Genomic DNA, 56,188 nt, shown 5'->3' with positions numbered 1-56,188 from the left:
CATAGATGACGTAGCGGTGCGGGCCCTGGTCGGGCTGCACGCGCGCGCTCATGCGGTAGATCAGCAGGTCGAGCATGTGGGCTTCGGTCGCCGCGTCGACGATGGCCAGGTTCTTTTCGTTGCGCATCACGTCCAGCACCGTCACTTCCAGTGTGGCCGTATTGGTGATGGCCGCTTCGCCCGGCTCCAGGTATACCTGGACGCCGTACTGCTCCGAGAAGCGGCGCAAGCGGTCGCAGAAAGCGTCCAGCGCGTATCCGGGCTCGGTGAAGTGGATCCCGCCGCCCAGGCTGATCCAGTTGATTTGCCCAAGCAGGTGGCCGTAGCGATGCTCGAGTTCGGTCAGCAGGGCGTCGAAGCGGGTGAAATCGCGGTTCTCGCAATTGTTGTGGACCATGAAGCCGTCGATCATCGGCATGGCTTGCGCGATCCTGTCCAGGTCCGTTTCGCCCAGGCGGCTGAAGGGCCTGGCGGGGTTGGCCAGGTCATAGCCGGACACGCTGATGCCGGGATTCAGGCGCAGCCCCCGCGGTATGGCCGAGGCGCGCGGCGCGTAGCGCTCGAGCTGCGACAGCGAGTTGAAGATGATCTTGTCGGCGCAGGCGACCACGTCGTCGATGTCGTCCTCGGCATAGGCCACGCTGTAGGCATGGGTCTCGCCGCCGAATTTCTCGCGGCCCAGGCGGACTTCGAACAGCGACGACGATGTCGTGCCGTCCATGTACTCGCGCATCAGGTCGAATACGCTCCAGGTGGCGAAGCACTTGAGCGCGAGCAGGACCTTCGCCCCGGATCGCTCGCGGATGCGGCGTATGACCTCCAGGTTCTGGAGCAGGGCACGTTTGTCGATCAGGTAGTAAGGCGTTTTCAACATGGCGGGGCAATGCCACGCACGGGGCTCGCAAGGCCATGCGTGGAGTGTTGCAATAGGAAAGTGGCCGGGCGATCGGCCGCGAAGCCGGGAGCCCGTGAAGGCGATGGCGGGTGGAGGCGCGCCGCAGCGCGGCGCTGGCCTCAGGTACGCATTCGGTCCGAGTGGGGAAGCAGCGTGCCAGCCTTGTGGTGCAGCGCGCCATGCAACGGATGCAGCGCACGCGCGGCCGACGCGAATGCGATTCGCGTTGCGGTCACGATAGTTCTGTCTTCCGTTTGGGTCGTGTTCAGCGATGCCGGAACGATCCCCAATTGGAAGAGGGCGTCACTATTCATAGCGTCCTCTCCAACCAGTAGATGGGCCCCTGCCGAGAAGGGGCCGAGACTTCATATTGCATTACGCCAACGGCGGCCGGTGAAGCCGGGCTCGCGGCGGGACAACGGGCGCGGCGTCACGCGCCATATGGAGGCACGAGGTGGAGGCTCGAGGCGACACGAACCCCGGGGCTCCGACTTGTTATCATATGATCGTATCATAATTGAATTTGGACGCCTAGATGGTCAGACCCCGCACGATAGATCGAGAGCGTTTGCTGGATATCGCCGAATCCATCATTTCGGAGGCGGGCGCCGTGACGATCTCCTTTGGCGGGCTGGCCGAGGCGGCCGGCCTGTCCAAGGCGAGCGTCCAGTCCGTGTTCGGCACGCGCGAGGCCATGATGGAGGCCTTGCTGGAAAGGTGGCTGCGCAAGGAACAGCGCGCCTACCAGAAGAAGATCGGCCCGCAATCGTCGCTGCGCGAGCGTGTGCGCAGGCATGTCAAGATCACCGGCAAGGAATCGTCCGAGGCCAACTCAAGGCTGGCGGCGGTCCTGACGGCGCTGGTCGGCTCGGATGCGACCGAGGGCGTGATGGCGAAGTGGTACGCGTCGCGAGTCGGCAAGTTCTCGGCGGAAACTCAGGAAGAGCGGCTGTTGCGCATTGCTTTTCTTGCTGCCGAAGGTGCGTTTTTCATGCGGCATGTGGCTGGATTTCCGATGTCCGATCGGCTCTGGCGCGAGCTGTTCCACGATCTGCTGGACTTCGTGGCCGAACCCGTGGGCGGCGCGGCGCGCTCGGCCGCGTAAGGCGCGGCCATGGGCATGCCCGCGCGAGCCCATGGCCCGGATACGGGCTGCCGGCGCGGGCGCCGTCTCAGCTCAGGCGATTGATGGCCGTGGCGGCTTCCACCGCCAGCGGCGCGAATCGCGCGGTGAAGGCTTCGGGCGTCCACTCGCTCAGCGAGCCCGCGATATGTATCGCGCCGACCGGACGGCCGTCGGCGCCCAGCACCGCCACGCCTATGCCTATCTCTCCCACCAGCACCTCCTCGATGGTGACGGCGTAGCCGGACACGCGCGCCTGTTCGACTTTCTTGCGGATCTCCCTGGGCGCGGTGATGGTCTTGTCCGTGAACGGGGTGCGGTCGGAGCGGGCGATGATGTCGTCGACCTCGGCGCCGGGCAGGTGGGACAGGATGGCTCGCCCGCCGGCGGTGCAGAACGTGGGCACGCTGTGCCCCACCAGGGTGGCGAAGAAGGTCTCCCGCTTGCTCTGCAGGCGCGAGGCGTAGACCAATCGCAGGTCGTCGAACACGCTGAGGTCGACACGCTCCAGCGCATTGCGCCGCAGGTCGAGCAGGACGGGGGAGGCGCGCGAAATCAGGGTATTGAGCCGCAGGTAGTCCAGCGCATGGTCGAGGATGCGTATGCCGGGGACGTAGCCGCGTCCTCCGTCGCTGCGCTCGACATAGCCGAGCACGCGCAGGGTGTTGAGAATGCGCTGGGTGCTGCTGCGGCCCACTCCCGACGCCTCGGCGATTTCGTCCAGGCTCATGGGCCGCACCGCGCGATGGAAGGCGGACAGCACCTGCAGGGTTCTCGCCGCGGCCTGCACGAACAACGGGTCTTCGAGCTCTTCTTCGGTGGGAGACCTGACGCCCAGTTTGCTGTTGACAATACTACGCCGCATGAATTCCTCCTATTGACGGGCTGACGATATCTCATTTAGGATTGTCGCAAACAATATATAAGTATCTCACAGCGATACTTAAGTTCCGAAGTTTGTTTTCGATGTTAGTTGTTCCCGGTCACCGAAGTCATCTCTGATGTAGTCGACACAACAAGGGGAAGAAACGATGTTCATCGCACGCAATGCGGCTGATCCCGCTGTGAAGATACGCGCCGGCGCACGCCTGGCGGCCGTGGCGGCCGCGCTCTGCGGACTGGCCGCGACGGTCCCCGCGGCGGCGCAGGCGCCCAAGACGGTGACGGCCGTCATGCACTCGGGGCTGCGCGTCCTGGACCCCATCATCACGACGGCCCACATCACGCGCAATCATGGGTACATGATCTATGACGTGCTGGTCTCGATGGACAAGGATTTCAATGTCCGGCCGCAGATGGCGGATTTCAGTGTGTCGCCCGACGGGCTGACCTACACCTTCACGCTGCGCGACAACCTGTGGTTCCATGACGGGGCGCCGGTCACGGCGGCCGATGTGGTGGCCTCGCTCAAGCGCTGGGGCGAGCGCGACACCGGCGGCCAGCACATTTTCGACCAGACCGAAAGCCTGGCCGCCACCGACGCCCGGACGATCACCTGGAAACTGAGCAAGCCGTTCGGCCCGATGCTGGAAACCCTGGGCAAGCAGTCGACGGTGCCGCCGTTCATCATGCCCGAGCGGGTGGCCAGGACGCCGTCGAGCGAAGCCATTACCGACTACACCGGCTCCGGCCCGTTCCGCTTCGTCCTGGACGAGTTCTCGCCCGGCGTGAAGGTGGCGTATGCGAAGTTCGACAAATACGTGCCGCGCAACGAACCGGCCAACTGGATGGCGGGCGGCAAGGTGGTCAAGGTCGACCGGGTCAACTGGGTGACCATGCCGGACGCGCAGACGGCGGTCAGCGCGCTGTCGTCGGGCGAGATCGACTATCTGGAGCAGACGCCGACCGATCTGCTGCCCATCCTCGAGTCGAACGCCGACGTGGTGCTGGAAGTGCGCGACCAACTGGGCTACCAGGCCCTGGGGCGCATGAATTTCAAGCAGCCGCCGTTCAACGACAAGCGGATACGCCAGGCCGCGCTCAAGGCCATGAGCCAGGAGCCCATCCTGGCGGCCATGGTCGGCAATCCCAAGTATTACCAGGTATGCGGCGCGGTGCTGGGCTGCGGCACGCCGCTGGCCTCCGAAGCCGGCGCCGGGGCCCTGACCGGCAAGGGCGACGTGGAGGGCGCGCGCGCCCTGCTCAAGGAGGCGGGCTATGACGGATCGCCCGTCGTGATCCTGCAGCCGACCGATGTGCCCATTCTCGCCGCGCCGCCGCTGGTGGCGGCCCAGCAATTGCGCGCCGCCGGCTTCAAGGTGGACCTGCAGCCGATGGACTGGCAGACGCTGGTGACCCGCCGCACCAACAAGGGCGCGCCGTCGCAGGGCGGCTGGAGCATGTTCTTCAGTTACTGGATGGTGCCCGAGGTCACGACGCCGTTGATCAACGCCACGCTCAACGCGCGCGGCGACGAGGGCTTCTTCGGCTGGGCGCAGGATCCCGAGCTGGAGGCGATGCGCGGCGAGTACATCAAGGCCGGATCGCCGCAGGCGCAGCTGGACGTGGCCAAGCGGATCCAGGCGCGCGTCATGGACGAGGTCACCTACCTGCCGCTGGGCCAGTTCCAGACGGTCCAGGGGCGCCGCGCCAACCTGGTCGACATCATTGCGTCGCCGGTTCCCGTGTTCTGGCAGATGGACAAGAAGTAGCCATCGCACCATGGCGGACCGGCGGCCTGGAGAGGCCGCGGTCCGCCCCATCCTGACTCAATCCACAAGGGGCGGCCGATGTTCGGTTACATCCTGCGGCGCGTGCTCGCCACGATTCCGGTCGTGGTGATCGTGGCGGTGTTCGTATTCCTGCTGCTGCGCCTGACGCCGGGCGACGCGGCGGCCATCATCGCCGGCGATTCGGCCACGCCCGCCCAAATCGAGAACATCCGCAAGTCGCTGGGCCTGACCGAGCCGCTGACGGTGCAGTTCCGCACCTGGATGACGCAGCTTGCGTCCGGCGACCTGGGAACGTCGATCATTTCCAGGCAGCCGGTCACCAAACTGATCGGCCAGCGGGTCGGGCCGACGCTGCAGATCGCCACCCTGACCAATCATCCTGTCGGTGCTGATCGCGGTGCCGCTGGGGGTGCTGGCCGCATGGCGGCATCGCAGCTGGCTCGACTACGCGGTGATGGCGTTCTCGGTCATCGGCTTTTCGATCCCGGCTTTCGTGGTGGGCTACATCCTGATGAAGATCTTCGCCGTGGACCTGCGCTGGCTGCCGGTGCAGGGCTTTACCTCGGTGTTCCAGGATCCGCAGCAGTTCCTGCGCACGGCGGTCCTGCCCTGCATGACGCTGGCCACGGTATTCGTGGCGCTGATCGCGCGTATGATCAGGGCCAGCATGCTCGACGTGCTGGGCGAGGACTACATCCGTACGGCGCGGGCCAAGGGCGTCAAGGAGCGCATCGTGCTGTTTCGCCACGCGCTGGGCAACGCGGCGGTGCCCATCGTCACCATCATCGGCACGGGGTTCGCGCTGCTGATCGCCGGCGTGGTGGTGACCGAGAGCGTCTACAACATTCCCGGCATCGGCCGCCTGACCGTGGACGCGGTGCTGGCGCGCGACTATCCGGTCATCCAGGCGATGATCCTGCTGACCAGCGCGCTGTACGTGTTCATCAATCTGTTGATCGATCTGTCCTATACCATTTTCGATCCGAGGATCCGCTACTGATGACCACGCTACCGCAGCCGGCCAGCGCCCTGCAGGCCGTATTCCGGGTCACTCAGCTGCCCGCATGGTGCCGCTTCGGCTGGCCGCCGATTGCCGCCGCGCTGGTGCTGGCGGTCCTGGTCCTGGCCACGGCGGCCGCCTATCTGTACATCCCGCACGATCCGATCGCGATCAACCCGCTGATGCGCCTGAAGCCGGCCAGCGCGGATCATTGGCTGGGCACGGATGCGCTGGGGCGCGACGTGTTCTCGCGCGTGATGGCGGGCGGCCAGGTCTCGCTGCTGGTGGGTGTGGCGGCGGCCGTCATCTCCATCGCCGCGGGGCTGTGCATCGGCCTGGTCTCGGGGTTCTTCCGCGTGCTCGACGGCGTGGTCATGCGCATCATGGACGCCGTGATGTCGGTGCCGTCCATCCTGCTGGCGATCGCCCTGGTCGCGCTCAACGGGCCGAGCATCTGGTCGGTCATCATCGCCATTACGGTGCCGGAGGTGCCGCGCGTGGTGCGCCTGGTGCGCTCGGTGGTGCTGTCGGCGCGCGAAGAGCCCTATGTCGAGGCGGCCCTGGCGCTGGGCACGTCGATGCCCGGCATTCTCTGGCGGCACATCATGCCCAATACCCTGGCGCCGCTCATGGTGCAGGCCACCTACGTCTGCGCCTCGGCCATCCTGACCGAGGCGGTGCTGTCGTTCCTGGGGGCGGGCGTCTCCACCGAGATACCGACCTGGGGCAACATCATGGCGGAAGCGCGCATGTACTTCCAGATCCGCCCGGGGCTGATGCTGTGGCCGGGCCTGCTGCTGTCGCTGTGCATCCTGTCCATCAACCTGCTGGGCGACACCGCGCGCGACATGCTCGATCCGCGCCTGAAGCGGCGGGGGGAGTAAACGATGATATTTCGCAAGCGCGATCTCCAACATCGCCCGGTGGTGCTGCGCATCGCGGGCCTGTCCCTGGTGGACGGGCAGCCGGGCGCCGGCAGCGCCATCCTGCGGGATATCGACGTCGATATCCGGCAGGGCGAGACGGTCTGCCTGGTGGGCGAAAGCGGCTCGGGCAAGTCCATGACCTCGCTGGCGGTCATGGGCCTGCTGCCCAAGGGGCATCTGCGGGTGACAGGCGGACGCATCGAACTCGATGGCCAGAACCTGCTCGACCTCGGGCCGGCCGCCTTGCGGGACTTGCGCGCCAAGCGCATTTCCATGATTTTCCAGGAGCCCATGACGGCCCTGAACCCGGTCATGAAGGTGGGGCCGCAGATCGAAGAGGTGCTGGACAGCCACACGGCGCTGCCCAGGCGCGAGAAGAAGCAGCGCGTGCTCGACATCATGGAGCAGGTCCACCTGTCCGACGTGGCGCGTATCTACGAGTCCTATCCGCACCAGCTCTCCGGCGGGCAGCGCCAGCGCATCATGATCGCCATGGCGCTGGTGCTGGAGCCACGGCTGCTGATCGCCGACGAGCCGACCACCGCGCTGGACGTCACCACGCAGAACCAGGTGCTCAAGCTGATCAGCGAGCTGCAGCACAAGCACGATACGGCGGTGCTGTTCATCACCCATGACATGGGGGTGGTGGCCGAGATCGCCGACCGGGTCTATGTCATGCGCCTGGGCGAAATCGTCGAGAGCGCGCCGGTCGAGCAATTGTTGCGCGAACCGCGGCAGGACTACACCCGCAAGTTGCTCAAGTCGGTGCCCAGCCTGATTCCGCGGCCCGGCCGGGCCGCGCCGCAGGCGTGCGCCACGCTGCAGGTGCAGGGGCTTGCGAAACGCTATGCGATGGGCGGGTTCCCGGGCCGCCGGCGGGAAGTCCAGGCCGCGCACGATGTCGCGTTCAGCATCCAGCCCGGCCGTACGCTGGGCATCGTGGGCGAGAGCGGCTCGGGCAAGTCCACGGTGGCGCGCTGCGTGATGCGGCTGATCGAGCCGAGCGAAGGCGCCATCCGTGTCGGCGATGCCGATATCGCGCGGCTGGGCCCCAGGCAGCTCAAGCCGTTTCGCAAGCATCTGCAGATCGTCTTCCAGGATCCGTACCGTTCGCTCAACCCCCGCCGCACCATCGGCGCCAGCCTGATCGAAGGGCCGGTGAACTTCGGGCAGGACAGGCAGGCCGCGCTGGCGCAGGCGGCCGAATTGCTGGAGCTGGTGGGCCTGCCGGCCGACGCCCTGGCGCGCTATCCCCATCAGTTCTCGGGCGGGCAGCGGCAGCGCATCGCCATCGCGCGCGCCATCGCCATGCGGCCCGACGTCCTGGTGGCCGACGAGGCGGTGTCCGCGCTCGATGTCTCGGTACAGGCGCAGGTGCTCGAATTGCTCGACACGCTGCAGCGCAAGCTGGACATCGCGATTCTGTTCATCACGCACGATCTGCGGGTGGCCGCGCAGATCTGCGACGAGGTCATGGTGATGCGGCATGGCCGCGTGGTGGAGCACGACACGGCCGAGAATGTCCTGGCGCGGCCCGCGCACGCCTACACGCGCGCGTTGATCGAGGCCGCGCCGGGACGCGATTGGGACTTTGCCAACTTTCGCGAACGGTAGCCATCTGTCCGGCTTGCGAAGCATCGAGGGGGAAGGGGCGTGACATCAGAATTGTGGCGGCTGTCGGCCTGCGAGATTGTCGCGGGCGTGAAGTCGGGGGCGTTCTCGGCAAGCGAGGCGGTGCGCGCCGCGCTGGACCGCATGGAGGCCGTCAATGGGCGCATCAATGCCGTGGTCGACAGCGACCCCCAGGCGGCGCTGGCGGCGGCGGCCCGCGTCGACGCGCGCATCGCCGCCGGCGAGGACCCCGGCCCGCTGGCCGGCGTGCCGGTGACGGTCAAGGTCACGCACGACCAGGCGGGTTTCGCGACCACCATGGGCATCCGCAAGCTGAAGGACCACCGCGCCGCGGCCAACAGCCCCATCGTGGACAACTTCGAGCGGGCCGGGGCGATTCCCATCGGGCGCACCAACATGCCGGCGTTCGGCCTGCGCTGGTTCACCAATGGCCGCCTGCACGGCGACACCTACAACCCGTTCGACCGCAGCCTGACGCCAGGCGGCTCTTCCGGGGGCGCCAGCGCGGCGGTTGCCTCGGGCATCGGCGCCATCGCGCATGGCACGGACATCGCCGGCTCGATCCGGTATCCGGCCTACGCGTGCGGCGTGCACGGCCTGCGCCCGACCCTGGGGCGCATTCCCAACTACAACGCTTCGTTTCCCGAACGCGGCCTGGGCGGGCAGCTCATGTCGGTCTCCGGTCCGCTGGCCCGCACCGTGGCCGACATCGAATTGTCGTTCGCCGCGCTGGCCCACGCGGACCCGCGCGACCCGTGGTGGGTGCCCGCGCCGCTGGCCGGCCCGGCCCGGCCGCGCCGGGTGGCGCTGTGCCTGCGGCCCGACGGCCTGGAGATCGACGCCGGGGTGGCCGATGCGCTACTGGATGCGGCGGCGCGCTTGCGCGACGCCGGCTGGGAAGTGGCCGAGCTGGACGACATTCCGCCCATGCGCGATGCCGCCGTGGCCCAGGTGACCCTGTGGCTGGGCGACGAATATCCGGCCTTGCTGGCCGAGGCGCAGGCCGAGGGCGACCCGGGCGCCCTGGCCATGCTGCGGGGCCAGCCGCAGTCGGCCGGCGTCACCCTGCAAAGCTACTGTTCGGCGCTTAAGGCGCGGGCGTCCTATCTGCGCCAGTGGATGCTGTTCTTCGAGGACTATCCCTTGATGATGCTGCCGGTGTCGGCCCGCCTGCCCTTCGCCAACGACCTGGATACCCGGTCCGCGGCCGATTACGACAGCGTCTGGGAGGCGCAGATGCCGCAGCTTGGCCTGGCCTTCATGGGCCTGCCGTGCATGAGCGTGGCGACCGGCATGTGCGGCTCGGCGCCCGTGGGTATCCAGCTGGCGGCCGGCCGTTACCGCGAGGACTTGCTGTTCCTGGCGGCCGAGGACATCGCCGCGCGCGGCATGCCGCCCGTCCCGGTGGACCCCGTGTAACCCGTTTATTTCCCAGCCCCTACTTTCAGCGGAAGGTTTCCATGAACGACTTGGCAACGATCAATGATCTTCACAGCGTCGTCGAAGACGACCGCAATGCCATCTGGCATCACATGCTGCAGCACGACGCCCTGCAGGCCACGGCCCCCTGGGTGGTGGTTGAAGGAAAGGGCACGCGTATCCGCGATGCCAGCGGCAAGGAGTACCTGGACGCCACGGCCGGCGGACTCTGGACCGTCAATGTCGGCTACGGGCGGGAGCGGATCGCCAACGCCATGCGCGACCAGATGCTCAAGCTGAACTATTTCGCGCAAAGCGCGGGCAATGTGCCCGGCGCGCTGTTCGCCAGGCAGCTGGTCTCGAAGATGCCGGGCATGAGCCGGGTGTATTTTTCGAACTCGGGCTCCGAGGCCAACGAGAAGGTATTCAAGATGGTGCGCCAGATCTCCGCGCGCCACCATGCCGGCAGGAAATACAAGATCCTGTTTCGCGAGCGGGACTATCACGGATCGTCGATCGCCACGCTGGCGGCGGCGGGCCAGCCCGAGCGGGCGGCGCAGTACGGTCCGTTTCCCGACGGTTTCGTCCAGGTGCCGCACTGCCTGGAGTACCGCAAGCAATGGGATGTGGCGAACTACGGCGAGCGCGCCGCCGACGCCATCGAGGAGGTCATCCTGCGCGAAGGCCCGGAAACGGTCGGGCTGCTCTGCCTCGAACCCATCACCGCCGGCGGCGGCATCATCGTGCCCCCCGAGGGCTACTGGCGCCGCGTGCAGGAGATCTGCCGGCGCCACGATGTGCTGCTGCATATCGACGAGGTCGTGTGCGGCCTGGGGCGCACCGGCAAATGGTTCGGCTACCAGCATTTCGACATCGAGCCGGATTTCGTCACGCTGGCCAAGGGCACGGCCTCGGGCTATGCGGCCATTGCCTGCACGGTGACGCACGAGCGCATCTTCGAGCAGTTCAAGGACGAACCGGACGATCCCCTCAGTTTCTTCCGCGACGTCTCCACCTTCGGCGGCTGCGCGGGCAGCGCGGCGGCGGCGCTGGAGAACCTGCGCATCCTCGAGGAGGAGGGGCTGGTCGAGCATGCCGCGCAGGTGGGCGACTACTTGCAGGCGTGCCTGCGCCAACTGGCCGACAAGCATGCCGTCATCGGCGACGTGCGCGGCAAGGGTTTGCTGCAGGGCGTGGAACTGGTGAGCGACCGGGCGGCGAAAACGCCGGTTTCCGAGGCCGACGCCAAGCGCGTGGTGGCGCAGTGCAAGGCGCAGGGCGTGCTGATCGGCGTGATCACGCGCGCGCTGCCCGGTCTCAATACGACCTTGTGTCTGGCCCCGCCGCTGATCCTGACGCGCGACGAGGTGGACGAACTGTGCGGCGCGATCGACCGGGCGCTGGCCACGGTCTTCGGTTGACGGCGCCTGCGGCCGGGCCGCGTGCGGCCCGGCCCGTGGTCAGGCGCGGCTGCCGGCCTGCGCCGCGAGCGGCGGCGTGCCCTCATGGAACATGGTCTTGAGTTGCGCGCGCAACTCCGGGGTGTCGGCGTGCTTGTGCACGGTGGTGGCGTGCTGGACCGCGGCTTCCAGGAGTTCGGCGTCGCTGTCGGCCGACAGCGCGACCGAGCAGTTCATTTCGCTGGGAAACTCACGGCAGTCGATATATTTGCGTGACATGGTGTGCCCCTTGCGCGTCGCGGCGATGCTGCCGGCGGCGCATGAGGAATCGACGCGCGATCTTGCTGGCGCCGTTCCCGATGGCGCGTCGCACCGGGTGGGCGATCCAGGAAAAATTATAAGCTCGCGCGGCCTGCGCCGCCGTGGCGCCCGCACGCGCGGCTGGTAAGGGTTTGCATCTGCCATTCCTGTCCTGGACGCGGCGCCAAGAATCATTCGGGGCCGCCTGGTATATGCTGCTGGGGCCAGCCCGACCTGCGCGTGAAGCCGCGCGGCGTGGGGAGCGCATCATCAACGGCGGCCCGGCGCAGGCCGGCTTCCTGCAAGGAGAGCATGGGCAATGAGCAATTCGACCAAACGGGTGCTGCGCGAACGGGTCGCGCAGCGCAATGGCATGCTGGTGGCGGGCGCGTTCAACGCGATGAGCGCCAGGATCGTGGCGGACCAGGGGTTCGAGGCGGTCTACCTGACCGGCGCGGGCCTGACCAACATGCATTACGGCGCGCCGGACCTGGGCATCATCGGCTTGCGCGACGTGGCCGACGCGACCTCGCGCATCCGCGATGCGGTCGAGTTGCCCCTGATCGTCGACGCCGACACCGGCTTCGGCAACGCGGTCAATGTATGGCATACCGTGCGGGTGCTGGAGCGCGCCGGGGCCGATGCCATCCAGCTGGAAGACCAGGTGTTTCCCAAGCGCTGCGGCCACTTCGCCGGCAAGAGCGTGGCGCCGCTGTCCGAGATGGTGTCGAAGATCAAGGCGGCGGCCGACGCGCGGCGCGACGAGGATTTCCTCATCATCGCCCGCACCGACGCGCGCGCTGTCGAGGGTTTCGACGCCGCCATCGAGCGCGCCCGGCGTTTCGCCGAGGCGGGCGCGGACATCCTGTTCGTCGAGGCGATCGTCGACCAGGACGAGGTGGGCAAGCTGCCGCAACTGCTGAGCCAGCCGCTGCTGGTCAATATCGTGGTGGGCGGCAAGACGCCGCCCATGCCGGCCGCGCAACTCGGGCGCCTGGGCTACAGCGTGGTGCTGTACGCCAATGCGACATTGCAGGGGGCGGTGCTGGGCATGCAGCGCGCGCTGGGCGCGCTCAGGCGCGACGGCAAGCTGGACGAGGACCCGGCGTTGCTCGCGCCTTTCCTGGAGCGGCAACGGCTGGTGGGCAAGCCGTTGTATGACGAGCTGGAGGAACGCTACAAGGATGCGTGATTCCGGGTGGGCCGGCAGGAATATACAAAATGTTTCGAGTGCGCCGTCTGCCGCTTGCTAGCATGGTCGAGCCGGTGCCTGCCGGTCCTGTCCCTACCGTCGAGGAGGTCGTCATGCAAGCAAGAACAACCATCATGCGCGTCGCCGTCGTCAGTGCCGCTGCCCTGCTCATTTCGGGCTGCGCGACACCGCAGCAGACCAATACCGCGATCGGCACGGGCGCGGGCGCGGCGGTGGGCGCGGGTATCGGCGCCCTGATCGGCCACGGCAAGGGCGCCGCGATCGGCGCCGGCATCGGCGCGGTGGCCGGCGGCCTGATCGGCTACAACTGGTCGGGCGTCAAGCAGGACGTGCAGCAGTCCGGCGCGTCGTCGCTGGGCATCGATGTGGTCGAGATGCCGGATGGCAGCCTGAAGGTCAACATTCCCAGCAACGTATCGTTCGACACCGACAAGTCGCAGCTCAAGCCGGCCTTGCTGCCGGTGCTCGACAGCGTGGCGCGCGCCCTGAACCAGCATCCGGAACTGCGCACCAAGGTGGTGGGCCATACCGACAGTACCGGCTCGGCGGCGCACAACCAGCAACTGTCGGTCAATCGCGCGCGCGCCGTGACGTCCTACCTGGGCAAGCAGGGCGTGGCGCAGGGGCGCATGACGGTCGAGGGCCGCGGCGCCAACGACCCGGTCGGCGACAATGCGACGGCCGAGGGCCGGGCCGCCAACCGCCGCGTCGAAGTCTATCTGTACGCGGTCAAGCAATAGACAGGGCGGCGCGTCCGCCGCCCATGCCGGCTGGCGGACGCGGCCGCGGGGAGTTTGCGATGAGTACGGAATTTCCGATGCGTATCGGCGCCGAGGTGGCGCTGCCGGCCTTGCAGGGCTGGAACGCGGCGGCCGGGCGCGACGCCATCGAGAAGCGCTATCGGTTCGACAATTTCAATGCCGCGTTCGGCTTCATGGCGCGCGTGGCGATGTTCGCCGAGAAAATGGACCACCACCCGGAATGGCGCAATGTCTACAACCGGGTCGACGTGACGCTGACCACCCATGACGCCGGCGGGGTGACCGAGCTGGATGTGCGCATGGCGCAGTTCATGGACGAGGCGGCCGGGCGCCTGGGCGCCACCGGCTTGCCGGCGCGCGCGGATCAGCCGCGCACGTAGTAGATGCGCATGGCGTGCTGCTTCTGCTGGCCGTCCAGCACGCGGATGGTGACCGAGCGCGGCGTGAAGCCGTCGGGCAGCGGCAGGACGCCCTGGGTATTGTTGTAGCGCTGCAGGTCCAGCGCCAGCGGATCGGGCGTGAGCGTGCCGCGGCGGCCGTTGGCGTAGTTGCCTTCGATGGCCAGCGTTACATTGCCCTTGAAGGCCGGACCCGCATGGTTCTCGCGCATGATCAGCACCTGGTAGCTCAGCTGGCCCGGCTGGCGCTTGAACACGGCGGAGCGCACGCCGATGTCGCCGCCGCGCGGGTCGGGCGGCATGGCGTCCTGGAACAGCAGCAGCTCCTGGTTCAGCGTATCGATGCGCGTACGCGCTTGCGCCAGGTCGGTCGTGAGCTGTTCGTGGGTGGATTTGTTGGCGTCGCGCTGGCCGATGGCTTCGTCCAGCTGGGTCTGCAGGCGCTGGCGCTCGAGGTTGGCGGCGCTCAGTTCGGTGTGCAGTTGTTCGGATTGCTCGACGGTCAGCCGTTGCGGGCCGTAGTTGGTCTGCAGGAACAGCACGCCGCCCGCGCCGAGCGCAATGCCCACCAGCAGCAACACCAGCCAGCGCGGCATGCGCCGGGTGCGTTTACCGGGCTGATACACCGAGGGCTTGAATACTTGCCGTTGTGATCGTCCGAACGCCATGCGAGAGAATTTCCTGTAGCAGAATCAGCGAAGACAGCATGCGTGTCTTCGGGCCAAAGTGGTAGAGGATACCGCGTTGCAGCCTCCTTGGCGACCGGCGGATACCTCTGGTTTCGTCCGTAGATGACGTGAAATACGTGACGTTACGTGCCTTCCGGGCGCAACTGGCCGTCCAGCGCGGCCAGCCGCTGGGGGGTACCCACGTCGGTCCAGCGGCCGGCGTGCCGCGCGCCGATGACCGCCCGCCGCGCCATGGCCTGGCGCAGCAGCGGGGCCAGCGGGGCGGCGCTGCTGCGCGCCACAGGATCGAACAGGGCGGGCCGGTAAAGGCCGATTCCCGCGAAAGTCAGCTTCGGCGCGCCGTCGTCGGCGACCCGCCCGTCGTCTTCCAGCCGGAAGTCGCCCTGCGGATGCTGGGGCGGGTTGTCCACCAGCAGCAGCCAGGCTTGCGCGCCGGCGGCGTCCAGGGCCGCGGCCTGGCGCCGGGCCTGGGCGGGATCCCAGTCGCACCAGATATCGCCATTGATGACCAGGAAGGGGGCGTCGCCCAGCAGGGGCAGGGCCTGGGCGATGCCGCCCGCGGTTTCCAGCGCCGCCGCTTCGGCCGAGTAGCGCAGGCGCGCGCCGTAGGCGCCGCCGTCGCCCAGGTGGTCGACGATGCGCTGGCCCAGCCAGGCGTGGTTGATGACGATGTCGCGCAGGCCGGCGGCCACCAGGCGTTCGATATGCCAGACGATCAGCGGCTTGCCGCCCACGGCCAGCAGGGGCTTGGGCGTGGTGTCGGTCAGCGGGCGCATGCGTTCGCCGCGGCCGGCGGCCAGGATCATGGCGCGCATCAGAAGGTGTACCCGACCTGGACCTGGCGGTCGTCCAGCTTGTCCAGCAGGCGCAGCAGCGGCGCGAACGCGCCATAGCGCTGCGCCACCTGGCGCACGTAGCCGCTGACGCGCGGCATGTGCGACAGGTAGATGGATTTGCCGTCGCGGTGGTTCAGGCGGGCGAACACGCCCAGGATGCGCAGGTTGCGCTGCAGGCCCGTCCATTCGTAGGCGCGGTGGAACTGCGCGAAATCGGCGTCCACCGGCAGGCCGGCGGCGCGTGCCAGCTCCCAGTAGCGGATCGCCCAATCCAGCTGCTGCGGCTCTTCCCAGGTGGTGCGGGCGTCGGTGACCAGCGAAGCCAGGTCGTACGTGAGCGGGCCGGCCAGCGCGTCCTGGAAGTCGATGACGCCGGGATTCGGGCCGTAGCGCGGCTCGTCGCAGACCATCAGGTTGGGCGAGTGGAAGTCGCGGTGCACCAGCACCCGGTGGCCCGTGTCGCCCTCGGCCGCCAGCAGGCCGAATATCTGCCGCAGCGCGGCGGCCGTCTTGTCGTCCAGCGTCACGCCGTGGTGGCGGCCGACATACCATTCGGGGAAGAGTTCGAGCTCGGCCGCCAGCCGGGCGCCGTCGTAGGCCGGCAGCCCGGCCGTGCTGGCCTGCTGCAGGCGCACCAGCGTGGCCAGGGTGTCCCGGTACATCGACTGGAGCTGGGCGTCGCTGATGCCGGCGCGGATACGCTGGTAGAAGGTGTCCTGCCCCAGGTCGGACAGCAGCAGCAGGCCTTGCCCGGCGTCCTGGGCCACGATTTCGGGCACGTTGACGCCGGCCTCGCGCAGCAGGCCGTCGATGTGCACGAAGGGGCGCACGTCCTCGTGGGGCGGCGGGGCATCCATGACGATCAGGGTGCCGGCCGCCGCCTGCAGGCGGAAATAGCGGCGGAAGCTGGCGTCGCTGGAGGCGGGCTCCATGGTCTCGGGGCGCAGGCCGAGCGAGCCCGGCAGGGTTTGCAGCCACGCGTGGATCAGGGCCAGGCGGGAGTCTTGGTCGTTGTTCAAGCAGCGCGTCTCGATGGTTTCGGGATCCCGGCGGCCCCGGATGGGTAGGCCGGTGCCGGGCAAAACAGGAATTCCCCTATCGCCCGGCTTCTCTATAATACCGGGTCATTCCAGCCGTCGGTCGGGGCCAGTCCCGCCCGGGCGGCCTCATTCATAAGGCGTTGTTTCCCTCGTGCGCATGCTCCGGTGGTTGATCCTTTCAGCTTTCAGCGTAGCCGGGGCCGTTCAGGCTCAGGGCAATCAGGATTCGGCCGCGGCCAGCGCCTCCTCGGCCTCGATCGGCGCGCCGGTCCTGCGCACCTCGCCCGGGCTGCGCGTGCATCGGCTGCCGGACGAAAAGATCCCGGCCTTCATGGAGGCCGACCAGATCAGCGGCGACCCGGATAGCGAGGTCACCCTGACGGGCAATGCCCAGGTGCGCCGGGTGGACGGCATCATCAAGGGCGACCGCATCAATTACCGGCGCGATACCGGCGATGTGGACGTGCAGGGCAGCGCGCGCATGCTGCGCGACGGCACGCTGATCACCGGCCCGTCGGCGCGCCTGAACGTCGATACCTACAGCGGCGAGATCCAGGAGCCCAATTTCTGGATCGGCGCCAGCGGCGGCACGGCGCAGGCCCGGCACGCGGACATCTTCAGCAAGTCGCAGATGCGGCTGAGCCAGGTCACCTACAGCGGCTGCCCGTGCCCCAAGCCGTCGTGGTACATCAAGGCCGATACGGTAGACCTGGATTTCGACGAGAACGAAGGGGTGGCGCGCAACGGGGTGCTGTATTTCAAGGATGTGCCCATCCTGGCCTCGCCCTACCTGACCTTCCCGGTCAAGAAAGAGCGCAAGTCGGGCTTCCTGATGCCCACCTACGGCACCACCAGCAACAGCGGGTTCGACATCTCGCTGCCGTACTATTTCAACCTGGCGCCCAACTATGACCTGACGCTGGTGCCGCGCTACCTGAGCAAGCGCGGCGCGCAGCTGGGCGGCGAGTTCCGCTACCTGGGCTCGGGCTACCGGGGCGTGGCGATCGGCACCTACCTGCCCGACGACAACGAGACCGGCCGCGATCGCTGGATGTACCGCACGTATCACCGGCAGCTCCTGGGCAATGGCTTCTATACCGATTGGGATATCGCCGGGGCGTCGGACGACAACTACTTCCGCGACATCTCCGAGCTGGGGCTCAATACGGCGTCGACCACTTATCTGCCGCGACGTGGCCGGGTGGGCTGGTCCAGCACCTACTGGCAGACCTACGCGCAAGTCTACAAGTACCAGACCCTGCAAGACCCGGACGCGCCGCTGGCGCCGCCCTACGACAAGGTGCCGGAGCTGTGGCTCAAGGGGGCGCGCTACGATTGGGGCGGTTTCGACGCGGAATGGGTGAGCACGGCGGTGCGGTTCCAGCGCCCCTTGCTCAACGGCCGCCGCCTGGGCCCCGATGGCGACCGCTTGCAGACCTATCCCACGGTTTCGTATCCCATCGTGCGACCGGGCTGGTTCCTGGTGCCCAAGGTGGGCGTGCACTATACCCAGTACCGCACCGACTGGTACAACCGCGACTGGAACCGGATCGGCCTGTCGAACTACAAGCGCACCGAATCGCGCACCGTGCCCATCATGTCGCTGGACGCGGGCATGATCTTCGAGCGCGACGCCTCGCTGTTCGGCAAGGCCGCCACGCAGACGCTGGAGCCGCGCCTGTACTATCTGCGCGTGCCGTATCGCGACCAGTCCGCGCTGCCGGTCTACGACACGACGCTGGCCGATTTCAGTTTCGACCAGGCGTTCCAGGAGAACATCTACACCGGCGGCTGGGACCGCATCGCCAACGCCAACCAGCTCACGGCGGCGCTGACCACGCGCTGGCTGGACGCCAACACCGGTTTCGAGCGCCTGTCGCTGTCGGCGGCGCAGCGCATCTATTTCCAGGACCAGGAAGTCACCCTGCCGGCGGAGCAGCCGCGCAAGAATGTGCGTTCGGACTTCCTGGTGGGCGCCACCGCGGCGCTTACCGATACGCTGACCACCGACGTGGCGGCGCAGTACAACCCGTACGACAACAAATGGTCGCGCGGCATGGTCAGCGCGCGCTGGTCGCCGCAGCGCCTGACCACGGTGGCGGTGGCCTACCGCTACCAGCGCGATCCGCTGCCCGGCATTTCGTATCAGCCGCAGGGCCAGAACCAGGTCAGCCTGGCGGTGCAATGGCCGATACATCGCCGCTGGTATGGCGTGGGCCGGGTCGATTACTCGCTGCGCTCCGAGCCCGCCACGGCGGCGGCGGCCGAGCAGTCGCCGCGCGTGACGCAGGCCATTGCCGGGCTGGAGTACAAGGGCGACTGTTGCTGGGTGGGCCGTGTGGTCTACCAGCGCTACGCGGTGTCGGCTGCCGACACCAACACGGCGCTGTTCTTCCAGCTTGAGCTGACTGGGCTGGGTGCCTTGGGTACCGATCCGATCAGCCTGCTCAATAGGAGCATCCCGGGCTACCAATCGGTGGTTCCACCGACGCCTACGGGCACGACTTTTGAAAGGTATGAATGATGCGTAGCTTGCATTCCCTGCGCCGCATGTCCGGCACGGTACTGGCGTTGATGCTGGCGGCGGGCCTGCCCCTGTCGGCCGCGCAGGCCCAGCCGGCCAAGCCGGCGCCGAAAGGCGACCAGAAGCCGGCCACGCCGGCGCCGAGCGAGCAGTTCGTCGACGGTATCGCCGCGATCGTCAACAAGGATGTCATTACCCTGCGCGAAGTGCGCGAGGCGTCCAAGCTGGCCTCTGCGGACCTGCAAAAACGCGGCATCCAGGTGCCCGACGAGCGCACCCTGCAGAAGCAGGTGCTGCAGCGCCTGATCATGGAGCGCCTGGAGCGCCAGGAAGTCGACCGCATGGGCATCCGCGTCGACGAGGCGCAGGTCGACCAGGCGATCAACATGATTGCCTCGCGCAACAAGATCACGCCGGCGGCCATGCGCGCCGAAATCGAGAAAAGCGGCGTGACCTGGGAGCAGTACCGCAAGTCCCTGCGCGACGATATCCGCATGGACCGCCTGCGCCAGCGCGCCGTGGACGCCAATATCATTATTTCCGATGCTGAAGTGGATGCCTTCCTGAAAGACCAGGAACGCAATCCCGCCGCCGCCCAGGCCACGCGTGCGCCGGCGCCGCAGCAGCCCCAGCCCCAGCCGCGGCAACCGGCGCAGTCCGGGCCGGCGATGCTGGTGCTGGCGCAGATCCTCGTGCGGGTGCCGGAAGGCTCGTCACCCGACCAGGTCGCGGCCTTGCGCAAGAAGGCCGAGGGCTTGCTCGCCCGCGCCAAGAAGGGCGATGACTTCGCCAGCCTGGCCGCCGCCAATTCCGACGGCCCCGAAGCGCTGCAGGGCGGCATGATGGGCGCGCGCCCGCTGGACGGCTGGCCGGATCTGTTCGTCAAGGCGGCCGGCTCGCTGTCCGCTGGCCAGGTGTCGGGGCTGGTGCAAAGCGGCAACGGTTTCCATATCCTGAAGGTGGTCGACCGCGCCGGTGGCGGCCAGCCCGCGCAGGCCGCCCGGCCGGCGCCCGCGCCGGCGCCGCAGCAGCCGTCCTCGTTCCAGGAAGGGCCGTCGGTGGCCGCGCCGCAAGGGCCGGTGCGCGTGACGCAGACGCACGCGCGCCACATCCTGATCAAGACCTCCACCGTCATGACCGACGACCAGGCGCGCCAGCGCCTGGAGCAGATCCGCGAGCGCCTGCAGGGCGGCGCGGTGAAATTCGAGGACATGGCCCGTCAGTATTCCCAGGATTCGACCGCGCCGCAGGGCGGCGACCTGGGCTGGGTGAACCCGGGCGACACGGTGCCGCCGTTCGAGGCCGCCATGAATGCGCTGCAGCCCAACGAAATCAGCCCGCCCGTGCTGTCGCCGTTCGGCTGGCACCTGATCCAGGTGCTGGAGCGCCGCGAGCACGACGTGTCCGACGAAGTGCAGCGCATGCGCGCCCGCCAGCTGCTGTTCGAGCGCCGCGCCGTGCCGGCCTTCGAGGACTGGCTCGAGCAATTGCGTTCGCAGGCGTTCATCGACAACCGCCTCGAGAAGCAAGAGCGGCTGGAACAGAACAACCGTTAGCATCCGACAGGACCGGTCCATTTCATGTCAGCACACCAGGCGCGCAAGCGCTTCGGCCAGCATTTCCTGACCGACGAGAGCGTGGTCGAGTCGATCGTGCGGGCCATCGGGCCCGCGCGCGACGACCGCGTGGTCGAGATCGGTCCGGGCCTGTCGGCGTTGACCCGCCCTTTGCTCGATCGCATCGATCACCTGACCGCGGTCGAGATCGACCGCGATCTGGCCGCGCGCCTGCGCCGGCAGTACCCCGCCGAACGGCTGACCGTGGTCGAGGCCGACGCCTTGACGGTCGATTTCGCGCAGTTCGGCCAGGGGCTGAGGGTGGTGGGCAATCTGCCGTACAACATTTCCAGCCCGCTGCTGTTTCACCTGATGGGCGCCGCCGAACAGGTGCGCGACCAGCATTTCATGCTGCAGCGCGAGGTCATCGACCGCATGGTGGCCGAGCCCGGCAGCGGCGACTACAGCCGCCTGTCGGTCATGCTGCAGGCCCGCTATCGCATGGAGATGCTGTTCGACGTTGCGCCCGAGGCGTTCGATCCGCCGCCGCGCGTGGTATCGGCGGTGGTGCGCATGGCGCCGCTGCCGGCCGACCGGTTGCGTCCGGCCAGCGACGCGGCGTTCGAGACGGTGGTGGCGCGGGCTTTTTCGCAGCGGCGCAAGATGCTGCGCCGCGTGCTGGGCGACTGGGCGGCCCTGACCCCCTGGGACGAGCTGGGCATTGCACCGACCGCGCGCGCCGAGGAAGTGGGCGTGGCGCAATTCATCGGCCTGGCCGACGCCTTGCTGGCGGCCGGCGCGCCGGGGCTGGCCCGTCCCTGAACGGCGCGCGCCGCGCCGGGGCGGCTCGGCCCTAGAGCATGCGGCGTCCTGCCGCGACCCATAGTTGCATGATGTCGCGGGCCCGCTCGGCCAGCAGTGTTTCGGCCTGCTCGCAGGCCTGCTGCAGCGTGATGGGGCCGGGCGCCAGGCTGAATGCCGCCGTGATGCCGCCCGCATGCAGGTCCTGGTATCCCTCGCCCAGCGAGCCGGCCAGCGCCACCACCGGCACGCCGGCGGCGCTGGCGATGCGGGCCACGCCGGCCGGGGTCTTGCCGCGCAGCGTCTGCGCATCGATGCGGCCTTCGCCGGTGAACACCAGGGTGGCGCCGGCCACCGCCTGTGCCAGCTGGCCCAGTTCGGCGACGATCTCCACCCCCGGGCGCAAGCGCGCCGACAGGAAGGCGAGCGCGGCATAGCCCAGGCCGCCGGCGGCGCCGGCGCCCGGCGCCGCGCGCTGGTCGGGATGCCCCGCCCGCGTCACGATTTCGGCCATGTGCGCCAGGGCGGCGTCCAGCTGCCGTACCTGTTCCGGGGTAGCGCCCTTCTGCGGACCGAAGGTATGCGAGGCGCCGTGCGGGCCGCACAGCGGATTGTCGACGTCGGAGGCGATCTCGACCACGACGCCGCGCAGGCGCGCGTCCAGGCCGCTGGCGTCCACCTGCCGCACATCGGCCAGCGCCGCGCCGCCGGGCGCCAGTGCCCGGCCGTCCGCATCCAGTCACCGTACACCCAGCGCTGTCAGCATGCCCGCGCCGCCGTCGTTGGTGGCCGACCCGCCCAAGCCCACGATGAGGCGCCGCGCGCCGGCATCCAAAGCGGCGCGGATCAGTTCGCCCACGCCATGGCTGCAGGCGCGCAAGGGATCGCGCTGCGCCGGCGGGGCAAGTTCCAGGCCGGCCGCGGCGGCCATTTCGATGACCGCGGTGGCGTCATCGGGCAGCCAGCCCCAGCGGGCCCGCACCGGTTCGCCCAGCGCGCCGCGCACGGTTGTTTCGCGCCATTGGCCGCCGGTGGCGGCCAGCACGGCCTGGACCGTGCCTTCGCCGCCGTCGGCCATCGGGATGCACAGGGTATGGGCGCCGGGACAGGCCTGCCGGACGCCGCGCGCGATGGCGGCGGCGGCGTCGGGGGCCGACAGGCTTTCCTTGAATGAATCGGGCGCGATGACGATCTTCACGATGGTGCGGCTCCTGGCGCGGCAAGGCGAGCGCCTATGATACCCGCGCGACCCGGGGCGTCGTACCATACAGGCTTGTCGTGTTTTCGTCGGAGAGAGCCTACATGCCCGTACTGCGCCGCACCAAAATCGTTGCCACCCTGGGGCCCGCCACGTCCACGCCCGAGCGGCTCGACGGGCTGATACGCGCCGGCATGGACGTGGCCCGCCTGAATTTCTCGCACGGCAGCGCGCAGGACCATCGCGAGCGCGTGCGGCTGGTGCGCGAGCTGGCGGCCGAGCAAGGGCGCTTCGTGGCCCTCATGGGCGACTTGCAGGGCCCGAAGATCCGGATCGCCCGCTTCACCGACCAGCAGGTCACCCTGCAGGCCGGCCAGCCTTTCACGCTGTCGCGTTCACATTCCAAGGAGGCCGGCGACGCAACCATCGTGGGTATCGATTATCCCGAGCTGGTGCAGGACTGCCGCCCTGGCGACGAGCTGCTGCTCGACGATGGCCGCGTGGTGCTGGTGGTCGACAGCGTGGGGGCCGAGGAGGTCCACACCACCGTGACGGTGGGCGGGCCGCTGTCGAACAACAAGGGCATCAACCGGCGCGGCGGCGGCCTTTCGGCGCCCAGCCTCACCGACAAGGACCGCACCGACATCAAGCTGGCCGCCGAGATGGAGCTGGACTACGTGGCCGTATCGTTTCCGCGCTATGGGGCCGACATCGATGAAGCCCGCGCGCTGCTGCGCGCGGCCGGCAGCCAGGCCTGGATCATCGCCAAGATCGAGCGCGCCGAGGCGGTGGCCGACGACGACGCGCTGGATGCGCTGATCCGCGCCAGCGACGGCGTGATGGTGGCGCGCGGCGACCTGGGCGTGGAAGTGGGCGACGCCGAACTGGTCGGCATCCAGAAGCGCATCATCCAGCACGCGCGTACGCTGAACAAGGTGGTCATCACGGCCACCCAGATGATGGAGTCCATGGTGGCCAGCCCCATGCCCACGCGCGCCGAGGTGTCGGACGTGGCCAACGCGGTGCTCGACTACACGGACGCCGTCATGCTGTCGGCCGAAAGCGCCTCGGGCCAGTATCCGATCGAGGCGGTGGCGGCGATGGCACGGGTCTGTCTGGGGGCGGAGAAGCACCCTACCACCACGCATTCGCACCATCGCCTGGGCGAGACGTTCACGCGCTGCGACGAGACCATCGCGCTGGCGGCCATGTACGCGGCCAACCATTTCCCGGGCGTGAAGGCCATCATCGCGCTGACCGAAAGCGGGCACACGCCGCTGATCATGTCGCGCATCCGTTCGGGCGTGCCGATCTACTGCTACAGCCCGCATGGTCCCACGCAGCGGCGCGCGGCGCTGTTTCGCGGCGTCTACACGGTGCCCTTCGCGCCGGCCGAATACGACCCGGCCGACTTGAGCAACGCGGCCATCGACGAGCTGAAGAAGCGTGGCCGTGTCGCGGCGGGCGACTGGGTCATCCTGACCAAGGGCGATTTCTACCGCGACAGCGGCGGCACCAACGGCCTGAAGATCCTGAAGGTGGAATAGCCCTAGCCGAAGAACCAGTAGCACACGCCGATTGAGGCCAGCACGCCGGCCAGGTCGGCGGCCAGCGCGCAACCCACGGCGTGGCGCGCCCGCACGATGCCGACCGAGCCGAAGTACACGGCCAGCACGTAGAAAGTGGTTTCGGTGCTGCCCTGCATGACCGCCGCCAGCAGCGCCGGAAAGCTGTCCACGCCGAAGTGGCTCATGGTTTCGAGCATCATGGCGCGCGCCGCGCTGCCCGAGAAGGGCTTGACCAGGGCGGTGGGCAGCGCGTCGACGAAGCGCGTGTCCCAGCCGGCGGCATGCGCCAGCCAGCGCATGCCGTCGAGCGCGAAATCCAGCGCGCCCGAGGCGCGCAGCACGCCGATCGCGCACAGCATGGCCACCAGGTAGGGCAGCAGGTCACGGGCGATGTTGAAGCCGTCCTTGGCGCCGGCGATGAAGGTCTCGTAGACCGGCACCTTCTTCCAGGCGCCCGCCACCAGGAACGCCAGCAGCACCGCGAACAGCGTCAGGTTGCCCAGCAGCGAGGACAGCGCGGCGATCGCGGCGGCCGACATGCCGGCCAGCATCACCATGAACGCGCCCAAGGCCAGCGCGGCGCTGCCCAGCCATGCCAGCACCACCGGGTCGTGCAGGCGCAGGCGCTGGCAGAACGCGACGGCCAGCAGGCCGGCCAGCGTCGAGGCGCTGGTGGCCAGCAGGATGGGTAGGAAGATCAGCGTCGGATCGGCCGCGCCCTGCTGGGCGCGGAACATGAACAGCGTGACCGGCAGCAGGGTGAGCGACGATGCGTTGAGCACGAGGAACAGGATCTGCGCATTGCTGGCCGTATCGGGATTGGGATTGAGCGACTGCAGCTCGCGCATGGCGCGCAGGCCGATCGGCGTGGCGGCGTTGTCCAGCCCCAGGCCATTGGCGGCGAAGTTCAGCGTGATGAGGCCGATGGCGGGATGCCCGCGCGGGACCTCGGGCATCAGGCGCGCGAACAGGGGCCCCAGCAGGCTGGCCAGCCGCTCGACCAGCCCGGCGGCTTCGGCGATGCGCAGAAAGCCCAGCCACAGGGTGAGCGTGCCGAACAGCAGCACCATCACTTCCACCGACACGCGCGCCATGTCGAACAGCGAGACCACCATGGCCTGGAAGACGTCGGGTTCGCCCAGGCCCAGCCAGCGGTACAGGGCCGCGGCGGCGGCGGTCAGGAAGAAGGCGAGCCAGAGCTTGTTCAGCATGAGCGGGTGCGCGGTGAGGCGGACGGGACAGGGCGCCGCGGCGCGGCGCCGCTCATTGTCGCAGACTGGCGCGGCATTGGCCGCACCCGGTCAATTCTGGTAACTTGGGTCGCAGAGGCATCGATACGAAAAGGAATTGCGCATGGATTTCAACGCTTGGCGCCGCAGGCGTATCACCGAACCCGCATTTCGCTGGGCGCGCAAGGCCATGCCCGGCATGTCGGACACCGAACGCGAGGCCATCGAGGCCGGCGATGTCTGGTGGGACGCCGACCTGTTCACCGGCAATCCCGATTGGCGCAAGCTGCTGGATGTGCCGCCGGCCGAGCTGACGGCCGCCGAGCAGCGCTTCATCGATGGCCCGGTGGCGCAGCTGTGCGCCATGCTGGACGAATGGGACATCACCTGGTCGCGCCGCGATCTGCCCGAGCCGGTCTGGCAGTTCATGAAATCGCAGCGCTTTTTCGGCATGATCATTCCCGAGCAATACGGCGGCCTGGGCTTTTCTCCGTATGCGCATTCGGAGGTGGTGCGGCGCATTTCGGCTTATTCGATCACGGCGGGGGTGACCGTGATGGTGCCGAATTCGCTCGGACCGGGCGAGCTGCTGCTGCAGTTCGGCACGCCCGAGCAGCGCGAATTCTGGCTGCCGCGCCTGGCCGACGGCACCGAGGTGCCGTGCTTCGGCCTGACCAGCCCCGAGGCCGGCTCGGACGCGGCCTCCATGACCGACACCGGCGTGGTGTGCCGCCAGGTGGTGGATGGACGCGAGATGCTGGGCATACGCCTGAACTGGCACAAGCGCTACATCACGCTGGGGCCGGTGGCCACGGTGCTGGGCCTGGCGTTCAAGCTGTCCGACCCCGAGGGCCTGCTGGGCGGTCCGGCCGATATCGGCATTTCGGTGGCGCTGGTGCCCACCGAGGCGCCCGGCGTGGAAATCGGCCGGCGCCATCTGCCGGCCATGCAGGTATTCCAGAACGGCCCCAACCGCGGCCGCGATGTCTTCGTGCCGATCGAGGCCCTGATCGGCGGACCGGCGCGCGCCGGCCAGGGCTGGCAGATGCTGATGAGCGCGCTGGCCGCCGGCCGCGGCATCTCGCTGCCGTCGCTGTCGGCCGCGGCGGCCGTGGTCAGCGCGCGCGCCACCGGCATGTACGCGCGTATCCGCCGCCAGTTCGGCATCCCGGTCGGCCAGTTCGAGGGCGTGCAGGAGAAGCTGGCGCGGCTGGCGGGCAACGCCTATCTGGTCGAGGCCGCGCGCCGCCTGACCTGCGCGGCGCTGAACCAGGGGCACAAGCCGGCGGTGATCTCCGCCATCATGAAATACCACGCCACCGAGCGCATGCGCGAGTCGGTCGACGACGCGATGGACGTGCACGCCGGCAAGGCGGTGATCGACGGTCCGTCGAACTATCTCGGCAATCTGTATCGCGCGGTGCCCATCGCCATCACGGTCGAGGGCGCCAATATTCTGACGCGCTGCCTGATCGTATTCGGCCAGGGAGCGATCCGCGCCCACCCGTACCTGATGGGCGAGGTGCTGGCTCTGGGCGACCAGGACACCCAGCGCGGCCTGGAGGCCTTCCATGGCCTGTTCTGGAAGCATCTGGGCCACGCCGGCGCCAACACCTTGCGGGCCTGGGGCCGGGCCTGGACCGGCGGGCTGCTGGCGCGCGCGCCGGTCAGCGGACCCACGGCGATCCATTACCGCCAGCTCAGCCGCTACGCGGCGGCGTTCGCGCTGCTGGCCGATGTGGCGCTGGGCGCGCTGGGCGGAGCGCTCAAGCGCCGCGAAATGATTTCGGCGCGCCTGGGCGACATCCTGTCCGAACTGTATCTGCTGTCGGCGGTGCTCAAGCGCTGGGAGGACGAGGGGCGCTGCCACGGCGACCTTGCCCTGGTGCGCTGGTGCATGGAGGATGGCCGCCATCGCATCGAGACCCGCATCGACCAGGTGCTGTCCAACCTGCCCAACCGGCCCTTGGCATGGCTGGTGCGCGCGCTGATCCTGCCCGTGCGGCTGGCGCGCGGCCCCTCGGATGCGCTGACGCGCGAATGCGCGGCCTTGCTGCTGTCGCCGTCGCGCACGCACGACCGGCTGGCGGCCGACCTGCAGCGCGATGGCGACGATCCGCTAGGCCGCCTGGAGCGCGCCTTTGCCCTGGTGACGGCGGTGCAGCCCCTGCTGGACCGCCTGCGGCGCGAAGGCGTGCCGGATTGGCGCGACGCGCTGCGCGGCGGCGCGCTGACGCCCGAGCAGGCGGCCGAGATCGAGGCCGCCGAGGCAGCGGTGGCGGGCGTGCTGGCGGTCGATGATTTCGCGCCGCAGGAGCTGACCGGCCGCGGGCGGTAGCGGGCGCAGGCTCCGGGTGCGTGGGTGCCTGTCCCAACTGCGGCCAGTGTGCCTGTCCCCGCTGGGACAGGCACACTGCGGCTTGACGGCCAAGACCGTATCCGTCCCCGCGGGGACAGGCGCCTGGATCAGTCGGCGTTCGGGTCCATCTCCGGAAACAGCACCTCGGTGTAGCCGAACTTGGTCAGGTCGCGGATACGGGTGGGGTAGAGCCGGCCGATGAGGTGGTCGCATTCGTGCTGCACCACCCGGGCGTGGAAGCCTTCGGCTTCGCGTTCGATGCGCTGGCCGGCGGGGTCGTAGCCGCTGTAGCGGATATGGCGGTAGCGCGGCACCAGGCCGCGCAGGCCGGGTACCGACAGGCAGCCTTCCCAGCCGTCTTCCATCTCGTCCGACAGCGGTTCGATGACCGGGTTGCACAGGATGGTGCGCGGCACGGCTGGCGCGTCCGGGTAGCGGTCGTTGCGCTCGAACCCGAAGATCACCAGCTGCAGATCCACGCCGATCTGCGGCGCGGCCAGGCCCACGCCCTGGGCGTGCGCCATGGTCTCGAACATGTCGTCGATCAGCGCGCGCAGTTCGGGCGTGTCGTAGCGCTCGACCGGCGCGGCCACGCGCAGCAGGCGCGGGTCGCCCATCTTGAGTATGGCGTGGATCATGGCGGGGCCTCAGTCGTTGCGACCCTTTTTCTGGATGAACTCGATCTTGTAGCCGTCCGGATCCTCGACGAAGGCGATGACCGTGGTGCCGTGCTTCATGGGGCCGGCCTCGCGGGTGACCTTGCCGCCTTTTTCCTTGACCTTGTCACAGGCCTCGTAGGCATTGTCGACTTCGATGGCGATGTGGCCGTAGCCGGTGCCCAGGTCGTATTTCTCGGTGTCCCAGTTGTGGGTCAGCTCGATGGCGGCGGCTTCGCTTTCGTCCTGGTAGCCGACAAAGGCCAGGGTGAAGCGGCCATCCGGGTAGTCTTTGCGGCGCAGTTCGCGCATGCCCAGCACGCTGGTATAGAAATCGATGGATTTATCCAGGTTGCCGACGCGCAGCATGGTATGCAACAGACGCATGATGAACTCCTCATGGGTAAAACGTCCAGGGCGTCATTGTAGCAAATCCGCCGCGCCAGCCGGCGCGGGCTCAGAACTGCGGCAGGGTGGCGGGATCGTGGCGCCGCAGTACGTTCTTGGCGTCCTCGAAGCCGGGCAGGATATGGCCGACTTCGGTCCAGAAGTCCTGGCTGTGGTTCATCTCGCGCAGATGGGCCAGTTCGTGGGCGATGACGTAATCGATGATGGTCGGCGCGAAGTGGATCAGGCGCCAGTTGAGCATGATGTTGCCGTCGCTGGTGCACGAGCCCCAGCGGGTGGCGGCCGAGGACAGCCGCCAGCGCCGGATGCGCAGGCCGGTGAGCTGCAGGAAGTGCGCCAGGCGGGCGCCGAACCAGGCTCCGGCGCGCTGTTGCAGCCATGCCTGGGCGGCGTCGCGGATGCGCGCCTGGTCGGCATCGACGGGCAGCGCCAGCCACAGGGTGTCGCCGTCGCAGGGCGCGTCGGCATCGCCCGACAGGCAAGCCTGGCGGCGTTCGGCGCCCAGGCCGAGAACGATGCGCTTGCCCAGGTAGGGCAGTTCGCCGCCGGCCTGCCAGCGCGTGTGCGCCATGGCCAGTTGTTCCTTGCGGGCGTGCCAGTCGCGCAGCTTGGCAAGGATCCAGCGCGCCTTCTCGCGCACGGCATCATCGATCTGTCCCAGCGTGACCCAGTTGGGCGCGGTGACGCGCAGCCCGTCGTCGGCCACCACGAAGCCGATGCTGCGGCGGCGCGAGCGCAGCAGCACGAAGCCGATGGGTTGTTGTTCGGTATGGACTTCGCGCCAGCGCGCGCCGGGCGGCAGCGGATCGGGGCACGGGGTGGCGATGGCGGCCGGCGCGGGCGGCGCCGGCCGGGCCTTGGGCGTCTTGCGCGGCGGCGCGCCCGGCGGCGCCGCGCTGGCCGGATCCGCCGGCGGCGCGACGTCGAACAGCAGTTCCAGCTGATCAGGCTTGGCCATACCTTTCGGGATTGAGAACACGCATCTCGCCTTCGATCCAGGCCTGTACTTTGCCGTTGAGGACTTCAGGGGCGACGTCCTGCGATTCTATCGCGGGGCCGATCGAGACGGTAATCAGGCCGGGGCGCTTGACGAAGGCATTGCGGCGCCAGCATTCGCCGGCGTTGTGCGCCACCGGGATGATGCGCGCGCCGGTGCGCGAAGCCAGCAGCGCGCCGCCCATCTTGAAGCGGCCGGTCTTTCCGGGCGGCACGCGCGTGCCCTCGGGAAACAGCAGCGGCCAGCGGCCTTCGTCCAGGCGCACCTGGCCCTGGCGCACGACCTGCTCGAAGGCGTCACGGCCCTTGGCGCGATCGATGGGGATCATGCGCAGCAGCGCCAGGCCCCAGCCGAAGAACGGCACCATGTGCAGTTCTTTCTTGTAGACGAAGCACACTTCGCGCGGCATGTGGGCCGGGAAGAACAGCGTCTCCCAGGCGGACTGGTGCTTGGAGAGCAGGATGGCGGGACCGTCGGGCAGGTTCTCGGCGCCCTTGATGCGCCAGCGGATGCCGCAGATCACGCGCGCGCCCCAGATGGCCAGGCGCGGCCAGCCCACGGTCAGGCGATAGCGCCAGTGCAGCGGCAGCGGCGCCCACAGGATGCAGGCGAACGCATAGGGAATGACGGTGACGATCAGGAACAGTGCATACAGCGCCGAACGCAGCCAGGCCATGGATCAGGCCTCCTGCAGCAGTTGCTCGGCCACCGCGGCCAGGTCCTCGCATACGCGCGTGCTTTCGGGCAGGCCGCCCTGCGCCAGCGTCTTGCGGCCGTTGCCGGTCTGCACCAGCCACGGCGCACAGCCTGCCTGCGCGGCCGCCTGCAGGTCGCGCAGCGAGTCGCCCACCGCCGGCACGCCGGCCAGGTCGACGTCGTAGCGGCGCGCGATGTCGCGATACATGCCCGGCAGCGGCTTGCGGCACGCACAGCCGTCGTCCGGCCCGTGGGGGCACATGAAAATGGCGTCGACGACACCGCCCATCTGCGCCAGCGCGCGGTGCATCTTGTCGTGGATGGCGTTGAGCGTGGCCGTGTCGAACAGCCCGCGCGCAAGCCCCGACTGGTTGGTGGCCAGCACCACCGTCCAGTCGGCCTGCGTCAGGCGCGCGATGGCCTGCAGGCTGCCAGGCAGCGCGATCCATTCGTCCGGCGATTTGACGAAGGCATCGCTGTCCTGGTTGACCACGCCGTCACGGTCGAGAATGATCAGTTTCACTGGGCCAGCCTGGAAATGTCGGCCACCTGGTTCATGAGGCCGTGCAGTTGGCCCAGCAGCGCCAGGCGGTTGGCGCGCAGCGCCGCGTCGTCGGCCATCACCATGACATCGGCGAAGAAGGCGTCCACCGGCTCGCGCGCTTGCGCCAGCGTGGCCAGGCTGGCGGCGAAATCGCCCGCCTGCAGCTGGGCCCGGGCTTGCGGCCGCAGTTGCGCCACGGCCTCGGCCAGTGCCTTTTCGGCCGGGTCCTGCACCAGCGCGGCATCGACCGCGCCGATTTCCCCTTCGGCCTTCTTGAGCAGGTTGCCGATGCGCTTGTTGGCCGCGGCCAGACTGGCCGCCGCCGGCAGTTGCGCGAAGGCGGCCACCGCGCGTACGCGTGCGGCCACCTGGTGCAGCGGCGGCGCCAGCGCGATGACGGCCTCGACCGCGTTGCGGTCGTGTTCGCCGATCAGCTGGTTGCGGTAGCGTTCGTAGATGAAGGCGCGCACCTCGGCCAGGGTGTCGGCGCCGATCTTGCCGTCCGGGAAGGCCTGCGCGGCCAGCGCCAGCAGGCCGTCCAGCGACAGCGGGCCGTCTTCGCTGACCTTCAGCCAGCCGCCGGCGGCCAGTTGCTCGAAGGCGCTGATCAGGCCCAGCGCGGCGCGGCGCAGGCCGAACGGGTCGCGCTCGCCGGTGGGCGCCAGGCCGATGCTCCAGATGCCGACCAGGGTTTCGATGCGCTCGGCGATGAACAGCGTGGCCGCGGTCAGCGTGGCGGCGTCGACCGGCGCGTCATAGCGGTTGCGGTATTGCGTGCGCAGGGCGGTGACCACGTCGGCGGGCTCGCCGTCGCCCTGGGCGTAGTAGGCGCCCATGATGCCCTGCAGCTCGGGGAACTCGCCCACCATGTTCGAGCCCAGGTCGGCCTTGGCCAGCAGCGCGGCGCGGTCGCAATGGGCGGCGTCGCCGCCCAGCGCCGTGGCGATGCCGCGCGCGATGGCGCGCACGCGCTCGACGCGTTCGAGCTGGGTGCTCAGCTTGTTGTGGTAGACGATGCTGCCCAGCTGCTCGACGCGCGCGGCCAGCGGGGTCTTGCGGTCGGTCTCGAAGAAGAACTGGGCGTCGGCCAGGCGCGGACGCACCACGCGCTGGTTGCCTTCGACGATGTTGGCCGGGTCGGCCACCTGCATGTTGCTGACGATCAGGAAGCGGTGCGTCAGCTTGCCGCTGGCCGGGTCGAACAGCGGGAAGTACTTCTGGTTCAGCCGCATGGTCAGGATCAGGCACTCCTGCGGCACTTGCAGGAACTGTTCCTCGAACTGCCCGACATAGACCGTGGGGTGTTCGACCAGGGCGGTCACTTCGTCCAGCAGGGCCGTGACTTCGGGGTCGTCGCCCAGCGTGGCGCCCAGCCGTTGCGCGTGCTCGTCGAGCAGGCGCGAAATCTCGGCGCGGCGCGCCTCGAACGAGGCAATGACGCGGCCGCGCTCGGCCAGGTCGGCCTCGTAGCCTTGGGCCGTGGCGAGCTCGATGGCGCCGTTGCTCTGGAAGCGGTGCCCCTGCGTGGCGCGGCCGGCCTGCAGGCCCAGCGCCGCGATCGGCACGATGTCGGCGCCGAACAGGGCCACCAGCCCGTGCGCCGGGCGCACGAACTTGACGGTGGTCTGGCCGTCGGCCAACTGGTAGCGCATCACCTTGGGAATGGGCAGGCCGTCGATGGCGGCGTCCAGCCCCTCCTGCAGCCCGACGGCCAGTTGCGCGCCGGCGGCCGTGCCGCGCGCCACCAGGTATTCCTGCTTGCCATCGGACTCGCGTTCCAGCGTGGCCGGATCCAGGCCTTCCAGGCCCTTGGCGGCCAGCTTCTTGGCCAGCGCGGCGGTGGGCTGGCCGTTGGCGTCCAGGCCGACCTTCACCGGCATCAGTTTCTCGGCGTAGGCCTGCTCGGGGGCCTGGGCCAGCACGGCCGACAGGCGCACCGCCAGCCGGCGCGGCGTGGCGAAAGGCTCGACCGCGCAGCCGTCGGCCAGCAGATGGTGGCGCGCCAGGGTGGCGCGCACGCCTTCGGCGAACGCCTGGCCCAGCTTCTGCAAGGCCTTGGGCGGCAGTTCTTCGGTAAACAGTTCAACCAGCAGGGGGCGGATATCGGTGGTCATGTCAGGCTGCCTCCCCGGCGGCCTTGCGGCCGGCAAGCATGGGGAAGCCCAGTCGTTCGCGGGAGTCGTAGTAGGCCTGCGCGACGGCGCGCGACAGGTTGCGGATGCGGCCGATGTAGGCGGTGCGCTCGGTCACGCTGATCGCGCCGCGCGCATCCAGCATGTTGAAAGTGTGGGCAGCCTTCAGCGCCGCCTCGTAGGCCGGCAGGGCCAGCGGCACGTCCATCAGGCGCTTGGCCTCGGCTTCGTAATCGTTGAAGTGCGCAAACAGCATGTCGGCCGACGCGTGCTCGAAGTTGTAGGTCGATTGCTCGACCTCGTTCTGGTGGAACACGTCGCGGTAGTAGACGCGGTTGCCGTTGGCGCCTTCGGTCCAGACCAGGTCGTAGACGCTTTCGACGTCCTGCAGGTACATCGCCAGGCGTTCCAGGCCGTAGGTGATCTCGCCGGTCGTGGGCGTGCAGTCCAGGCCGCCGACTTGCTGGAAGTAGGTGAACTGGGTGACTTCCATGCCGTTGAGCCAGACTTCCCAGCCCAGGCCCCAGGCGCCCAGCGTGGGGTTTTCCCAGTCGTCCTCGACGAAGCGGATGTCGTGTTGCGTGGGGTCGATGCCCAGCGCCTTGAGCGAGCCGATGTAGAGGTCGAGGATTTCGGGCGGCGCGGGCTTGAGCACGACCTGGTACTGGTAGTAGTGCTGCAGGCGGTTCGGGTTTTCGCCGTAGCGGCCGTCCTTGGGGCGGCGCGAAGGCTGCACGTAGGCGGCGCGCCACGGCTCGGGGCCGATGGCGCGCAGGAAGGTGGCCGTGTGCGAGGTGCCGGCGCCGACTTCCATGTCGTACGGCTGCAGCAGGGCGCAGCCTTGTTTGTCCCAATAGTCCTGGAGCGTGAGGATGATTTGCTGGAAGGTGAGCATAGGGGTAAGGAAGTCGGGGCGCGGCAGGCCGCGCGCCAGCCGGCAGCGTGGAAAACCCGCCATTTTAACTGGCCTTGGCGCAGACGGCGGATACGTCCCTTTTTGGCCGTCCGCGGAGCGGCCGCCGTTCGCCGTGTCGCACGACGGTGTGCCTGTCCCAGTGGGGACAGGCACACCGCGCCGCGGATGTCAGCGCCCGTCCGGGGACAGGCACACGCTGCCGCGAATGTCGGTCCCCATGCGGGACAGGTCCTAGAATACAGGTCGGCCCCCACTTCCTGTTCCCATCGTGTCCGACCACGACGCTTCGTTCAACCTCAAAGACATTGCCGTTCCCGCCTTCGGCCCCTCCATCCTCTATGGCGTGAGCAATGGCGCCATCCTGCCCGTGGTGGCGCTTACCGCACGGGAACTGGGCGCATCGCTGGCTACCTCGGGCCTGATCGTGGGCCTGGTCGGCATCGGTTCGCTGGTCAGCAACATCCCCGCCACGATGTTCACCTCGCGCCACGGCGAGCGGCGCTCCATGGTGGGCGCGGCGGCGCTCAGCGTGGTGGCGCTGCTGCTGTGCATCTTCGCCGGCACGCTGTGGATGCTGGCGACCGGCGTGTTCATGGTCGGCATGGCGTCCTCGGTCTTCCTGCTGGCGCGGCAGGGCTACATGATCGACGCCGTGCCCGCCTACATGCGCGCGCGCGCCCTGTCCACGCTGGCCGGCACCATGCGCATCGGCGTGTTCGCCGGGCCGTTCGCCGGCGCGGCGCTGATCCACTTCATGGGCCTGCAGGGCGCGTACTGGGTGGCGGCAGTGGCCATGACCGGGGCCGGCCTGATTGCGTGGTTCGCGCCCGACATGGCGCCGCCGCGGCGCCGCGGCGAGGCGGCCGTCGCCCGGCCGCGGCTGCTGGACGTGGCGCGCGCGCATCGCCAGGTATACCTGACGCTGGGGCTGGGCATCCTGCTGGTCAGCGCGGTGCGCGCGTCCCGGCAGGTGGTGATCCCGCTGTGGGCCGACCACCTGGGCGTCAACCCGGCGACCACCTCGCTCATTTATGGCCTGGTGGCGGCGATCGACATGTCGGTGTTCTATCCGGCAGGCATGCTGATGGACCGGCGCGGGCGGCTGTGGGTGGCGGTGCCCTCGACGCTGCTGATGGGCTGCGCCCTGATCGGCACCTCGCTGACCAGCGGCGTGGCCGGTTTCGTGATCGTGGCGATGATGCTGGGCATGGGCAACGGCATTGGCTCGGGCATTGTCATGACGCTGGGCGCCGACGCGGCGCCTGCGTCCGGGCGTACCGAGTTCCTGGGCCTGTGGCGCCTGATGTCCGACCTGGGCGGCAGCCTGGGGCCGGTGGCGCTGTCCGGCATCACCGCGCTGGTGTCGCTGGCCGCCGGGGTGGCGGCCATGGGCGGGGTGGGCCTGGCCGCCGCCGCCGTGTTCTGGCACTGGCTGCCGCGCGGCCAGGCGCCGCGCTAGCGGTAGCGCTCGGCCGTCTCCAGCAGGGCGGGGGTGCCGATCAGCGCGTTGAGCTGGTCGAAGTCCAGCATGCGCGCGCGCCAGGGGGCGGTGGTGCCGTGCTCGCGCAGGCTGCCGTAATAGTCCTGCAGCGCATGCGATACGGCGCGCGCCGTGCCGCCCGGGAAAATCACGATGCGAAAGCCGCGCTCGGCCAGCGCCTGGGCGCTTTCGACGGGCGTCTGGCCGCCTTCCACCATATTGGCCAGCAGCGGCACCCGCGCGGCGAAGCGGGCGCAGGCGGCGTCGAGCTGCTGCGGCGAGCGCAGCGCCTCGATGAAGAGGGCGTCCACGCCGCATTCCAGGTAGCGTTCGGCCCGCTCGAACGCGGCGTCGATGCCCTCGACCGCGACCGCGTCGGTGCGGGCCAGGATCAGCGTGCCGTCGCTGGCGCGGGCATCCAGGGCGGCGCGCAGCTTGCCGCACATCTCGTCGGCCGGGACCAGCGATTTACCCGCCAGGTGCCCGCAGCGCTTGGGAAAGTCCTGGTCTTCCAGCTGGATCATCGCGGCGCCGGCGCGCTCGAAGCCGCGCACGGTGCGCTGCACATTGAGGGCGTTGCCGAAGCCGGTGTCGGCGTCGACGATCACCGGGCAGCGCACGCGCTCGGTGATGCGCGCCAGCACGTCCTCGACTTCGCTGTAGGTGGTCAGGCCGACGTCGGAGCGGCCCAGGCGGGTGTAGGCGATCGAGGCGCCCGACAGGTAGACGGCGTCGAAGCCGGCCTGTTCGGCGATCAGCGCCGACAGCGCATCGTAGACGCCGGGGGCCAGCAGGGTCTGGCCGGCGGCCAGCTTGTGTTTCAGGGATGCAGGGGTCATCAGGCTTTCATCGGGTAACGCGGCAGCGAGCCGTCGGTCAGCCGCCGCTTCAATTGCATGAGCAGGCCGCCCGCCTGCACCATGTCGAGCAGGAAGGCGGGCACGGGCTCGCAGGGCAGGGGCATGCCGTCGGCGCGCAGCACGCGCTGGTTGGGCAGGTCGATGCGGATCCGTTCGCCCTCGGCGATCTCGCCGGCGCGATCGCAGGTCAGCAGCAGCAGGCCCACGTTGAAGGCGTTGCGGAAATACAGGCCGCTGTAGCTGGGCGCGATGACCGCGCGCAGGCCCAGTTGCACCAGGGCGGCGGCGGCCTGCTCGCGCGAGGAGCCGATGCCGAAATTGCGTCCGGCCACCAGCACGTCGCCCGGCCGCACGCCGCCGGCGAAGTCGGGGCGTACGCCTTCGAGGCAATGGCGCGCGATATCGGCGATGCCGAGTTTCATATAGGCGCCCGGGGCGAGCTGGTCGGTATCGACATCGTCGCCCACGCGCCAGGCTTGGTGCGTTTCGCTCATGACAGGACCTCGCGCGGGTCGGCGATGCGGCCGGCCAGGGCCGAGGCCGCCACGGTGTACGGGGACGCCAGGTAGACCCGGGCGCTGGCCGCGCCCATGCGGCCCTTGAAGTTGCGGGCCGTGGTGGAAATCACATTGGCGCCGTCCGGGATGGAGCCGCCGTAGCCGGAACAGGCGCCGCAGGTGGTGGGCAGCACCGTCGCGCCGGCCTCGACCAGCGCCGGCAGCACGCCTTCGTCCTGCGCGCGCGCCTGGTCGCGCTGGCTGGCCGGGGCCACCAGCAGGCTGACGCCCGGGGCCACGCGGCGGCCGCGCAAGACCTGCGCGGCCGCGCGCAGATCGTCCAGCTTGGCGCCGGTGCACGCGCCGATATAGGCTACCTGCACGGCGGTGTCGGCGTATGCCTGGACCGGGGCGGCGTTGGCCGGACTGTGCGGCGCCGCCACGTAGGGCGGCAGGCTGTCGGCGTCGTACTCGTGCCATTGGGCGGGCGCATCCGGATCGGACTGCCAGCGCGCGGTATCGGGCTCGGGCGCGCCGGCCTGGCGCAGGTACTGAGCAGTGGTCCGGTCGGGCGCGATCAGGCCGGCCTGGGCGCCCAGTTCGGCCGACATGTTCGACAGCGTCATGCGTTCCTGCATGGACAGGGCGCGCACCGCTTCGCCGCAGAACTCCACGGCCTGGTAGCGCCCGCCGTTCATGCCGTGCAGGCCTATCATGTGCAGCATCATGTCCTTGGCCATGACGCCCGGGCGCAGCCGGCCGCGCCAGTGCATCATCAGCGTGTCGGGCACGCGCATCCAGATTTCGCCGCTGCTGACCACGCCCAGCATCTCAGTGCTGCCCACGCCGAACATATAGGCGCCGAAAGCGCCGCCGGTGGGCGAATGGGAGTCGCCGCCCACGCAGAACATGCCGGGGCGCACATGGCCGTGTTCCGGCACCACCACGTGGCAGATGCCCAGCGAGTCGTACACGTGCGGCAGGGCCTGTTCGCGCGCCCAATCGCGGGCGATGCGCACGATGCGGCGCGATTCGTCATCGGACTCGGGCACGTAATGGTCCATGACCAGCACGATGCGGGAGCGGTCCCACAGGCCGGTGCCCAGCTCTTCGAGCATGGGCTGCAGGCGGCGCGGGCCGCTGGAATCGTGGAACATGGCCAGGTCGACCTTGCAGGTCACGATCTCGCCGACGCGCACGGCGTCGCGGCCGGCGGCGGCGGCCAGCAGTTTCTGGGCTAGCGTCTGGGCAGGCATGAGGGCGTCTGGGAGGTTTCGGTCAGGCGCGCCGCGGCGCGCCGGCGGGCAGCCAGGTAGGCTGGCCCGGCGTATCGTGGGCCTGCATATCCAGGCGGTATTCGTAGCGGTCGGGCCGGTACAGGGCATGCAGCCATTCCACCGGCCGGCCGGCGTCGTCGCGCACCAGGCGTTGCAGGCTGAGCAGGGCCGAGCCGACCGGCACGTCCAGCGCGCCGGCCGTGCCGGGCTCGGCCAGCACCGCCGAGATCGATTGCTGGGCGCGCGCCACGCGCACGCCCAGGTCGCGGAAGATCGCCAGCAGGGGCTTGGCGCCCAGGTCCTCGCGGCGGATGCGCTGGCCGATTTCGCCCGGCACGTACGTGACCAGGTACGAAAACGGCAGGCCCTGGTGGCTGCGTACCCGCACCGCCCGCTGTACCGGCGCGCCGGCTGGCAGTTCGAGCTGCGCCGCCACCTGCGGGGTGGCCGGCACGGTGTCGAGTTCGAGCAGGTTCACCTGGGTATGCATGCCCATGCGGGCCAGGTGCGCCATCAGCGTGTCGATGTCGGCGCTGTGCTGCGGCGCCGACAGGATCGCGCCCTCGGCGGCGAAAGTGCCCCGCCCCTGGCGGCGCTCGATCAGGCCTTCGGACTCCAGCGCCTCGAGCGAGCGCCGTATCGTCAGGCGCGAGACGCCGTATTCGGCCGCCAGCGCGTTCTCGCCGGGCATCGCCGCGTTCAGGGCGAAGCCGCCCGATTGCAGGCGCTGCTTCAGCAGCAGATAGACCTTGTGATACAGGGGCAAGGGGCTGTCGGGCACGGGGGCTCCAGTCGGTTGGGTTCAGTCCACCGTGGCGCCGGTGAACTTGACGAGTTCGGCGTAGCGTTCGATGTCCTTGCGCACGAATTCGTCCAGTTCCTGCGGGCTGCTGCTGACCGCGGTGGCCGCCTCGCCTTCGAGCAGCTTGCGGAACTCGGGCGTGTCGACCGCCTTGCGGGCGGCGGCGTTCAGCGCCGCGACCGTCTCGGGCGGCAGGCCGGCCGGGCCGAACAGGGCGAACCATGCGTTGGATTCGAAACCCTTGATGGTATCGCCGATGGGCGGCACGCCGGGGAATTGCGGCAGCGGCTGCGGGCTGGTGACGCCCAGCGCCTTGAGCGCGCCGCTCTTGATGTGCGGCAGGGCGTTGAGCGAGCTGGCGACCATCATGTCCACCTGGCCGCCGAGCAGGTCGGTGATGGCCGGCGACGTGCCCTTGTACGGCACGTTGAGGATGTCCAGCCCCGCCATCATCTTCATGCGCTCGCCGGACATGTGCAGCGAGGAGCCGATGGCGCCCAGCGCCATGGTGTACTTGCCCGGACTGGCTTGCACCAGCGAAACGAACTCCGGCATGGTCCGGGCCGGGAAGTCCTTGCGCGTGACCAGCACGCTGGGCACGTTGGCCAGCATGCTGATGGGCGTGAAGTCGCGCACCGGGTCGAACGGCAGGTTGCGGTACAGGCTGGCGTTGATCGAGAAACTGGTGAAGGTGACCAGCAGGGTGCTGCCGTCGGCCTTGCCCTTGGCGACATAGTCGGCCGCGATGTTGCCGCCCGCGCCGGGCTTGTTCTCGACCAGCACGGTGCGCTTGAGGTCCTGCGCCATGTGCTGGGCGATGCTGCGCGCGACGGTGTCGGTGGTGCCTCCGGGCGGGGCGCCCACGACCAGCTTGATGGCATTGTTCTGCGCCGAGGCCGGCGCCAGCGGCAGGGCCAGCGCGCCAAACAGTGCGCAGCCGGCGGCCAGGCGTTGCAATCCCTGCATATTCGTCTCCTGATATGTTGTATTGATGATAATACAAGTGTACCGGAGATTTGAAGCGTCTCGCAAGTGAAGGTCAGCGCAGTCTGAAGCGGGGGTCGGAGCAATGGTCGTATGATGCGGGTCTGTCGAGTCTTATATAAAAGTCGGGGCCCGGCCCCATGCGCATACGGAAGGAGCATTGCATGTCAGAACTGGTCAAGGTGGAAATCGCCGACGGCATCCAGATCATCACGGTCAACCGTCCCGAAGCCAGGAACGCCATCAATTTCGAAACGGCGCAGGCCATGGCCGCCGCGCTGGACCAACTCGATGAGCGCGACGACGTGCGTATCGGCATCCTGACCGGCGCGGGCGGCACGTTCTCGGCCGGCATGGACTTGAAGGCGTTCGCCCGGACCGGACAGCGCCCGTCGCTACCCGAGCGTGGCTTTGCCGCCCTGACCGAACGCCCGCCGAAGAAACCGCTGATCGCGGCGGTCGAGGGCTATGCGCTGGCCGGTGGCTGCGAAATGGCCCTGAGCTGCGATCTGCTGGTGGCCGCCGACAATGCCAAGTTCGGCCTGCCCGAAGTCAAGCGCGGCCTGGTGCCGGGCGCCGGCGGCATGCTGCGCCTGCCGCGCCGGCTGCCGTACCACATCGCCATGGAAATCATCCTGACGGGCGATTTCCTGGATGCGTCGCGCGCCCATGCGCTGGGCCTGGTCAACCGCCTGACGGCGGCCGGCGGCGCGCTGGAAGGCGCGCTGGCGCTGGCCCGCGTCATCGTCGAGAACGGCCCGCTGGCGGTGCAGGTTGCCAAGAGCATCGTCGCGCAATCGGGCGACTGGGACCAGGAAACCATGTTCGACCGCCAGCGTCCGCAGGTCACCGAAATCTTCACCTCGGCCGACGCCAAGGAAGGCGCCACCGCCTTCGCCGAGAAGCGCAAGCCTGTCTGGCAAGGCAAATAAAACAGGCCGCATGGCGCGGCGGGCCTGACCGCCGCGCGCCCATTGTTCATCCATCCTCGCATACCGTCATGACCGTCCTCATCAAAGAAGAAGACTTCATCCAGTCCATCGCCGATGGCATCCAGTTCATCAGCTACTACCACCCGGTGGACTATATCCGTCACCTGGCGCGCGCCTACGAGCGTGAAGAAAGCCCGGCTGCCCGCGATGCCATGGCGCAGATCCTGACCAACTCGCGCATGTGCGCCGAGGGCAAGCGCCCGCTGTGCCAGGACACCGGCATCGTCAACGTGTTCCTCAAGGTCGGCATGAACGTGCGCTTCGACACGCAACGCACGCTGCAGGAACTCTGTGACGAAGGCGTGCGCCGCGGCTACCTCAACCCCGACAACCCGCTGCGCGCGTCGGTGCTGGACGATCCGCTGTTCGCGCGCAAGAACACCCGCGACAACACGCCCTGTATCCTGCACGTCGAACTGGTGCCGGGCGACACCGTCGACGTGCAAGTGGCCTCCAAGGGCGGCGGCTCGGAAAACAAGTCCAAGTTCGTCATGCTCAATCCCAGCGATTCGCTGGTCGACTGGGTGCTCAAAACCGTGCCGACCATGGGCGCCGGCTGGTGCCCGCCGGGCATGCTCGGCATCGGCGTGGGCGGCACGGCCGAGAAGGCCATGCTGATGGCCAAGCAGTCGCTGATGGAAGACATCGACATGTACGAGCTGCTGGCGCGCGGCCCGCAGAGCAAGCTGGAAGAGCTGCGCATCGAGCTGTACGAGAAGGTCAACGCCCTGGGCATCGGCGCGCAGGGCCTGGGCGGCCTGACGACCGTGCTGGACGTCAAGATCAGCACCTTCCCCACGCACGCCGCGTCCAAGCCGGTGGCGATGATCCCGAACTGCGCCGCCACGCGCCACGCGCATTTCGTGCTGGACGGCTCCGGTCCGGCCCGCCTCGATCCGCCGTCGCTGTCCGAATGGCCGGAAGTGCACTGGGCGCCCGATTACAACAAGTCCAGGCAGGTCGACCTCGATACCCTGACCAAGGAAGAAGTCGCCAGCTGGAAACCGGGCCAGACCTTGCTGCTGTCGGGCAAGATGCTGACCGGCCGCGACGCGGCGCACAAGCGCATCCAGGACATGCTGTCCAAGGGCGAGAGCCTGCCGGTGGACTTCACCAACCGCGTCATCTACTACGTCGGCCCGGTCGATCCGGTGCGCGACGAAGTCGTCGGCCCGGCCGGTCCCACCACGGCGACCCGCATGGACAAGTTCACCGACATGATGCTGGCGCAGACCGGCCTGATTTCCATGATCGGCAAGTCCGAGCGCGGCCCGGTCGCCATCGAGTCGATCCGCAAGCACGGCTCGGCCTACCTGATGGCGGTGGGCGGCGCGGCCTACCTGGTGTCCAAGGCCATCCGCAACGCCAAGGTTCTGGCTTTCGAGGACCTGGGCATGGAAGCCATCTACGAGTTCGACGTCAAGGACATGCCCGTGACCGTCGCGGTGGACTCGCAGGGCACCTCGGTGCACACCACCGGCCCGAAGGAGTGGCAGGCCCGCATCGGCAAGATTCCGGTCGCGGTCGCCTGATTCCTGTCCCGACGGGGGCGGGTCGTGTGCCTGTCCCAGCGGGGACAGGCACACCCTGTCGCAAATATCAGTCCCTATGTCGGGACAGGCACCCCAGGAATTTGTGGGTGCCAGTCCCCCTGCGGGGACAGGCACCCATGTAGGTGTATGGGTTTTTCGAAGGCGGCCTACCGGAAAAACGAATTGCGCGGGCGCGGTGGGGCGGGCATGCTGGCGGATTCGATGCAACGAGGATCGCCGAGATGACCGCTACTTCCCTCGCCGCCTGGATAGGCAGCTCCGAATGCGTGCAGGACTCCCTGGACCCGATAGCCGTGGGCCGCGTGGCCGCGACGCTGGGAGAGCCGGCGCCTGGCGCCGGGCAGCCGCTGCCGCCCCTGTGGCAGTGGGCGTTTTTCATCAGCACGGTGGGCCCGGACGGCCTGGGTCGCGACGGGCATCCGGCGCGCGGCGGTTTCCTGCCGCCGGCCGATGACCGCAACCGCATGTGGGCCGGCGGCCGGGTCGAGTTCCGCCAGCCGTTGCGCGTGGGCGTGCCGGCCGAACGCCTGTCCACGGTCGCCAGTATCCAGGAGAAGACCGGCCGCACCGGCGCGCTGCTGTTCGTCACCGTGCGGCACGAATACCGCCAGGAGGGCGAGCTGGCGATCCTGGAGGAGCAGGACATCGTCTACCGCCAGCCCAGCCCGCCCAAGCTGGCCGGCACCGAGCCCGCGCCGGCGGCGCAGTGGCGCGAAACCATGACGCCCTCGGAAGTGCTGCTGTTCCGCTATTCCGCCGTCACCTTCAACGGCCACCGCATCCACTACGACTACCCCTATGTCACCGGCGTCGAGGGCTATCCCGGGCTGGTGGTGCACGGGCCGATGATCGCCACCATGATGGTGGCGGCATTCCGCCGCGCCCACCCCGGGGCGCGTCTGGACCACCTGTCCTACCGCGGCCTGCGGCCGCTGATCGCGCCGCGTCCGTTCGAGGTGGCCGGCGCCGTGGCCGAGCCGGGCCTGGCGCGTCTGTGGGCGCAGCAGGACGATACCCTGGCCCACCAGGGCGAGCTGAGGTTCACGGCATGAGCGACGTGCCCGCCATCCGCCCGCTCGACGGCATCACCGTCGTCAGCCTGGAGCACGCCATCGCCGCGCCGTTCTGCACCCGCCAGCTGGCCGACATGGGCGCGCGCGTCATCAAGATCGAGCGGCCCGGCAGCGGCGACTTCGCGCGCGGCTACGACGAGCGCGTGCGCGGCCTGTCGTCGCATTTCGTGTGGACCAACCGTTCCAAGGAAAGCCTGACCCTCGACCTCAAGCGGCCCGGCGCCGACGAGGTGCTGGAACGCCTGCTGGCGTCGGCCGACGTGCTGGCGCAGAACCTCGCGCCGGGCGCGGCCGCCCGGCTGGGGCTGTCGTTCGAGCAGCTGCACGCGCGTTTCAGCCGCCTGATCGTCTGCGATATCTCCGGCTACGGACAAGGCGGGCCGTACCAGGACAAGAAGGCGTACGACCTGCTCATCCAGAGCGAGAGCGGCTTCGTGTCGGTCACCGGCACGCCGGACGAGCCGGTCAAGGCCGGGTGCTCCATCTCCGACATCGCCGCCGGCATGTACGCCTATTCGGGCATTCTCAATGCCTTGCTGCTGCGCGGCAAGACCGGCGTCGGCAGCCGGATCGACGTCTCCATGCTGGAGAGCACGGTCGAGTGGATGGGCTATCCGATGTATTACGCCTTCGACGACGCGCCGCCGCCGCCGCGCGCGGGCGCCGCGCACGCCACCATCTACCCCTATGGCCCGTTCCCGGTGGGCGACGGCGCCACCATCATGCTCGGCCTGCAGAACGAGCGCGAATGGCGCGCCTTCTGCGAGCGCGTGCTGCGCCAGCCCGAGCTGGCCGACGACGAGCGCTACGCCAGCAATTCCCGCCGCGCGGCCAATCGCGACGCGCTGCGCGCCTTGATCGTGGCGGTTTTCGCGCGCCTGGACATCGGCGAGGTGACGGCGCGGCTGGAGCAGGCCCAGATTGCCAATGCGCGCGTCAACCAGATGCGCGATGTCTGGGAACACCCCCAATTGCAGGCGCGCCAGCGCTGGCGCGAGGTGGACAGCCCGGCCGGCACGCTGCCGGCGCTGTTGCCGCCGGCCACCAGCAACGCGTTCGCCGCGCGGATGGATGCCGTGCCGGCGGTGGGCGAAAACACCGCCGCGGTGCTAGCATCGTTGGGATACGCGCCCGATGAGGTGGCGCGCCTGCGTGCAGCCGAGGTGGTGTGATGCAAACTGTCGTGCGTACTGCGTTGTTCGTGCCGGCCAGCCGGCCCGAGCGTATTCCCAAGGCGCTGGCCAGCGGCGCCGATGCCGTGATCGTCGATCTCGAGGATGCGGTCGAGCATCTGGCCAAGGACAGCGCGCGCGAAGCGCTGTGCGATTTCCTGGGCACGCATCCCGACGCGCGCCTGTGGGTGCGCATCAACGATGCGTCCACGGCCTGGCACGATGACGACCTGAAAGCGTGCCGCGGGCGGCCCGGCGTCAGAGGCATCCTGCTGCCCAAGGCCGAGAGCCTGATGCAGGTGCGCCATGCGGCGCAAAGCGGCATTCCCATCGTGCCCATCATCGAGACGGCGCGCGGCGTGCTCAACGCGGCCGACGTCGCGGGCACGCCGGGCGTGGCGCGGCTGGCCTTCGGCAGCCTGGACTACGCGCTGGATCTCGGCCTGACGCCCGACACCGAGGCGGCCGGCGTGGCGCTGGACCAGGCCCGCGTGCAGGTGCTGCTGCACAGCCGCGCGGCCGGCCTGGCGCAGCCGCTCGACGGCGTGCATCCGGGCGTCCAGGACACGGCCGGCCTGCGGGCGGCCGCCACGCGGGCGCGCGACATGGGCTTTGCCGGCATGCTGTGCATCCATCCGACCCAGGTGCCCATCGTGCACGAGGCGCTGCTGCCGCCCCTGGCCGAGCTGGACTGGGCGCGCCGCGTGGTGGCGGCGCACCGCGACAGCGGCGCGGGCACCTTCATGCTCGACGGCAAGATGGTGGATGCGCCGGTGATCGCCCGGGCGCGCCAGCTGCTGGCGCGAGCCGGCGAGCCGGCCGGCCAGGAAGCCTGAGCCATGGCCGCGCCCGGTCCCGCGCCGGCGGCGCTGTTCGTCGGCCACGCCTATATCGACGTGACCTTGCTGGCCGACGAATGGCCCGGCGGCGACGACAAGCGCGTGGCGCGCGACTACGCCGTGTCGTTCGGCGGCAATGCCGTCACCGCCGCGTTCGCCTGCGCGCGGCTGGGCCTGGCTCCCGATCTGATCTGTCCGCAGGCGCCCGACTGGCTGGGCCACATGTTCGCCGACATGGCCGCCAGCCATGGCGTGCGCGTGCATCCGCGGCCGGTACGGCGCTCATCGCTGTCGTTCATCATGCCGCGCGACGGCAAGCGCGCCATCCTGCGCGCCCGCGACACCGATTACCTGCAATCGTTTCCGCTGCTCGAAGTGGGCGGATACCGCGTCCTGCACCTGGACGGCCACCAGCCGGATGCCGCGCTGCACTACGCGCGCGCCTGCCGCGCCGCCGGCGTGCTGACTTCGCTCGACGGCGGGGGCCTGCGCAGCAACACCGCCGAGCTCATGCGGCATATCGACGTGGCGGTGTGCGCCGAGCGCCTGTGCGAGCAGATGGGCCTGAGCGCCGAAGCCTTGCTCGAGTGGCTGCGCGATTGCGGCTGCCGCATCGGCGCGGTCACCCAGGGCGAGCGCGGCATGCTGTGGTACGACGAGGCCGGCGTGGTGTCGCGCCTGCCCGCGCTGGACATTCCCGCCAGCGCGGTGGTGGACACCTCGGGGGCGGGCGATGTGTTCCACGGCGCCTATGTGTGGTCGTATGCGGCGCGGCCGCAGCTGCCATGGCGCGAGCACTTCCGCTTCGCGCGCGCGGCGGCGGCCTACAAGATCCAGCACCTGGGCAACGAGGCCGGGCTGCCGGGCCAGGACGATGTCGCCGCCGTGATGGCGCGCTGGCCCGAGAAGGCGTAGGCACGGCGCCGAGCCGGCGCCGTGCGGGCCGGCTTACTCCAGCTTGATGCCCGCGTCTTCGACCACCTTCTGCCATTTGTCGATTTCCGCGTTCAAGGCTTGGCCGAATGCCTGCGGCTCGCTGCCCACGGCTTCGATGCCGTCCTGGGCCAGGCGCGCCTTCAGCTGCGGGTCGGCGAGCACCTTGGCGATGGCCGTGTACAGCGTCTGGATGACCGGTTGCGGCGTGCCGCGCGGGGCCAGCACGGCATGCCAGGCCGAGGCTTCGTAGCCCGGCACCCCGGCTTCCTGCACCGTGGGCACGTCGGGAATCAGGGGCGAGCGCCGCGCGCCTGTGACGGCCAGCGCCTTGATCTTGCCGGCCTGCGCCTGCTTGGAGGCCGACGCGGCATCACCGAAGGTCATGTCGACCACGCCGCCGACCACGTCCAGCAGCGCCGGGCCGGCGCCCTTGTACGGAACGGGGATGACGACGATGCCGGCCTGGCGCATGAAGAGCTCGACCGCCAGGTGCGCGGAGCTGCCCTGGCCGGCGGTCGACAACGTGAGCGTGCCGGGTTCGCGCTTGGCCAGTTCGATCAGTTCGCGCAGATTGTTCGGCGCCAGGCCGTTCTTGATCGCCACGACATAGGGGTAGCTGGTCAGCTGCGTGACCGGCGCGAAGTCCTTGCGCGCGTCGTACGGCAGCTTGCTGTACACCGAGGGGTTGATCGCGTTGGGGCCGCTCTGGCCCAGCAGCAGGGTATAGCCATCGGCCTCGGCCTTGGCGACCGCGTCGGTGCCGATGATGCCGCCGGCACCGCCGCGGTTGTCGATGATGAAGGGCTGGCCGAGCTGCTCGCTGACGCCCTTGAAGACCAGGCGGGCGACGATGTCGGCGCCGCCGCCGGCGGCGAACGGCACGATGACGCGCACGGGGCGCTCGGGGTAGGCGGCGCGGGCCGCGGCGGCCGGCAGCAGGGCCAGGCACAGCGCCAGCAAGGGCGCGCGCCGCAGGGCTTTCAGGAATGAGCCGGACATGTGGGATCTCCGTTGTCTTGGTATGGGGGTGGGGTCAGGCGCCGTGGCTCTGCGGGGGCATGCCGCCGGCGTAGGTGCGGTAGCTGACGCCGCTGGCCCAGCCGGCGTCCACCGGCAGCAGCACGCCGGTGATCAGGCGGGCCTGCGGCGAGCACAGGAAGGCCACGGCGTCGGCGATGTCCGCGGGCGTGGGCAGCGCATCCAGCGCGTGCACCGACATCATCGCGGCGAGGTCGCGCTGGCCGGCGTCGATACGGGCCTGCAGCGCCGGCGTCATGACGTAGGTCGGCGCCACGCTGTTGACCCGCACGCCGTGGCGGCCCAGCTCCTGGGCCAGCAGCTCGGTCAGGCGCGCCAGCGCGGCCTTGCCCGGGTTGTAGGCGGGCAAGGGCAGTGCGTTGCGGCTGTTGATGGAGCCGAGGGTGACGATGTGGCCCGCGCGGCGCGCGCGCAGAATGCGTCCGAAGCTGCGGCAGGCATGCACCGTGCCGTGGTAGTTGACGCGCCACATGCGGTCATGCTCGGCGAGGTCCATGTCCAGCACCGATTCGGTATTGGGAATGAGCGCGGCGGACGTGACCAGCAGCGCGGTCTCGCCCAGCTCGGCCGAGACCGCGTCGGCGCAGGCCTGCACGGCCGCGGCGTCGGCCACGTCGCAGGCATAGAAGCGCGCCGGCGCGCCCTGGGCGCCGAGCTCGGCGGCCAGGGCCTCGCCCGCCTCGCGCGCCACGTCCAGGATGGCGACCGCCATCCCCTGGGCCGCGAAGCGGCGGGCGCAGGCGGCGCCGATGCCGCTTGCGCCGCCCGTGATGACGGCTACGCCGGCCGTGCTCATGCCGCGTCGGCGGCCTTGCCGCGCACCTGTACTCCCGCGTTGTCTTCGACGTAGCGGATGATTTCGGTCAGGTCGGCATCATTGCCGAACTTGTCGCGCGCGTCGTTGAGCAGGCGCCGGGCGGCGTCGCCGACCCGCAGCGGCACGCCCAGCTGTTCGCTTTCCTCGAGGCACAAGCGCACGTCCTTGGCGGACAGGCCGATGGCAAAACCAAAGTCGAAGCTGCGGGTAAGCACGAAGCGGGGAATCTTGTCTTCCGAGGCGTTGGTGCGGCCCGAGCCCGAGTTGATGACCTGGAGCATGATGTCCGGATCCAGCCCGGCCTTCACGCCCATCACCATCAGCTCCGAGGTGATGCTCAGCGCGGTGACCGAAATCAGGTTGTTGATGACCTTCATGGTCTGCGCCATGCCGGCGCGCTCGCCGACGTAGACCGGCTTGCCGATCACGCCGAACATGTCGTGCAGGGCGTCGTAGCGCTCGCGCGGACCGGAAACCATCAGCGCGAGCGTGCCGCGCTTGGCGCCCGTGACGCCGCCGCTGACCGGGCAGTCGATGCTGGCGATGTTCTGCGCCGCCAGGCCGTCGGCCAGCGTGCGCGCGGCCTGCGAGCCGCTGGTGGACAGATCGATGACCGTGCGCACCGCGTTGCCGCGCGCCAGGCCGTCCTCGCCCAGCGCCACAGCGAGCACGATGTCCGGGGTGGGCAGGGATACCAGCACGGTCTCGGCGCGGTCGGCCACTGCCTTGGGCGAGTCGGCGATATGGGCGCCCTTGGCGGCCAGCGCCTGCAGCGCGGGGGCCTGCGTGTCGTAGACCGTCAGGGTGTAGCCGGCTTCGAGCAGGCGTTCGGCGATGGGAGTGCCCATGCGGCCGATACCTACGAAACCAAGATGCTTTTCCGTCGTCATGATGTGTCTCGCTGTGGTGTGAATAGAGAGTGGGAAGTGAAAGAGGGGCGACCTAGGCCGCGGTCCAGCCGCCGTCGATGGGCAGGGTGGCGCCCGTGATGTCGCGTCCGGCATCGCTGCACAGGAAGGCGACCAGGGCCGCCACGTTTTCCATGGCGACGAAGCGGCCGGTGGGTTGGCGCGCGGCGGCCAGGTATTCGCGTTCGGCCTGTTCCTGCGCGACGCCGTCGCGCCGCGCGATCTCGGCGATGCGGCCGACGATGGCCGGCGTGGGCGCGGTTCCCGGCGCGACGGCGTTGCAGGTGATGCCGCTGGCGGCGGTTTCCACGGCCAGCGCGCGGGTCAGTCCCAGCAGGGCGGTCTTGGTGGTGACGTAGCCGACCCGGTTGGCCGCGGCTCCCGCGCCATAGACCGACGACAGATTGATGATGCGGCCCCAGCCCTGCGCCAGCATGCCCGGCAGCGCCAGGCGGGCGAGGTGGAACGCCGCCGACAGGTTGACGGCCAGCGACTCGTCCCAGTGGGCGCGCGGCAGTTCATGGGCCGGCTCGAAATGGCGCACCACGGCGTTGTTGACCAGGATGTCCAGGCGCGGCAGCTCGGCCAGCGCCTGAGCCGCCATGGCCTCGATCTGGTCCACGTCCCGCAGGTCGGCCTGCAGCAGCAGCACCCGCACGCCGTGCTCGCGCGCCAGGGCGGCTTGCGCCTGGCGGGCGCTTTCGTTGGCCTGCAGGCAGTGCATCACGATGTCGGCGCCGGAACGGGCCAGCGTATCGGCGATGGCCAGCCCCAGTCCGGCCTCGGCGCCGGTGATCAGGGCGCAGCGCCCGTGTAGCGGGCGGGCCGGGTTCATGCCGCCTCCGGCACGAGCCCGTCGGGCGTGGGAGCGACGTCCAGCCGCACCACCTTGCCATGCAGCTCGGGCGAAGGCGCGGGGTAGCGCTGCATCACCTGTGGATCATGGCCCGGCACGATATGCGCCTCGGAGTCCGCCAGCCGCCGGACGGTGTGGTAGCCCTCCAGCATGTCGCCCACGTGGTAGACCGCCGGGAAGGGCGCGTCGTGGCCGATATTGCCGTAGAGATGGCTGGCATCGGAAGCCAGCACGACCCAGCCGCGCTGCGTCCAGACGCGCACGATCTGCAGGCCGCCGGTGTGGCCGCCGACCAGGTGCAGCGACAGCCCGGGCGCCAGTTCGGTCTGGCCGTTGTGAAAGCTGACCCGGCCGGCATAGACCTTGCGCACGAACCCGACCACGTCCTCGACGTCGTAGGGGTGGCGCAACGGCCCATGGCACATGCAGTGCCCGGTGGCGTAGGCCGGCTCGGCGTCCTGCACATGGAAGGTGGCGGCGGGGAAGTCGCCCAGCGTGCCCGCGTGGTCGTAGTGCAGGTGGGTGAGGATCACGTCGCGCACCTGTGTCGCGTCGATGCCGATGAGGGCCAGGCCCTGCGCCGGGCGCATCAGCAGCTCGCGGCCGCGCTGGCGCGCCGCGTCTTCGGCGAAGCCGGTGTCCACCACATAGACCTCGTCGCCGCGGCGCAGCGCCCACACGTAGTAATCGAGATCGGATTCGGCATCGTGGAAATCCACCTTGCCCAGATAGTTGTCGGCCGCGATCCGGCCGCTATGGCGCGCGTAGCGGATGGCGTACACGTCAAAAGGCGCACAGTTCAAGGTGTCTCCTCCAGGCTGGATGACGTTTGGGGTCTTATAAATACAATAGGATTGTATTATAGTAGTACGACGTGCGGTAGCAAGTGGATGTTCCAACGCGCCGCTTTTCACTCAATGGAGACACACCATGGCATTACGGCCTGAGTTTCAAACCGAGCAGTTCCAAAAAGGCCTGGCAGTTCGCCGCGCGGTGGTCGGCGACGCGTATGTGGATAAATCGCTCAATAGCGCCGATGACCTCACGGCTTCCCTGCAGAAGCTGGTCACCGAATATTGCTGGGGCGAAGTCTGGACGCGTCCCGGCCTGGAGCGCAAGACCCGCAGCTTCCTGAACCTGGCCATGCTGATCGCTTTGAACCGGCCCAACGAGCTGCGCCTGCACCTGCGCGGCGCGATCAACAATGGGGTGACCAAGGACGAAATCGTCGAGGTCGTGCTGCAGGCGGCGATCTACTGTGGCGTACCCGCCGCGCTGGACGCCATGAAGGCGGTGCGCGAAGTGGTGGAGACGATGGAGAAAGAAGGGGCCTTCGCCTGACGCGTTGGCGAGGACAGGCCAGTGCCTGGATGCGCTGGCCGACAAGGAGACATCATGCAGAAACACAAGATCGCATTTCTCGGCCTGGGCGCGATGGGCCTGCCCATGGCCTGCAACCTGGTCAAGGGCGGCCATGCCGTCACCGGCTACGACCTGAATCCGCAAGCGCTGGACGGGCCGGCGGCCAGCGCGCCGCCAGCGCGCGCGAGGCGGCGGCCGGGGCCGCCCTGGTCATCGCCATGCTGCCAACCGCGACGCATATCCAGGCGGCGCTCGAAGGCGCCGACGGCGCCCTGCAGGGCATGGACCCGGGCGCGCTGTTCATCAACATGTCCACCATCCTGCTCCAGGAAACCGACCTGATCGCGCAGCGCCTGGCCGAGCGCGGCATGCGCATGCTGGATTCGCCGGTCGGCCGCTCCGCCATGGAGGCGCAGCGCGGCACGCTGCTGATCCTCGCTAGCGGCAGCGCGCAGGACAAGGCGCGCGCCCGCGATGCGCTGCTGTGCATGGGCAACCAGGTCATCGATTGCGGCGAAGTGGGCGGCGGTTCGCGCGTGAAGGTGGTCAACAACTTCATGGGTATTTCGCTCAATGCCCTGACGGCCGAGGCCCTGACCCTGGCCGAGGCCAGCGGCCTGAGCGTCGAGCTGGCCCTGGAGGTCATGCGCGGGACCATCGCCGGCCTGGGGCATATGAACATCACCTATCCGAACAAGGTGCTGCGCGGCGACCTGTCGGCGGGTTTCCAGGTCGACCTGGCGCACAAGGACCTGGGCCTGGCGCTCGAACTGGCGGCGCGCAGCCGGGCCTGCGTACCGATGGGCAGCGCGGCATTCCAGTCCTATACGGCGGCGCGCGCGCAGGGCCGTGGCGGACAGGATTACAGCGCGATCTACCCGGTCATGCGCAGCCTGTCGGGATTGCCCGAGACGTTGCCTTACCAGGTGGATACGCCGGTCGAGGCCGATCCGTTCGGGGCGGCGGCACGCTGAGCGCGCCGCGCGGGGCTTACTCGGCCGTCGCGGCAGCGTCGGCCAGCGAGTCCTGCAGGATGGCGATGGCTACGCTGGCGGCATTGCGCACGTGCAGGCTGCCCGCCTTGCGGGCAGCCTTGCCGTCGCGCGCCACCAGGGCCTGCAGCAGGTTCGACAGCTCGGCCACGCTGTGCTTGGCGCGGCCCGGCGCCTGCATGGACGTCGAGCGCAGCAGCATGACGCGCGAGTTGAGCAGACGCAGGGTGGTGGTCAGCGCCTCGTTGCCGGCCCCGTCGAGCAGCTGCTGGTAGAACGCGTTCTTGGCGGCGATCTGCTCCAGCGGCGTGCCGCGCGTGAGGGCGCGCTTGAGCGCCTGGAAGGCCTCCTGCAGGGCGGCGAGCTGGGGTTCGGTGGCGTGTTCGGCGAACAGCTGGCAGGCCAGGCCTTCCAGTTCCTCGCGCACCTGGTAGATGCCGCGCGCCTGTTCGGGCGACAGCCGCTCGACCACCGGGCCGCGGTGCGGAATGACGACGATCAGGCCTTCGGATTCGAGCTGGCGCAGCGCTTCGCGCACCAGGGTGCGGCTGACGCCGGTCATTTCGCAGAGTTCGCGTTCGGGCAGGCGTTCGCCCGGGCGGAACCGGCCAACCAGGATGGCGTTGCGGATGCTCTCGGTCACGCTATGGCGCAGTACGGAAGCGACACGCTGGACCTTGAATTCACCTTCTGGCGCTGCGGGAGATGTCATGCGGTTCGTATTGCAAAATGGGAAAGGCATCCGGTGCGTGCGAGCGCACCGGACACCATTGGACGGCCTGCGATCAGTTCGAGGCGCTCTTGCCGAGCGTCGTGCGCACGCGATCGAGATAGGCCGGGCCATCGAACCCGACCTGCTTGGCGCGCTTGTTCCACGCCTCGTAGGAAGGACCGATATATTGCTGCTGCATTAGTTTAGCCCGTTCCTCCTCGGGGGCTACCCAGAAGGTCACGCCCTTCTTCATCATCTCCTGCTGGGCGTTGCTGACGAAGGTGTCGTAATTGCCGAAGGCCTCCTGCTGCAGGGCGTCCATCGCGCCCTGGACCTGCTTCTGCACGTCGGCCGGCAGCTTCTGCCAGCTGTCGGGGTTGGCCAGGATGGCCCAGCCGTTGATCGGGCCGAGGCTCCAGTTCTGCACGTTCTTGGCGATGCGCCAGAATTCCAGCGAGCCGCCCACGCAGGTCGAGATGAACAGGCCGTCGATCACGCCACGCTCGAGCGCGGGGAAGATCTCCGTGGTGGGCATTGCGACCGGCTTGCCGCCCAGCGCGTTGACGACTTCGGCGGTCTGCGGATTGTGCACGCGCAGCCGCTTGCCCTTGAAATCCTCGACCTTGTGGATCGGATCCTTGGAGAAGAGCTGCTGGGTGCACCACGCGCCTTCGGCCAGGACGATGGCGTTCCACTTGTCCTTCCAGATCTTGCGGGTGTCCTCGCACCAGAAAGCGTCGCACACCTGCTTGTATTCCTGGATGTTGTTGATCAGGCCGGGCAGGTTGAAGATGCCCATGCGCGGCTCGTCGGCCGCCAGGTAGGTGTGCAGGGCGGCGCTCATGTCCACGCGGCCTTCGCGCACGGCGGTGGCGATTTGCGCCGGCGGCACGAGCGAATCGCTGACCGTGACCTTGACCTTGCCGTCCGTGGCCTTGGCCACCCGTTCGGGCACCGAGGCCGTGAGGATGGAATAGCCGTCGCCGGGCGAAGTGATGACGGCCATGGTCAGGTCATAGGTCTGGGCGGCGGCGCCGCTCCAGCTGGCCGTGCACAGGGCGGCCGCTGCCAGGGCGGCCTGGAATCCGCGTGGTAGCGGGAAACGTTGGGACATGTTGCTCCTCCTAGGTTGGTGTTGCGGCGCGGTGCGCTGTTAAAATTCTAAGCATTCAATCATACAATATGCCTATAATACCGTCATAACATCATTCTGGGAGGAGCTTGCCGGCTCTCTCAGGGAAAACACCATCGCGCGGCCGCGCCGCGTGTGTCGAGGAGACAGCTATGAGCAGTATCGAGATGCCGGCACCTGTCATGCCGATCGAGCCGGCGGAGCTTGCGGGCGCTTCCCCCTACCCCCTGGCGATCGATCAGGACTTCTGCCTGATCCGCTGGATGGCGGCGATCTCGCGCGCCTGCGGCGCGCTGGCGACGGTGGCGCTGCTGCTCATGGCCTTGTCGATGTGCTATGAGATCTTCTCGCGCTACCTCTTCAACGCGCCCACGGCATGGGCGACCGAGATCTCCGGCTACCTGCTCGTGGCCACCGTGTTCTTCGGCCTGGCCGCGGCGCAGGCCTCCAACTCGCATGTCCAGGTCGAACTCTGGATCGACCGCCTGTCCGCGCCCGTGCGCCTGCGGGTGGAATTGCTGTGCCAGTGGCTGGCGTTGCTGTTCTGCGTGGTGCTGGGCTGGCAGATGGCCAGTTTCAACGTGCGCGAGTACCTCAACGACACGCGCGACTGGGGCTTGCTTTCCACGCCGCAGTGGATGCCCGAGCTGGCGGTGTCGGTGGGAATTGTGGTTTTCTGCATGTCCATCCTGGTGGACATCTATCGCCTGAGCCCGCCTGCCCAGGCCTGGCGGCGCTGGCTGACGCCGACGTTGCTGGCCTTGCTGGCGGCCGCGCTGGTGGCCCTGGGCGCCAATGCGGTGCCGATGGCGGCCGGCGGCCGCTTCGACTGGGGCATGGCCCTCATCGTCGCGGCCCTGCTGGCCTGCGCATGGGCGTGGAGCGGCGTGCGCACCCTGGCGCACGTCGTGCTGGTCGTCGGCGGCTGCGCCGTCCTGTATGGCCTGGCGCGCGGACAGTCGCTGGGCTGGGTCGCCTTCCTGCTGGTAGCCAGCATGATGCTGCTGCTGTTTCTCGGCGTGCGCATCGGGGTCGCGTTGGGCCTGGTGGGCCTGTTCGGCGTGTATTTCCTGCTGTCGCGTCCGCAGCTGTCGCTGCTGGCCGAGCGCGCCTGGAGCAGCACCAATACCTTCACGCTGACGGCCGTGCCCATGTTCATCTTCATGGGCGGACTGTTGCTGCGCAGCGGCATTACCGCGGGCATGTTCGACGCGCTGGTGCGCTGGTTCGGCCGCGCGCCCGGCGGCCTGGCGCACGCGTCGGCGGGCGCCTCGGCCGTGTTCGCGGCGGTGTCGGGCTCGAGCCTGGCCACGGCCGCTACGCTGGGCAAGGTGGCCTGCCCGGACATGATCGAACGCGGCTACAGTCCGCGCCTGACCTACGGGGTAGCGGCGGCCGGCGCGACGCTCGGCATTCTCATCCCGCCCAGCATCCCGATGATCATCTATGGCACGACCGTGGGCGCGTCGGTCACCCATCTCTTTCTGGCCGGCATGTTGCCGGGCCTGCTGCTGATGGCCTGCTTCATGCTGGGCGCGCTGGTCTGGGCGCTGGCGGTGCCGGGCTCGGCGCCGGTGGCGCGCGCCTACACGCTGCGCGAGAAGCTGAGCGCGTCGCGCGGCATGGTGCCTTTCGTGGCGATCATCGGCGCGGTGCTCGGTTCGATGTACACGGGCGTGGCCACGCCGACCGAGGCCGCCGCCATCGGCGCCGTCAGCGCCTTCGTGCTGTGCCTGGTGCGTCGCCAGTTGAGCTGGCGGGCGTTGTTCGAGATCGCGCACGACTCCGCCAAGGTGACGGCGCTGTTGCTGCTGATCGTCGTGGGCGCGGGCATCTTCAGCTGGGTGTTCGATTATCTGCGGTTGCCGCGCGAGGTGGTCAACCTGATCCAGGGCGCGGATCTGTCGCCGGCGCTGATCGTCGCCGCCATGGTGCTGGCCTATCTGGTGCTGGGCATGTTCGTCGAGTCCATCGCGATGATGCTGATGACCCTGCCGGTGACATACCCCATCGCCATG

The 56,188-nt window shown here is 68.9% G+C and carries 49 protein-coding genes and 3 pseudogenes (2 of these 52 running past the window's edge); 25 read left to right on the top strand and 27 right to left on the bottom strand.

Annotated elements, in window-relative coordinates; all coding sequences use genetic code 11:
* Window positions 1–874 carry the 5' portion of a carboxynorspermidine decarboxylase gene (gene nspC, locus LK409_RS16580; protein WP_003814461.1) on the bottom strand. Its footprint begins 224 nt before the window's first position, so the window shows 874 of its 1,098 coding nt (coding positions 1–874); its start codon is at window positions 872–874; the stop codon falls past the left edge of the window.
* A gap of 556 nt (window positions 875–1,430) precedes the next feature.
* Here nspC and LK409_RS16575 point away from each other — a divergent pair.
* Window positions 1,431–2,000: a TetR/AcrR family transcriptional regulator gene (locus LK409_RS16575; RefSeq protein ID WP_003814459.1), complete on the top strand. Its 570-nt coding sequence runs from the start codon at window positions 1,431–1,433 to the stop codon at window positions 1,998–2,000.
* 67 nt (window positions 2,001–2,067) lie between these two features.
* Here the strand turns inward: LK409_RS16575 and LK409_RS16570 are convergent, their stop codons facing one another.
* Entirely contained in the window at window positions 2,068–2,883 is an 816-nt protein-coding gene (locus LK409_RS16570; protein ID WP_010929192.1) for an IclR family transcriptional regulator, read from the bottom strand.
* Window positions 2,884–3,082: 199 nt separating this feature from the next.
* Between LK409_RS16570 and LK409_RS16565 the strand changes: the two genes are divergently transcribed.
* From LK409_RS16565 to LK409_RS16540, 6 genes and pseudogenes are all read left to right on the top strand, one after another.
* A complete protein-coding gene (locus LK409_RS16565) occupies window positions 3,083–4,669 on the top strand; it encodes an ABC transporter substrate-binding protein (RefSeq protein WP_226376440.1) in 1,587 nt (528 codons plus the stop codon).
* Window positions 4,670–4,747: 78 nt separating this feature from the next.
* Window positions 4,748–5,690, top strand: a pseudogene (locus tag LK409_RS16560) (ABC transporter permease).
* A complete protein-coding gene (locus LK409_RS16555; RefSeq protein WP_003814451.1) occupies window positions 5,690–6,574 on the top strand; it encodes an ABC transporter permease in 885 nt (294 codons plus the stop codon). The pseudogene LK409_RS16560 and the gene LK409_RS16555 overlap by 1 nt, the downstream one beginning before the upstream one ends.
* A gap of 3 nt (window positions 6,575–6,577) precedes the next feature.
* Window positions 6,578–8,230 (top strand): dipeptide ABC transporter ATP-binding protein, encoded by a 1,653-nt coding sequence (locus LK409_RS16550; protein ID WP_059565530.1) that lies wholly within the window; start codon window positions 6,578–6,580, stop codon window positions 8,228–8,230.
* Window positions 8,231–8,269: 39 nt separating this feature from the next.
* Window positions 8,270–9,667: an amidase family protein gene (locus tag LK409_RS16545; protein WP_010927037.1), complete on the top strand. Its 1,398-nt coding sequence runs from the start codon at window positions 8,270–8,272 to the stop codon at window positions 9,665–9,667.
* Between the two features lie 41 nt (window positions 9,668–9,708).
* Entirely contained in the window at window positions 9,709–11,088 is a 1,380-nt protein-coding gene (locus LK409_RS16540) for an aminotransferase family protein (protein WP_003814445.1), read from the top strand.
* A 39-nt stretch (window positions 11,089–11,127) separates the two neighbouring features.
* On the opposite strand, the gene LK409_RS16535 is transcribed toward LK409_RS16540, so the two are convergent.
* Window positions 11,128–11,346 (bottom strand): DUF1059 domain-containing protein, encoded by a 219-nt coding sequence (locus tag LK409_RS16535; protein ID WP_003814443.1) that lies wholly within the window; start codon window positions 11,344–11,346, stop codon window positions 11,128–11,130.
* Window positions 11,347–11,686: 340 nt separating this feature from the next.
* Here LK409_RS16535 and LK409_RS16530 point away from each other — a divergent pair, with 340 nt between their 5' ends.
* The 3 genes from LK409_RS16530 to LK409_RS16520 all read left to right on the top strand — a co-directional run bounded on the left by LK409_RS16530 (window position 11,687) and on the right by LK409_RS16520 (window position 13,721).
* Window positions 11,687–12,559: an isocitrate lyase/PEP mutase family protein gene (locus tag LK409_RS16530; protein ID WP_003814441.1), complete on the top strand. Its 873-nt coding sequence runs from the start codon at window positions 11,687–11,689 to the stop codon at window positions 12,557–12,559.
* A gap of 113 nt (window positions 12,560–12,672) precedes the next feature.
* A complete protein-coding gene (locus LK409_RS16525) occupies window positions 12,673–13,320 on the top strand; it encodes an OmpA family protein (RefSeq protein ID WP_010927036.1) in 648 nt (215 codons plus the stop codon).
* Window positions 13,321–13,343: 23 nt separating this feature from the next.
* Window positions 13,344–13,721, top strand: coding sequence for a 4a-hydroxytetrahydrobiopterin dehydratase (locus LK409_RS16520; protein ID WP_003814437.1), 378 nt, complete (start codon window positions 13,344–13,346; stop codon window positions 13,719–13,721).
* Here LK409_RS16520 and LK409_RS16515 read toward each other — a convergent pair.
* From LK409_RS16515 to LK409_RS16505, 3 genes are all read right to left on the bottom strand, one after another.
* Window positions 13,706–14,407 (bottom strand): DUF6776 family protein, encoded by a 702-nt coding sequence (locus tag LK409_RS16515; protein ID WP_003814436.1) that lies wholly within the window; start codon window positions 14,405–14,407, stop codon window positions 13,706–13,708. The genes LK409_RS16520 and LK409_RS16515 overlap by 16 nt on opposite strands.
* A gap of 143 nt (window positions 14,408–14,550) precedes the next feature.
* A complete protein-coding gene (gene murU / locus LK409_RS16510) occupies window positions 14,551–15,243 on the bottom strand; it encodes an N-acetylmuramate alpha-1-phosphate uridylyltransferase MurU (protein ID WP_010929188.1) in 693 nt (230 codons plus the stop codon).
* Window positions 15,243–16,346 (bottom strand): aminoglycoside phosphotransferase family protein, encoded by a 1,104-nt coding sequence (locus tag LK409_RS16505; protein WP_010929187.1) that lies wholly within the window; start codon window positions 16,344–16,346, stop codon window positions 15,243–15,245. The genes murU and LK409_RS16505 overlap by 1 nt, the downstream gene beginning before the upstream one ends.
* A 109-nt stretch (window positions 16,347–16,455) precedes the next feature.
* Between LK409_RS16505 and LK409_RS16500 the strand changes: the two genes are divergently transcribed.
* From LK409_RS16500 to rsmA, 3 genes are read left to right on the top strand one after another with little or no spacing between them, the layout of a single operon-like run.
* On the top strand, window positions 16,456–18,828 hold the full coding sequence (locus LK409_RS16500; RefSeq protein WP_003814429.1) for an LPS-assembly protein LptD: 2,373 nt from the start codon (window positions 16,456–16,458) through the stop codon (window positions 18,826–18,828).
* A complete protein-coding gene (locus LK409_RS16495; RefSeq protein WP_010929186.1) occupies window positions 18,825–20,384 on the top strand; it encodes a peptidylprolyl isomerase in 1,560 nt (519 codons plus the stop codon). The genes LK409_RS16500 and LK409_RS16495 overlap by 4 nt, the downstream gene beginning before the upstream one ends.
* 24 nt (window positions 20,385–20,408) lie before the next feature.
* Entirely contained in the window at window positions 20,409–21,206 is a 798-nt protein-coding gene (gene rsmA, locus LK409_RS16490; RefSeq protein ID WP_010929185.1) for a 16S rRNA (adenine(1518)-N(6)/adenine(1519)-N(6))-dimethyltransferase RsmA, read from the top strand.
* Between the two features lie 31 nt (window positions 21,207–21,237).
* Here the strand turns inward: rsmA and LK409_RS16485 are convergent.
* Window positions 21,238–22,383: pseudogene (locus tag LK409_RS16485) on the bottom strand (glycerate kinase).
* Between the two features lie 104 nt (window positions 22,384–22,487).
* Between LK409_RS16485 and pyk the strand changes: the two are divergent.
* A complete protein-coding gene (pyk, locus tag LK409_RS16480) occupies window positions 22,488–23,930 on the top strand; it encodes a pyruvate kinase (protein WP_003814419.1) in 1,443 nt (480 codons plus the stop codon).
* Between the two features lie 2 nt (window positions 23,931–23,932).
* On the opposite strand, the gene LK409_RS16475 is transcribed toward pyk, so the two are convergent.
* Entirely contained in the window at window positions 23,933–25,162 is a 1,230-nt protein-coding gene (locus tag LK409_RS16475) for a nucleoside recognition domain-containing protein (protein ID WP_010929184.1), read from the bottom strand.
* Window positions 25,163–25,304: 142 nt separating this feature from the next.
* On the opposite strand from LK409_RS16475, the gene LK409_RS16470 reads away from it, so the two are divergent.
* Entirely contained in the window at window positions 25,305–27,518 is a 2,214-nt protein-coding gene (locus LK409_RS16470; RefSeq protein WP_010929183.1) for an acyl-CoA dehydrogenase, read from the top strand.
* Window positions 27,519–27,646: 128 nt separating this feature from the next.
* On the opposite strand, the gene def is transcribed toward LK409_RS16470, so the two are convergent.
* The 7 genes from def to glyQ form a co-directional block, all read right to left on the bottom strand.
* Window positions 27,647–28,177, bottom strand: a complete 531-nt coding sequence (gene def, locus LK409_RS16465) for a peptide deformylase (protein WP_003814412.1) — start codon at window positions 28,175–28,177, stop codon at window positions 27,647–27,649.
* Between the two features lie 9 nt (window positions 28,178–28,186).
* Window positions 28,187–28,582, bottom strand: coding sequence for a lactoylglutathione lyase (gene gloA / locus LK409_RS16460; protein ID WP_003814410.1), 396 nt, complete (start codon window positions 28,580–28,582; stop codon window positions 28,187–28,189).
* A 70-nt stretch (window positions 28,583–28,652) separates the two neighbouring features.
* On the bottom strand, window positions 28,653–29,561 hold the full coding sequence (locus tag LK409_RS16455; RefSeq protein ID WP_010929182.1) for a M48 family metallopeptidase: 909 nt from the start codon (window positions 29,559–29,561) through the stop codon (window positions 28,653–28,655).
* Complete coding sequence (locus LK409_RS16450; RefSeq protein ID WP_010929181.1) at window positions 29,548–30,276, bottom strand: lysophospholipid acyltransferase family protein; 729 nt, start codon at window positions 30,274–30,276, stop codon at window positions 29,548–29,550. Before LK409_RS16450 ends, LK409_RS16455 begins: the two co-directional genes overlap by 14 nt.
* A gap of 3 nt (window positions 30,277–30,279) precedes the next feature.
* Entirely contained in the window at window positions 30,280–30,819 is a 540-nt protein-coding gene (gene gmhB, locus LK409_RS16445) for a D-glycero-beta-D-manno-heptose 1,7-bisphosphate 7-phosphatase (protein WP_010929180.1), read from the bottom strand.
* Entirely contained in the window at window positions 30,816–32,954 is a 2,139-nt protein-coding gene (gene glyS, locus LK409_RS16440) for a glycine--tRNA ligase subunit beta (RefSeq protein ID WP_010929179.1), read from the bottom strand. Before glyS ends, gmhB begins: the two co-directional genes overlap by 4 nt.
* Window position 32,955: 1 nt before the next feature.
* Window positions 32,956–33,867 carry a glycine--tRNA ligase subunit alpha gene (gene glyQ, locus LK409_RS16435; protein WP_041937286.1) on the bottom strand — a complete coding sequence of 304 codons (912 nt, stop codon included), beginning with the start codon at window positions 33,865–33,867 and terminating at the stop codon, window positions 32,956–32,958.
* Window positions 33,868–34,156: 289 nt separating this feature from the next.
* Between glyQ and LK409_RS16430 the strand changes: the two genes are divergently transcribed.
* Window positions 34,157–35,347 carry an MFS transporter gene (locus LK409_RS16430; RefSeq protein ID WP_010929177.1) on the top strand — a complete coding sequence of 397 codons (1,191 nt, stop codon included), beginning with the start codon at window positions 34,157–34,159 and terminating at the stop codon, window positions 35,345–35,347.
* On the opposite strand, the gene LK409_RS16425 is transcribed toward LK409_RS16430, so the two are convergent.
* Genes LK409_RS16425 through LK409_RS16405 form a run of 5 tightly spaced genes read right to left on the bottom strand, consistent with a single transcriptional unit; the run spans window position 35,344 to window position 39,770 of the window.
* Window positions 35,344–36,207 carry an isocitrate lyase/PEP mutase family protein gene (locus LK409_RS16425; protein ID WP_010927030.1) on the bottom strand — a complete coding sequence of 288 codons (864 nt, stop codon included), beginning with the start codon at window positions 36,205–36,207 and terminating at the stop codon, window positions 35,344–35,346. The two genes, LK409_RS16430 and LK409_RS16425, sit on opposite strands and share 4 nt — an antisense overlap.
* Window positions 36,207–36,722, bottom strand: coding sequence for a LeuD/DmdB family oxidoreductase small subunit (locus LK409_RS16420; RefSeq protein ID WP_010929176.1), 516 nt, complete (start codon window positions 36,720–36,722; stop codon window positions 36,207–36,209). Before LK409_RS16420 ends, LK409_RS16425 begins: the two co-directional genes overlap by 1 nt.
* The gene (locus LK409_RS16415) at window positions 36,719–37,981 is read right to left on the bottom strand and encodes a 3-isopropylmalate dehydratase large subunit (RefSeq protein ID WP_004566731.1); all 1,263 of its coding nucleotides are present in this window, start codon (window positions 37,979–37,981) and stop codon (window positions 36,719–36,721) included. Before LK409_RS16415 ends, LK409_RS16420 begins: the two co-directional genes overlap by 4 nt.
* Window positions 37,982–38,003: 22 nt before the next feature.
* Entirely contained in the window at window positions 38,004–38,783 is a 780-nt protein-coding gene (locus LK409_RS16410) for a GntR family transcriptional regulator (RefSeq protein WP_003814390.1), read from the bottom strand.
* A 21-nt stretch (window positions 38,784–38,804) separates the two neighbouring features.
* On the bottom strand, window positions 38,805–39,770 hold the full coding sequence (locus LK409_RS16405; RefSeq protein ID WP_010929175.1) for a Bug family tripartite tricarboxylate transporter substrate binding protein: 966 nt from the start codon (window positions 39,768–39,770) through the stop codon (window positions 38,805–38,807).
* Window positions 39,771–39,952: 182 nt separating this feature from the next.
* Here LK409_RS16405 and LK409_RS16400 point away from each other — a divergent pair, with 182 nt between their 5' ends.
* The 6 genes from LK409_RS16400 (at window position 39,953) to LK409_RS16375 (ending at window position 46,332) form a co-directional block, all read left to right on the top strand.
* Window positions 39,953–40,720, top strand: coding sequence for a crotonase/enoyl-CoA hydratase family protein (locus tag LK409_RS16400; protein WP_003820893.1), 768 nt, complete (start codon window positions 39,953–39,955; stop codon window positions 40,718–40,720).
* A 68-nt stretch (window positions 40,721–40,788) separates the two neighbouring features.
* On the top strand, window positions 40,789–42,312 hold the full coding sequence (locus tag LK409_RS16395) for a fumarate hydratase (protein ID WP_003814384.1): 1,524 nt from the start codon (window positions 40,789–40,791) through the stop codon (window positions 42,310–42,312).
* Window positions 42,313–42,554: 242 nt separating this feature from the next.
* Window positions 42,555–43,385, top strand: a complete 831-nt coding sequence (locus tag LK409_RS16390) for an FAS1-like dehydratase domain-containing protein (protein WP_010929174.1) — start codon at window positions 42,555–42,557, stop codon at window positions 43,383–43,385.
* Window positions 43,382–44,578, top strand: coding sequence for a CaiB/BaiF CoA transferase family protein (locus LK409_RS16385; protein ID WP_010929173.1), 1,197 nt, complete (start codon window positions 43,382–43,384; stop codon window positions 44,576–44,578). The genes LK409_RS16390 and LK409_RS16385 overlap by 4 nt, the downstream gene beginning before the upstream one ends.
* Window positions 44,575–45,414 carry an HpcH/HpaI aldolase/citrate lyase family protein gene (locus LK409_RS16380; protein ID WP_003814379.1) on the top strand — a complete coding sequence of 280 codons (840 nt, stop codon included), beginning with the start codon at window positions 44,575–44,577 and terminating at the stop codon, window positions 45,412–45,414. The genes LK409_RS16385 and LK409_RS16380 overlap by 4 nt, the downstream gene beginning before the upstream one ends.
* A 3-nt stretch (window positions 45,415–45,417) precedes the next feature.
* Complete coding sequence (locus LK409_RS16375; RefSeq protein WP_010929172.1) at window positions 45,418–46,332, top strand: sugar kinase; 915 nt, start codon at window positions 45,418–45,420, stop codon at window positions 46,330–46,332.
* A gap of 33 nt (window positions 46,333–46,365) precedes the next feature.
* On the opposite strand, the gene LK409_RS16370 is transcribed toward LK409_RS16375, so the two are convergent.
* The 5 genes from LK409_RS16370 to LK409_RS16350 are packed head-to-tail and all read right to left on the bottom strand — an operon-like array spanning window position 46,366 to window position 50,775.
* A complete protein-coding gene (locus tag LK409_RS16370) occupies window positions 46,366–47,352 on the bottom strand; it encodes a tripartite tricarboxylate transporter substrate binding protein (RefSeq protein ID WP_010929171.1) in 987 nt (328 codons plus the stop codon).
* A gap of 34 nt (window positions 47,353–47,386) precedes the next feature.
* Window positions 47,387–48,187, bottom strand: coding sequence for an SDR family NAD(P)-dependent oxidoreductase (locus tag LK409_RS16365; protein ID WP_003814372.1), 801 nt, complete (start codon window positions 48,185–48,187; stop codon window positions 47,387–47,389).
* A complete protein-coding gene (locus tag LK409_RS16360) occupies window positions 48,184–49,098 on the bottom strand; it encodes an NAD(P)-dependent oxidoreductase (RefSeq protein WP_010929170.1) in 915 nt (304 codons plus the stop codon). The genes LK409_RS16365 and LK409_RS16360 overlap by 4 nt, the downstream gene beginning before the upstream one ends.
* A gap of 52 nt (window positions 49,099–49,150) precedes the next feature.
* Window positions 49,151–49,951 carry an SDR family oxidoreductase gene (locus tag LK409_RS16355; protein WP_010929169.1) on the bottom strand — a complete coding sequence of 267 codons (801 nt, stop codon included), beginning with the start codon at window positions 49,949–49,951 and terminating at the stop codon, window positions 49,151–49,153.
* A complete protein-coding gene (locus LK409_RS16350) occupies window positions 49,948–50,775 on the bottom strand; it encodes an N-acyl homoserine lactonase family protein (RefSeq protein WP_010929168.1) in 828 nt (275 codons plus the stop codon). The genes LK409_RS16355 and LK409_RS16350 overlap by 4 nt, the downstream gene beginning before the upstream one ends.
* A gap of 127 nt (window positions 50,776–50,902) precedes the next feature.
* Here LK409_RS16350 and LK409_RS16345 point away from each other — a divergent pair, with 127 nt between their 5' ends.
* Window positions 50,903–51,313 carry a carboxymuconolactone decarboxylase family protein gene (locus LK409_RS16345; protein ID WP_003814363.1) on the top strand — a complete coding sequence of 137 codons (411 nt, stop codon included), beginning with the start codon at window positions 50,903–50,905 and terminating at the stop codon, window positions 51,311–51,313.
* A 54-nt stretch (window positions 51,314–51,367) separates the two neighbouring features.
* Window positions 51,368–52,308 (top strand): annotated as a pseudogene (gene yihU, locus LK409_RS16340) (sulfolactaldehyde 3-reductase).
* Window positions 52,309–52,324: 16 nt separating this feature from the next.
* Here yihU and LK409_RS16335 read toward each other — a convergent pair.
* Both LK409_RS16335 and LK409_RS16330 read right to left on the bottom strand, forming a co-directional pair.
* On the bottom strand, window positions 52,325–52,969 hold the full coding sequence (locus tag LK409_RS16335; protein ID WP_229131159.1) for a GntR family transcriptional regulator: 645 nt from the start codon (window positions 52,967–52,969) through the stop codon (window positions 52,325–52,327).
* A 142-nt stretch (window positions 52,970–53,111) separates the two neighbouring features.
* Entirely contained in the window at window positions 53,112–54,152 is a 1,041-nt protein-coding gene (locus LK409_RS16330; protein WP_010929167.1) for a TRAP transporter substrate-binding protein, read from the bottom strand.
* Window positions 54,153–54,322: 170 nt separating this feature from the next.
* Between LK409_RS16330 and LK409_RS16325 the strand changes: the two genes are divergently transcribed.
* A protein-coding gene (locus tag LK409_RS16325; RefSeq protein ID WP_010929166.1) for a TRAP transporter large permease subunit crosses the window boundary here: on the top strand, window positions 54,323–56,188 show its 5' portion. The gene runs 237 nt beyond the window's last position; the window shows 1,866 of its 2,103 coding nt (coding positions 1–1,866); it begins with the start codon at window positions 54,323–54,325; the stop codon falls past the right edge of the window.

Source organism: Bordetella parapertussis, from assembly GCF_020735925.1.
Classification (GTDB): domain Bacteria; phylum Pseudomonadota; class Gammaproteobacteria; order Burkholderiales; family Burkholderiaceae_B; genus Bordetella; species Bordetella pertussis.
This window is presented reverse-complemented; position numbering and strand designations above follow the sequence as displayed.

Excerpts from the sequence above, each read along its gene's own strand:
- LK409_RS16520 (WP_003814437.1), top strand. The coding sequence starts at position 13,344 with ATGCCGGCTGGCGGACGCGGCCGCGGGGAGTTTGCGATGAGTACGGAA.
- LK409_RS16420 (WP_010929176.1), bottom strand. The coding sequence starts at position 36,722 with ATGAGCGAAACGCACCAAGCCTGGCGCGTGGGCGACGATGTCGATACC.
- LK409_RS16365 (WP_003814372.1), bottom strand. The coding sequence starts at position 48,187 with ATGAGCACGGCCGGCGTAGCCGTCATCACGGGCGGCGCAAGCGGCATC.
- LK409_RS16360 (WP_010929170.1), bottom strand. The coding sequence starts at position 49,098 with ATGACGACGGAAAAGCATCTTGGTTTCGTAGGTATCGGCCGCATGGGC.
- LK409_RS16450 (WP_010929181.1), bottom strand. The coding sequence starts at position 30,276 with ATGGCCTGGCTGCGTTCGGCGCTGTATGCACTGTTCCTGATCGTCACC.
- gloA (WP_003814410.1), bottom strand. The coding sequence starts at position 28,582 with ATGCGTCTGTTGCATACCATGCTGCGCGTCGGCAACCTGGATAAATCC.
- glyS (WP_010929179.1), bottom strand. The coding sequence starts at position 32,954 with ATGACCACCGATATCCGCCCCCTGCTGGTTGAACTGTTTACCGAAGAA.
- LK409_RS16370 (WP_010929171.1), bottom strand. The coding sequence starts at position 47,352 with ATGTCCGGCTCATTCCTGAAAGCCCTGCGGCGCGCGCCCTTGCTGGCG.
- LK409_RS16525 (WP_010927036.1), top strand. The coding sequence starts at position 12,673 with ATGCAAGCAAGAACAACCATCATGCGCGTCGCCGTCGTCAGTGCCGCT.
- LK409_RS16390 (WP_010929174.1), top strand. The coding sequence starts at position 42,555 with ATGACCGCTACTTCCCTCGCCGCCTGGATAGGCAGCTCCGAATGCGTG.
- LK409_RS16530 (WP_003814441.1), top strand. The coding sequence starts at position 11,687 with ATGAGCAATTCGACCAAACGGGTGCTGCGCGAACGGGTCGCGCAGCGC.
- LK409_RS16515 (WP_003814436.1), bottom strand. The coding sequence starts at position 14,407 with ATGGCGTTCGGACGATCACAACGGCAAGTATTCAAGCCCTCGGTGTAT.
- LK409_RS16550 (WP_059565530.1), top strand. The coding sequence starts at position 6,578 with ATGATATTTCGCAAGCGCGATCTCCAACATCGCCCGGTGGTGCTGCGC.
- LK409_RS16475 (WP_010929184.1), bottom strand. The coding sequence starts at position 25,162 with ATGCTGAACAAGCTCTGGCTCGCCTTCTTCCTGACCGCCGCCGCCGCG.
- LK409_RS16470 (WP_010929183.1), top strand. The coding sequence starts at position 25,305 with ATGGATTTCAACGCTTGGCGCCGCAGGCGTATCACCGAACCCGCATTT.
- LK409_RS16455 (WP_010929182.1), bottom strand. The coding sequence starts at position 29,561 with ATGGCCAAGCCTGATCAGCTGGAACTGCTGTTCGACGTCGCGCCGCCG.
- murU (WP_010929188.1), bottom strand. The coding sequence starts at position 15,243 with ATGCGCGCCATGATCCTGGCCGCCGGCCGCGGCGAACGCATGCGCCCG.
- LK409_RS16415 (WP_004566731.1), bottom strand. The coding sequence starts at position 37,981 with ATGCCTGCCCAGACGCTAGCCCAGAAACTGCTGGCCGCCGCCGCCGGC.
- LK409_RS16555 (WP_003814451.1), top strand. The coding sequence starts at position 5,690 with ATGACCACGCTACCGCAGCCGGCCAGCGCCCTGCAGGCCGTATTCCGG.
- LK409_RS16575 (WP_003814459.1), top strand. The coding sequence starts at position 1,431 with ATGGTCAGACCCCGCACGATAGATCGAGAGCGTTTGCTGGATATCGCC.
- LK409_RS16355 (WP_010929169.1), bottom strand. The coding sequence starts at position 49,951 with ATGAACCCGGCCCGCCCGCTACACGGGCGCTGCGCCCTGATCACCGGC.
- LK409_RS16535 (WP_003814443.1), bottom strand. The coding sequence starts at position 11,346 with ATGTCACGCAAATATATCGACTGCCGTGAGTTTCCCAGCGAAATGAAC.
- LK409_RS16540 (WP_003814445.1), top strand. The coding sequence starts at position 9,709 with ATGAACGACTTGGCAACGATCAATGATCTTCACAGCGTCGTCGAAGAC.
- LK409_RS16330 (WP_010929167.1), bottom strand. The coding sequence starts at position 54,152 with ATGTCCCAACGTTTCCCGCTACCACGCGGATTCCAGGCCGCCCTGGCA.
- rsmA (WP_010929185.1), top strand. The coding sequence starts at position 20,409 with ATGTCAGCACACCAGGCGCGCAAGCGCTTCGGCCAGCATTTCCTGACC.
- LK409_RS16385 (WP_010929173.1), top strand. The coding sequence starts at position 43,382 with ATGAGCGACGTGCCCGCCATCCGCCCGCTCGACGGCATCACCGTCGTC.
- LK409_RS16570 (WP_010929192.1), bottom strand. The coding sequence starts at position 2,883 with ATGCGGCGTAGTATTGTCAACAGCAAACTGGGCGTCAGGTCTCCCACC.
- pyk (WP_003814419.1), top strand. The coding sequence starts at position 22,488 with ATGCCCGTACTGCGCCGCACCAAAATCGTTGCCACCCTGGGGCCCGCC.
- LK409_RS16400 (WP_003820893.1), top strand. The coding sequence starts at position 39,953 with ATGTCAGAACTGGTCAAGGTGGAAATCGCCGACGGCATCCAGATCATC.
- LK409_RS16425 (WP_010927030.1), bottom strand. The coding sequence starts at position 36,207 with ATGACCCCTGCATCCCTGAAACACAAGCTGGCCGCCGGCCAGACCCTG.
- LK409_RS16395 (WP_003814384.1), top strand. The coding sequence starts at position 40,789 with ATGACCGTCCTCATCAAAGAAGAAGACTTCATCCAGTCCATCGCCGAT.
- glyQ (WP_041937286.1), bottom strand. The coding sequence starts at position 33,867 with ATGCTCACCTTCCAGCAAATCATCCTCACGCTCCAGGACTATTGGGAC.
- LK409_RS16405 (WP_010929175.1), bottom strand. The coding sequence starts at position 39,770 with ATGCAGGGATTGCAACGCCTGGCCGCCGGCTGCGCACTGTTTGGCGCG.
- LK409_RS16345 (WP_003814363.1), top strand. The coding sequence starts at position 50,903 with ATGGCATTACGGCCTGAGTTTCAAACCGAGCAGTTCCAAAAAGGCCTG.
- LK409_RS16495 (WP_010929186.1), top strand. The coding sequence starts at position 18,825 with ATGATGCGTAGCTTGCATTCCCTGCGCCGCATGTCCGGCACGGTACTG.
- LK409_RS16375 (WP_010929172.1), top strand. The coding sequence starts at position 45,418 with ATGGCCGCGCCCGGTCCCGCGCCGGCGGCGCTGTTCGTCGGCCACGCC.
- def (WP_003814412.1), bottom strand. The coding sequence starts at position 28,177 with ATGATCCACGCCATACTCAAGATGGGCGACCCGCGCCTGCTGCGCGTG.